Annotated in this window: 41 protein-coding genes and 2 pseudogenes (1 of these 43 running past the window's edge); 14 read left to right on the top strand and 29 right to left on the bottom strand. The window is 71.2% G+C overall.

Annotated features, from left to right (window positions below; all coding sequences use genetic code 11):
- Together ACIP6U_RS41030 and ACIP6U_RS41025 are read right to left on the bottom strand one after the other, a co-directional pair.
- The coding region (locus tag ACIP6U_RS41030) for a helix-turn-helix domain-containing protein (protein WP_401727854.1) at nucleotides 1-326 on the bottom strand (326 nt) is incomplete at its 3' end.
- A gap of 141 nt (nucleotides 327-467) precedes the next feature.
- Nucleotides 468-1040 (bottom strand): TetR/AcrR family transcriptional regulator, encoded by a 573-nt coding sequence (locus ACIP6U_RS41025; protein ID WP_401727853.1) that lies wholly within the window; start codon nucleotides 1038-1040, stop codon nucleotides 468-470.
- On the opposite strand from ACIP6U_RS41025, the gene ACIP6U_RS41020 reads away from it, so the two are divergent.
- Nucleotides 1020-2588 (top strand): MOSC domain-containing protein, encoded by a 1569-nt coding sequence (locus ACIP6U_RS41020; RefSeq protein WP_401727852.1) that lies wholly within the window; start codon nucleotides 1020-1022, stop codon nucleotides 2586-2588. The genes ACIP6U_RS41025 and ACIP6U_RS41020 overlap by 21 nt on opposite strands.
- A 79-nt stretch (nucleotides 2589-2667) precedes the next feature.
- Here the strand turns inward: ACIP6U_RS41020 and ACIP6U_RS41015 are convergent, their stop codons facing one another.
- The gene (locus tag ACIP6U_RS41015; RefSeq protein WP_401727851.1) at nucleotides 2668-4905 is read right to left on the bottom strand and encodes an RNA polymerase sigma factor; all 2238 of its coding nucleotides are present in this window, start codon (nucleotides 4903-4905) and stop codon (nucleotides 2668-2670) included.
- Nucleotides 4906-5478: 573 nt separating this feature from the next.
- On the opposite strand from ACIP6U_RS41015, the pseudogene ACIP6U_RS41010 reads away from it, so the two are divergent.
- A pseudogene (locus ACIP6U_RS41010) lies at nucleotides 5479-6156 on the top strand (LysR substrate-binding domain-containing protein); the annotation flags it as partial.
- A gap of 367 nt (nucleotides 6157-6523) precedes the next feature.
- Here ACIP6U_RS41010 and ACIP6U_RS41005 read toward each other — a convergent pair.
- The 4 genes from ACIP6U_RS41005 to ACIP6U_RS40990 all read right to left on the bottom strand — a co-directional run bounded on the left by ACIP6U_RS41005 (nucleotide 6524) and on the right by ACIP6U_RS40990 (nucleotide 12137).
- Nucleotides 6524-9004: a N,N-dimethylformamidase beta subunit family domain-containing protein gene (locus tag ACIP6U_RS41005; RefSeq protein WP_401727849.1), complete on the bottom strand. Its 2481-nt coding sequence runs from the start codon at nucleotides 9002-9004 to the stop codon at nucleotides 6524-6526.
- 18 nt (nucleotides 9005-9022) lie between these two features.
- Nucleotides 9023-9367, bottom strand: coding sequence for a hypothetical protein (locus tag ACIP6U_RS41000; RefSeq protein ID WP_401727848.1), 345 nt, complete (start codon nucleotides 9365-9367; stop codon nucleotides 9023-9025).
- Between the two features lie 185 nt (nucleotides 9368-9552).
- Entirely contained in the window at nucleotides 9553-10959 is a 1407-nt protein-coding gene (locus tag ACIP6U_RS40995; protein ID WP_401727847.1) for an APC family permease, read from the bottom strand.
- A gap of 194 nt (nucleotides 10960-11153) precedes the next feature.
- Nucleotides 11154-12137: a response regulator transcription factor gene (locus ACIP6U_RS40990; RefSeq protein WP_401727846.1), complete on the bottom strand. Its 984-nt coding sequence runs from the start codon at nucleotides 12135-12137 to the stop codon at nucleotides 11154-11156.
- A gap of 269 nt (nucleotides 12138-12406) precedes the next feature.
- Here ACIP6U_RS40990 and ACIP6U_RS40985 point away from each other — a divergent pair, with 269 nt between their 5' ends.
- Together ACIP6U_RS40985 and ACIP6U_RS40980 are read left to right on the top strand one after the other, a co-directional pair.
- Complete coding sequence (locus ACIP6U_RS40985) at nucleotides 12407-12784, top strand: type II toxin-antitoxin system RelE/ParE family toxin (protein WP_401727845.1); 378 nt, start codon at nucleotides 12407-12409, stop codon at nucleotides 12782-12784.
- Nucleotides 12781-13119 (top strand): helix-turn-helix domain-containing protein, encoded by a 339-nt coding sequence (locus ACIP6U_RS40980; protein ID WP_329409581.1) that lies wholly within the window; start codon nucleotides 12781-12783, stop codon nucleotides 13117-13119. The genes ACIP6U_RS40985 and ACIP6U_RS40980 overlap by 4 nt, the downstream gene beginning before the upstream one ends.
- Nucleotides 13120-14194: 1075 nt before the next feature.
- On the opposite strand, the gene ACIP6U_RS40975 is transcribed toward ACIP6U_RS40980, so the two are convergent.
- Together ACIP6U_RS40975 and ACIP6U_RS40970 are read right to left on the bottom strand one after the other, a co-directional pair.
- Nucleotides 14195-16804 (bottom strand): MMPL family transporter, encoded by a 2610-nt coding sequence (locus ACIP6U_RS40975; protein ID WP_401727844.1) that lies wholly within the window; start codon nucleotides 16802-16804, stop codon nucleotides 14195-14197.
- A 138-nt stretch (nucleotides 16805-16942) separates the two neighbouring features.
- On the bottom strand, nucleotides 16943-18247 hold the full coding sequence (locus tag ACIP6U_RS40970; protein WP_401727843.1) for a serine hydrolase domain-containing protein: 1305 nt from the start codon (nucleotides 18245-18247) through the stop codon (nucleotides 16943-16945).
- 302 nt (nucleotides 18248-18549) lie between these two features.
- On the opposite strand from ACIP6U_RS40970, the gene ACIP6U_RS40965 reads away from it, so the two are divergent.
- The 3 genes from ACIP6U_RS40965 (at nucleotide 18550) to ACIP6U_RS40955 (ending at nucleotide 20877) form a co-directional block, all read left to right on the top strand.
- On the top strand, nucleotides 18550-19887 hold the full coding sequence (locus tag ACIP6U_RS40965) for a sensor histidine kinase (protein WP_401727842.1): 1338 nt from the start codon (nucleotides 18550-18552) through the stop codon (nucleotides 19885-19887).
- A complete protein-coding gene (locus tag ACIP6U_RS40960) occupies nucleotides 19872-20516 on the top strand; it encodes a response regulator (protein WP_401727841.1) in 645 nt (214 codons plus the stop codon). Before ACIP6U_RS40965 ends, ACIP6U_RS40960 begins: the two co-directional genes overlap by 16 nt.
- A 130-nt stretch (nucleotides 20517-20646) precedes the next feature.
- Nucleotides 20647-20877 carry a hypothetical protein gene (locus ACIP6U_RS40955; RefSeq protein WP_401727840.1) on the top strand — a complete coding sequence of 77 codons (231 nt, stop codon included), beginning with the start codon at nucleotides 20647-20649 and terminating at the stop codon, nucleotides 20875-20877.
- A 404-nt stretch (nucleotides 20878-21281) separates the two neighbouring features.
- Here the strand turns inward: ACIP6U_RS40955 and ACIP6U_RS40950 are convergent, their stop codons facing one another.
- The 3 genes from ACIP6U_RS40950 to ACIP6U_RS40940 form a co-directional block, all read right to left on the bottom strand.
- A complete protein-coding gene (locus ACIP6U_RS40950) occupies nucleotides 21282-23393 on the bottom strand; it encodes a LamG-like jellyroll fold domain-containing protein (protein ID WP_401727864.1) in 2112 nt (703 codons plus the stop codon).
- 156 nt (nucleotides 23394-23549) lie between these two features.
- A complete protein-coding gene (locus ACIP6U_RS40945) occupies nucleotides 23550-24398 on the bottom strand; it encodes a tetratricopeptide repeat protein (RefSeq protein WP_401727839.1) in 849 nt (282 codons plus the stop codon).
- Nucleotides 24399-24471: 73 nt separating this feature from the next.
- Nucleotides 24472-25515 (bottom strand): NAD(P)-dependent alcohol dehydrogenase, encoded by a 1044-nt coding sequence (locus ACIP6U_RS40940; protein WP_401727838.1) that lies wholly within the window; start codon nucleotides 25513-25515, stop codon nucleotides 24472-24474.
- A gap of 184 nt (nucleotides 25516-25699) precedes the next feature.
- Between ACIP6U_RS40940 and ACIP6U_RS40935 the strand changes: the two genes are divergently transcribed.
- The gene (locus ACIP6U_RS40935) at nucleotides 25700-26368 is read left to right on the top strand and encodes a TetR/AcrR family transcriptional regulator (RefSeq protein WP_401727837.1); all 669 of its coding nucleotides are present in this window, start codon (nucleotides 25700-25702) and stop codon (nucleotides 26366-26368) included.
- Here the strand turns inward: ACIP6U_RS40935 and ACIP6U_RS40930 are convergent.
- Nucleotides 26340-28010 (bottom strand): PucR family transcriptional regulator, encoded by a 1671-nt coding sequence (locus ACIP6U_RS40930; RefSeq protein ID WP_401727836.1) that lies wholly within the window; start codon nucleotides 28008-28010, stop codon nucleotides 26340-26342. The two genes, ACIP6U_RS40935 and ACIP6U_RS40930, sit on opposite strands and share 29 nt — an antisense overlap.
- A 243-nt stretch (nucleotides 28011-28253) precedes the next feature.
- Here ACIP6U_RS40930 and ACIP6U_RS40925 point away from each other — a divergent pair, with 243 nt between their 5' ends.
- Together ACIP6U_RS40925 and ACIP6U_RS40920 are read left to right on the top strand one after the other, a co-directional pair.
- Nucleotides 28254-29723 carry a sodium:solute symporter gene (locus ACIP6U_RS40925; protein ID WP_401727835.1) on the top strand — a complete coding sequence of 490 codons (1470 nt, stop codon included), beginning with the start codon at nucleotides 28254-28256 and terminating at the stop codon, nucleotides 29721-29723.
- Between the two features lie 84 nt (nucleotides 29724-29807).
- On the top strand, nucleotides 29808-30572 hold the full coding sequence (locus ACIP6U_RS40920) for a class II aldolase/adducin family protein (protein ID WP_401727863.1): 765 nt from the start codon (nucleotides 29808-29810) through the stop codon (nucleotides 30570-30572).
- Between the two features lie 44 nt (nucleotides 30573-30616).
- Here ACIP6U_RS40920 and ACIP6U_RS40915 read toward each other — a convergent pair whose 3' ends face one another.
- Together ACIP6U_RS40915 and ACIP6U_RS40910 are read right to left on the bottom strand one after the other, a co-directional pair.
- Nucleotides 30617-31069, bottom strand: a complete 453-nt coding sequence (locus tag ACIP6U_RS40915; RefSeq protein ID WP_401727834.1) for a hypothetical protein — start codon at nucleotides 31067-31069, stop codon at nucleotides 30617-30619.
- 52 nt (nucleotides 31070-31121) lie between these two features.
- Complete coding sequence (locus ACIP6U_RS40910; protein ID WP_401727833.1) at nucleotides 31122-32672, bottom strand: carotenoid oxygenase family protein; 1551 nt, start codon at nucleotides 32670-32672, stop codon at nucleotides 31122-31124.
- A gap of 205 nt (nucleotides 32673-32877) precedes the next feature.
- Here ACIP6U_RS40910 and ACIP6U_RS40905 point away from each other — a divergent pair, with 205 nt between their 5' ends.
- Entirely contained in the window at nucleotides 32878-33006 is a 129-nt protein-coding gene (locus ACIP6U_RS40905) for a hypothetical protein (protein WP_280876486.1), read from the top strand.
- A gap of 70 nt (nucleotides 33007-33076) precedes the next feature.
- Here ACIP6U_RS40905 and ACIP6U_RS40900 read toward each other — a convergent pair.
- Nucleotides 33077-33352: pseudogene (locus ACIP6U_RS40900) on the bottom strand (ANTAR domain-containing protein); the annotation flags it as partial.
- A gap of 276 nt (nucleotides 33353-33628) precedes the next feature.
- Here ACIP6U_RS40900 and ACIP6U_RS40895 point away from each other — a divergent pair.
- A complete protein-coding gene (locus tag ACIP6U_RS40895) occupies nucleotides 33629-34624 on the top strand; it encodes an anti-sigma factor RsbA family regulatory protein (RefSeq protein WP_401727832.1) in 996 nt (331 codons plus the stop codon).
- A 39-nt stretch (nucleotides 34625-34663) separates the two neighbouring features.
- Here ACIP6U_RS40895 and ACIP6U_RS40890 read toward each other — a convergent pair whose 3' ends face one another.
- From ACIP6U_RS40890 to ACIP6U_RS40865, 6 genes are all read right to left on the bottom strand, one after another.
- Complete coding sequence (locus tag ACIP6U_RS40890) at nucleotides 34664-36076, bottom strand: GAF domain-containing protein (protein WP_401727831.1); 1413 nt, start codon at nucleotides 36074-36076, stop codon at nucleotides 34664-34666.
- Nucleotides 36077-36111: 35 nt separating this feature from the next.
- Nucleotides 36112-37149: a rod shape-determining protein gene (locus tag ACIP6U_RS40885; RefSeq protein WP_401727830.1), complete on the bottom strand. Its 1038-nt coding sequence runs from the start codon at nucleotides 37147-37149 to the stop codon at nucleotides 36112-36114.
- 189 nt (nucleotides 37150-37338) lie between these two features.
- Nucleotides 37339-41955, bottom strand: a complete 4617-nt coding sequence (locus ACIP6U_RS40880) for an SAV_2336 N-terminal domain-related protein (protein WP_401727829.1) — start codon at nucleotides 41953-41955, stop codon at nucleotides 37339-37341.
- Nucleotides 41945-42964, bottom strand: coding sequence for an AAA family ATPase (locus ACIP6U_RS40875; RefSeq protein WP_401727828.1), 1020 nt, complete (start codon nucleotides 42962-42964; stop codon nucleotides 41945-41947). The genes ACIP6U_RS40880 and ACIP6U_RS40875 overlap by 11 nt, the downstream gene beginning before the upstream one ends.
- 69 nt (nucleotides 42965-43033) lie before the next feature.
- The gene (locus ACIP6U_RS40870; RefSeq protein ID WP_401727827.1) at nucleotides 43034-44989 is read right to left on the bottom strand and encodes a trypsin-like peptidase domain-containing protein; all 1956 of its coding nucleotides are present in this window, start codon (nucleotides 44987-44989) and stop codon (nucleotides 43034-43036) included.
- The gene (locus ACIP6U_RS40865) at nucleotides 44887-45294 is read right to left on the bottom strand and encodes a CU044_2847 family protein (protein WP_401727826.1); all 408 of its coding nucleotides are present in this window, start codon (nucleotides 45292-45294) and stop codon (nucleotides 44887-44889) included. Before ACIP6U_RS40865 ends, ACIP6U_RS40870 begins: the two co-directional genes overlap by 103 nt.
- 217 nt (nucleotides 45295-45511) lie before the next feature.
- Here ACIP6U_RS40865 and ACIP6U_RS40860 point away from each other — a divergent pair, with 217 nt between their 5' ends.
- Nucleotides 45512-49132, top strand: a complete 3621-nt coding sequence (locus ACIP6U_RS40860; RefSeq protein ID WP_401727825.1) for a S8 family serine peptidase — start codon at nucleotides 45512-45514, stop codon at nucleotides 49130-49132.
- 17 nt (nucleotides 49133-49149) lie between these two features.
- Here ACIP6U_RS40860 and ACIP6U_RS40855 read toward each other — a convergent pair whose 3' ends face one another.
- The 3 genes from ACIP6U_RS40855 to ACIP6U_RS40845 are packed head-to-tail and all read right to left on the bottom strand — an operon-like array spanning nucleotide 49150 to nucleotide 53060.
- Entirely contained in the window at nucleotides 49150-50496 is a 1347-nt protein-coding gene (locus ACIP6U_RS40855) for a carboxyl transferase domain-containing protein (protein WP_401727824.1), read from the bottom strand.
- Nucleotides 50489-51958 carry an acyl-CoA synthetase gene (locus ACIP6U_RS40850; RefSeq protein ID WP_401727823.1) on the bottom strand — a complete coding sequence of 490 codons (1470 nt, stop codon included), beginning with the start codon at nucleotides 51956-51958 and terminating at the stop codon, nucleotides 50489-50491. Before ACIP6U_RS40850 ends, ACIP6U_RS40855 begins: the two co-directional genes overlap by 8 nt.
- A 40-nt stretch (nucleotides 51959-51998) precedes the next feature.
- Nucleotides 51999-53060, bottom strand: a complete 1062-nt coding sequence (locus ACIP6U_RS40845) for a MerR family transcriptional regulator (protein ID WP_401727862.1) — start codon at nucleotides 53058-53060, stop codon at nucleotides 51999-52001.
- A 158-nt stretch (nucleotides 53061-53218) separates the two neighbouring features.
- On the opposite strand from ACIP6U_RS40845, the gene ACIP6U_RS40840 reads away from it, so the two are divergent.
- Entirely contained in the window at nucleotides 53219-54091 is an 873-nt protein-coding gene (locus ACIP6U_RS40840; RefSeq protein ID WP_401727822.1) for a RimK family alpha-L-glutamate ligase, read from the top strand.
- On the opposite strand, the gene ACIP6U_RS40835 is transcribed toward ACIP6U_RS40840, so the two are convergent.
- The 4 genes in view from ACIP6U_RS40835 to ACIP6U_RS40820 are tightly spaced (at most 20 nt apart) and all read right to left on the bottom strand, a layout consistent with a single transcriptional unit that may run on beyond the window.
- Nucleotides 54057-54707: a hypothetical protein gene (locus tag ACIP6U_RS40835; protein ID WP_401727821.1), complete on the bottom strand. Its 651-nt coding sequence runs from the start codon at nucleotides 54705-54707 to the stop codon at nucleotides 54057-54059. The two genes, ACIP6U_RS40840 and ACIP6U_RS40835, sit on opposite strands and share 35 nt — an antisense overlap.
- Nucleotides 54673-55548, bottom strand: coding sequence for an FkbM family methyltransferase (locus tag ACIP6U_RS40830; RefSeq protein WP_401727820.1), 876 nt, complete (start codon nucleotides 55546-55548; stop codon nucleotides 54673-54675). Before ACIP6U_RS40830 ends, ACIP6U_RS40835 begins: the two co-directional genes overlap by 35 nt.
- A gap of 20 nt (nucleotides 55549-55568) precedes the next feature.
- Nucleotides 55569-55778 (bottom strand): Trm112 family protein, encoded by a 210-nt coding sequence (locus ACIP6U_RS40825; protein WP_401727819.1) that lies wholly within the window; start codon nucleotides 55776-55778, stop codon nucleotides 55569-55571.
- Nucleotides 55775-56646, bottom strand: the 3' portion of a protein-coding gene (locus ACIP6U_RS40820; protein ID WP_401727861.1) for a hypothetical protein. It continues 43 nt past the right edge of the window; the window shows 872 of its 915 coding nt (coding positions 44-915); its start codon lies off the right edge, out of view; it ends in the stop codon at nucleotides 55775-55777. The genes ACIP6U_RS40825 and ACIP6U_RS40820 overlap by 4 nt, the downstream gene beginning before the upstream one ends.

Genomic DNA, 56646 nt, shown 5'->3' with positions numbered 1-56646 from the left:
CCCGACTTGCTGATCGTGATGTCGTGGTACCGCTTGAGGTACATCGCGATCTTCTCGGGCCCGAAGTGGTAGTTCTGCCGGAGATAGATGATCTTTCCGACGACCTCGACGTGCGTGGCGTTCGGGCTGTGCTTGGGCGCCTTCGAGCGAGTGCGGAGCCCCTCGATGCCCTCGGCTTGGTAGCGGCGATACCAGATGTAGTACGCCTGCCGACTGATGCCGAAGTACCGGCAGCTCATGGCGACGTTGCCGGTGACCTCTTCGGCATGGCGTATGACGGCCAGGCGCCGCTTGGCCTCGCGATCGAGCGGGGGTGTCTTCGACATGTGGATCTCCTAGTGATCAGAGACCCAGGTGTCAACGATGATCGGCAGTTTTAGACCGACAGTACGGCGGGAGATCTCGGAGACGGTCAGCGCCGGTTCGTCCGGCGTGAACGTCTCGAAGATCCTCACCGGTGGGTGTACTTACAAGCCGTACGCTTCGAGCGCCGCGTCCAGTACTGCCAACTGTCGCTCAGGCGGCCACGCGTGATGGTGTTCCACTGCTGACAGGACCAGCCCGTTGGCCAGCACCCGCAGCAGGTCGACGGTCACATCGACCCGTTCGGCGGGCACCAGGGGTTCGACATGGCGGCGCAGCAGTTCCCGTATCCGGGTGTCCATCGTCGTGAAGAACTCCCCGATGCGCGGTTCCTGGTTGCGCTGGGCGATGAGGATGACACGACCCTTCTCCGCCGCCCACTCGTCCTCGACCAGCGGGAGCATCCAGCGCATCAGGATCCGCAGGCGCGTCGGCGCGTCCGCGCCCTCTTCGAGAGCGGCGAGCTCGGTGTCGTAGCTCTCGGTCATCTCGGCCACGACGGCCCGCATCAGCTCCGGCCGTGTCGGAAAGAAGTGCGTGACGAGGGTGATCGAGCCGCCCAGTTCCTTGGCCACAGCTCGGATGGTGAGGGCCGAGGGGCCGCCGGCGACCAGGATCCGGCGTGAGGCGTCGATGATGTCGCGACGGCGCTGCTCATGGTCCACATGACGGGGCACGGCTCTCCTTCTGGGGCTCCAGCCTGCCAACTGAGAGTCCGGCTCCGTGAAGACGGGCGCCTCGACGACCAGTTCGTCGCCTCCCGAATACAGCACTGGTTCGGCTCCCCGGGCCGGACCGCGCGCCTGGTCTCCTCGGGCAGCCACCTGTGGGACTTCGCCGACGCCCCCATATCGATCATCAACCTCGCCACCGTCCGCGACATCGCACGCGTAGCCAAGACCCCGCTCGATCCACGGCGGTTCAGAGCCAACCTGTACGTCGACGGGCTGCCCCCGTGGGCGGAGTTCGGTCTCCTGGGCGGGCGACTGCGCATCGGCGAGGTCGACCTGGAGGTGCTGCGTCCCATAGAGAGGTGCAGGGCCACGTCCGTCGACCCGGCCACAGGCAACACCGAGGTCAACGTCCCGGGAATCCTCGCCGGCCACTTCGGACACCTCTACTGCGGGGTCTACGCCCAGGTCAGGAAACCGAGAAGCCTTGAGGTCGGCGAGCGCGTGCACATAGGTCCGCGCCGCGCGCTCACCTACGAGAGCCAGCAACTGAGTCAGGCGGAGATGGCGTCGGCGCCACGGATGGCCAGGGTGACCTCGGTGACCCGGCCGGCCGCCACCACCACGAGCGTCGAGTTCGAGGACCCGAGCCCCGCTCTCACTGCGGCACGTCCCGGCCAGTACCTGCGGTTCCACCGCACGGACCTGGACGCTCCGGGATGGCGCAACTACACCATCAGCCGCACCGGCGAGGGACCCGTACGCATCACCGCGCAGTACCGCGAGGGCGGCGTCGTGTCACCGTGGCTGGCCGCCCTGCACGAGGACGAACAGGTCCTCGTCACCGGCCCGTTCGGAGATGCCGTCATCGACACGGAGGACGACCGCCCGCTTTTGGTCATGACCGCCGGCATAGGCATCACTCCGGCACTCGCCATGGCCCACGCCCTGACGGACGTCCGCAGCGAACGCCCCGTTGACTTCGTGCATGTCGTCCGCGACATCGCGGGCCTTCCACACTGGAACGAACTCCAGCGGGCTGCCGCGCAGTTGAGCCGAGTCCGGCTGCACCTGCACGTGACACGGCCACGACCGGAGAACGCCACTGTGGAACACCACCACGGACGCCCCGACGACGCCATCCTCACCGACCTCCTGACCGATCCGGCCTCCACCGAGGTCCACCTGTGCGGACCCACCCCGTTCGTGACCGCCATGAGGAAAGCCGTCCAAGCGGCGGGTGTACCTGCGGGTTCCATCCGCTACGACGCCTTCTACTCACCGAGGACCGTGGACGTCACCCCTCGGCCGGCAGCGCACGAAGGACCGTTCCAGGTGACCTATCGATCAGCGGGAACAACCACCAAGTGGACTCCTCAGTCGGGAACGCTTCTCGAACTGGCCGATGCGCAAGGGCTGACGCTCCCCGCCGGCTGCCCGTCCGGCGTCTGCGGGACGTGCGCGGCCCTGTCGCCTACCTCGTCGACCCGCTCGTCGAGCCCCCGGCCGGACGGGTCCTGGTCTGCTGCTCGGTTCCGGCGGGCGACCTCGTGATCGACGAGAGCTGACCGATCGTGCAGCCGAGGAGGATCCCGTGATGGACCGTTGTGTCACGCGTACGAGCACCTGGCGCCTACTTGAGCGCCACACCACCCGAGTTGCGATAGGCGATCGTCTTGCTGATCAGGTTTCCGCCGTCGGACTCGGCCGTGGTCTGTTCCTGCTGCCCCGCGCCGAACAGCAGGCCGGCGATGTGCGCGTTCGCCACCTGGTCCATGTGCGCGAAGAGCCAGTCCACCTTGTCGTCCTGGTAGTGGTTGAGGGTGTTGTTCTGCGCCATGTTGCCCACAGGGATCTGCCACAGGACCACCGGCTTGCCCACGGACTGGGCCATCGTCTTCCAGAACCCCAGCTCGGCGGCGGCCTTCTGGTCCGTCCAGAACATGTCGCGGCTCCCGTGCGCCGGCTGGGCGTACCAGCCCGCGTCACGGTCCGACACGTCGGCGACCAGGAAGTCGGCGTTGTGCGCCCCGAGGTTCGCGTAATCCTTGACGCACGCCTGCGTGTTGCCTTGCCAGTCCCAGCAGGTGAGGTGCAGACCGACGGCCGCGTGAGGAGCGTACTTGCGGGTCATCGCGATCAGGCAGTGGGCCAGACCAGCCACACTGTTCGCCTGATTTGCGCAGTCGCGCGGAGCCGCAGCAGTCACCTGCGCCGGGACCTTGTTCACATTGCCCATCGCTCGTGCGAATCCCCAAAAATCAGGTTCGAGGTCGATCGTGTCGTGCGAGGTGCCGATCTTCTGGAGGAAGAAGCGGTAGTCGTTCAGGTATCTGGTGAGGAGATCGACCTGGTTGACCGCCTTCACCTCGTTCTGCCACGTCGAAGCGGTGGCGAGGTGGGGCAGTTCATACCATGTCCACATCATTGTCTGCGGATGAGGATGACCTTGATAGGTGGCCTGCGCGGCGCGGGCTTCCATGGTGGGGATGATCCCCCCACGCGAACCGTCCACGCATCCCCACCAATTCACCCCATTCGGGCAACTCGACGCCGTGTACAGGTCGCTCGACGGTGCAGGCGGACTGACGAGGTATTGGTACTGCATGTCGAATGGTGCGGCGGCCGCGGAAGCATCATTCATCCCTCCGATCGACACCGTGCTCTTGCCCATGAAACGTATCGTCGAGCCGGCGCCACCGGCCGCAGGAGACGACGCCGACGACGCTGCTGCCTTGGCGCTCGCCGACGCCGACGCGCTCACCGAGGCTGAGGCCGAACCGCTCGCCACGGCTGCCGCGACACTCGCAGCGCCCGGCGCCCCCGCCGAGGCGGAAGGGGAACCCTGTGGCTGGTGGCTGGTGGCCGCGTAGACGACGCCCGCGCCGACGGCGACGGCGGCTGCCACCGCGGCCGCGACGAGCTTCGCGGACACGTTCGCGGCCAGCCCGCCCGATCTGCCGCCGTGGCCGCCGTGGCGCAACCGCTTCGCCGCCTTGCCTTTCGCCGCGGCCCCTTTCACCGCGGCGGCCTGCGCGCTCGGCGCGGTCGGGGGCAGGGCGAGCCGGAGCCATGTGGCCGCGAGCAGTGCGGGTACCGGTACCAGGGCCGAGCCCGCCAGCAGCCGCTCGGCGGGCACCAGGTCCTGCCAGGACGCGGCGCAGGCTACGCATTCGCGTACGTGCCGCGCGAACTGCTTGCGCCACGACGGGGCCGCCCGCCCGTCCCACCGGGCCGCTACCAGGGAGAGCTCAGCGCACCGGGGCGCGGCGTCCAGCGCCCGTACCACCGTGCGGGCGGCGTCCAGCCGGGCCTTGAGCCGCTGCACACGCACCGCCGCGTGTCCCGGCTCGATGCCCAGCGCCCCGGCCAGCTCCGCCCGGTCCAGCTCGCCCGCCGCCTCCAGCCACCACAGCGCCAGCAGTTCGCGGTCCCCCTCCTCCAGCCAGCGCGTCGCCAGAGCCGTCTCGCGCCTCTGGCCCGACAGCTCCAGTTGAAGGATCGTCAGGTCCACGAAGTCCGCGCCGGGATCGGCCGCGTCCGGCGCGAGTTCGAAGCCCCAGCCGTGCGCCGCCGAGGGCTGCATCTGGTGGCGCCGCCACCGGTCGCGCACCTGGCGCACCGCGATCGCCACCACCCAGGCTCGGAACGCCGTAGGGTCGCGCAAATCCCCGATCCGGTCCACCGCGCGCATCAGCGTCTCCTGGACCACGTCGTCCACATCGACGTGTCCGTCCAGCGCCCGCCCGACGATGTTGTAGACCAGCGGCAGATACGCGGCCATCAACTCGTCCAGGGCTTGGCGGTCCCCGCCCTGCGCCGCCACCACCAAGTCCTGATCTGCACGCCCGTCCCGCTCTGCAACCCGCATCCGCACTCCTTCGCTCACCGGCCGGGCGCCCGCGCGCGCCCGGTCCGCCTCGATGTATAGGTGACGGCTGCACGGCGGCCGGGTAACACTTCCGGCCGCGTTGTTTCGCCGGACCGCGCATTACCCGCGGGCGGCGACCCAACACCAAGCAAGCCAACCAGTAGACGAAACACCATGCGTCAGCTGGCTGCTCGGCAGAAGCGGTCCACACAGCACCGAATGGAGAAGCGCACAGGTCATCGATCAGCAGCGCGGTTCACCACAACGCTCTCAGCCGGTTAGCCTGACTAGGCAGCGTCCGGCCTGCGGTAACGGCCACAGAAGCTCCGCCCCGACGATCGGGGCGGAGCCTCTGCGCGCTGGAAGGGAAAATCCGCTGCGCGCGGGTTCGATCCCCGTCCTTGAGCTGGCGCGATCATCCCCTATGTCTTCAGCGCGTGAAGTGTCCCGGCGACGGCCGAGAGGCAAGGAAACGGCCCGAAGAGGAAACTGCCCCGATGGGGTTACTCGGCCCTCTCTCGTATGGCACCCTCCCCCGGGCGGCGGGACCGCATGTGGGCCCGTCACCGGTAGGCCGCGGAGAACGAGTTGGCCGACTTCGCGGGACTGCGCGCGGGCACCCTCCGGGTCGGCACCTTCCCCACCGTCGGAGCCTCCCTCCTTCCGCGGGCCGTGATCGCCTTCCGGGAAGCGCATCCGGACGTACGGCTGACCGTGCGCAGCGCCCGCATCGCGGGCCTGTGGGCGATGCTGGAGAACCGGGAGATCGAGATGTCCCTGATGTGGGACTACGACTGGAACCGCATCGACCGCGAGGACATCGCCGTCACGAAACTGGCCGACGACCCCCCGGCCCTCCTCGTCGGCCAGGGCCACCCCCTGGCCGACCGGCCTTCGGCCGCCCTCGCGGACTTCGCGAACGATCCATGGATCACCCGCGCCGACCACCACCCGGTGGCCGAGGCCCTCGCCCGGAGCTGCCACGCAGCCGGCTTCGAGCCGCAGATCGCCTACGAGGCCCACGACTACCAGGAGGCCCAGGCCATGGTCGCCGCCGGTATCGGCGTCGCCCTCGCCCCCACCCTTGCCCTGGAAGGCGTCCGAGCCGGTGTCAGCGTCCTGCCGCTGCAACCCGCCGGCCCGGTGCGCCGCATCCTCCTCGTCCGCATGAGCGACCACGCCCTCACCCCCGCCGCCCAGGCCTTCGCGGTCTTTCTCCGCAACAGCGCCGCGGCCGCTACGGTGGCATGACCTGCCGCGTTGATCGGTCGACGGTGACTCCGGCGCCGTCGGTGGCGGCCGGACCGGCTGCATCGAACCTCCTCGGATCGTTGGTGAAGAAGCCCGGCACGTTTTCGCCGACGTAGGCCGGCGTCAGATCGCCGAGGAAGCGGGGCCGACCAGGATCACGGTGCACCGCGGGTTGGCCAACCGGCAGATGCCGCTGAGAAGGACGACAAGAAGCGTCGAGAGGATGGGCGCGAGCCACTCCGGCGGAAACCGGAGTCGAGGCGCTTACCGACAGCCGTATCACCGAACGCTTTTGGACGGTGGCGAGCAGGGAAACCCCGCTTTGCGCTCACCGGCTTGGAGACTGTACGACGTCAATTGTGGCTGATCACCGGGCCGCTTGAGACCCTGCGCTATCGGTCACCTGCCGTACGCCTGCCTCCAGCGCGCCCCGTGCGCGCGAGTCTCCCTGTTCGTGGCCGTTCACGTCGTTCAGCGACGAGAGGGACGCACCGTCTTCTCCGAGTGACGACTGAATCGCGTGGTCGTCACGAATACAGAGCGGCTTCTCGTCGCGGAAGCGCCGCAGTACGTTGCCTGTGATCTTCGCGATGTTGTTGTCGTACCCGTTGTGGGACAGCGACCCGGTCCAGGCGATGGAGCCGACCGAGAAGAATCCGCCTCCGCCTTCCAGCGCGCAGTAGACCATGTCCGAGCGGACCGCCGGCTGCTCGGTTCCGCCCATCCCCGGGAGCATCTCGAAGATCTCCTCGGTCACCAGCAGGTAGTTGTCGGAGAAGGGTCCGGAGGTGGCCAGGACCAGGGCTTCGGGCGGCGATCCGAGCGCCGGGTTCCAGCAGTCGATCTCGGCGCCGGCCGCGCCGCCGCCGATGATGCCGAAGTCGCCCAGGAGCTCGTTCTCGCCGACGCCTTCGAAGATGAAGGCCGCCCGCGGGTCCCGGCTGTCCGCGAGGCGCTCGTAGTAGGTGCAGCGGTCGAAGCCCTGGGCCGCCATGCCGACTCCCACCAGACGCTGCGGGGCCTTGCCCTTGTTGCGCCACAGGCCGCTGGCCTCGCCCGAGGTGGTGTGGCGGCGTTCGGCGAAGGGGGACTGGTGGGGGCGGGTGCCGCCGTCGGCCCGGCGCAGCTCCATCAGGTGGGGGGCGTCGGGGTCGTAGGAGACGGTCGCGAAGAAGCCGTTGCCGCCCAGGTACATGAGCCGGCCGCCGCTCGCGGTGAACTCCTCAAGGGCGTCGAGCTCGCGCCGCGTGACGTATTCGGGGTGGCTTCCGGTGATCACGACGCGGTAGTCGCGCAGCAGGTCGTGGCCTTCCCGGTCGAGGTCCTCGTCCGTGAGAGCGTCGAACTCGCACTCAGCGGTCTCCAGCCAGTGCACGAGGGACAGGTCGGCGGGCAGACCCCAGGGGCCTTCGCTCATGAACGAGGCGCGGTACCGCGGCTGCAGGCTGATCAGCGGACGGCGGACGCTGCCGAACACCACGCCGGACCCGTCGTTGTGGATCTCGTAGAGGGAACGGCCGAACTCGGGGTGGTCCTGCAGGACCAGGTCTTCCTTGTGGACGATGGGCGTGTGCCCGAGGAGCATCTCCATGCCGTCCGCCTCGAATGCGATCCTGTCGTTGGCATACGCCAAGTAGGTCGCCGTGGGGAACAGGACGGCGACGTCCTTGCGGCGGCGGCCCGGCCCTACGAGGAAGGGCACGTGCTGCTCGATGCCCTCGGCCCGCAGCCGCACCGCGTAGACGCCGCTGGGCAGGTCCTCGGGCACCTCGAAGGTGAAAGCCGCGGGCCACTGGGCGTCAGCGATGTCGTCGTCGTGGAAGTGGATGGCGTCGAACTCGTCGGGCGCAAGCCGGAAGTCCTCCACGACACCCTGGAACTCGGGCCCGGTGACGCCCCGAACGGGCGCGTTGACACAGCGGCCGTGCAGCATGTGCGGCCCCTCGTCGACCACATCCCACAGCAGCAGCCCGTCGGGGCGCCGGCTACGGCCGAAGTGCCAGGCGGCCACCGGCTCGCGCGTCCTGGAGGCGTCGTCGGTGGCGCGTTCGACGCGGACGCCACCGATCTTCCCGTTGAACGCGGTTGCCGCGAGCAGCCGGTCACTGTCCCCGCGAGCCAGCGCGCCGATACGGAACGGCATCGAGGAAGCCGTCCAGACTCCCGAGGCGGCTGCGCTCGCCTGCTCGGGTACGGAGGCTGCGGCGGCCGGTGCCACCCGGTCCGCGCAGTGGTCCAGCGGGGTCTGCCGCAGAGTGATCTGCCCCGCCGACCGTGGAAGTTCGACCTCCAGCCGGTACCACTGGTGGGCCGTCAGCTCCTGTTCCAGGGTGAGGGTCCGCCGCTGACCGCCCTCACTCCATACGACGGACGGCTTGCCGTCATCGAGCAGCAGGGCCCAGCCGGTCATGGTCGCCTCGTCCCAGGTGCCCATGACCGCCTGGCGCTCGCCGGTGAAACCGACGGAGCTCTGGCTGACCCGATAGGCGCCCAGGCTCCCTGAACGGTTGTCGCGCGGAAGCGTGGGGAAGACGGCGGCGCGGATGACCAGCGCGTCGGGGTTCGCCAGCAGGCCCCTCGGGTCAGGGACTTCGACGTAGGAGCCGGGCTGGCAGGCGTAGTAGTGCCCCGCGTACGTCCCATCGATGGTGGAGGAGACTTCGGTCTCCAGGAAACCCGGCCCCGCCTGCCCGTCGTAACCGTGTCGCAGGCGCACCAGGGCGGCGTCGTAGGCCGACGGGCCCTCACAGCTGATGTGGAACGACAGTTGCTCGCCGGGACGGGCGGAGAAGCGATCGGTGTAGCCGAAGACGTTCTGGGTCGTCGTGCGGCCGCTGGGGAGTGGCATGACCCTCCTCGTTTCTTTCTAGTTCTGCAGTTCCGCGACACGCGCGGTGAAGATGTACCGCATGGCGACTTCGTAGTCCTCGAAGGACTGCTCGGTCAGGAGCAGGTTGCCGGGCATGCCCAGGACGATCTGCGCCACGCGCCAGGGGCCGTCGGGTCCTTCGGAGAAGACGATGTGCTTGCCCGAGACGGGCAGGCTGCGCAGCGCCCGCAGCACGCGTTGAGTGCGGTCGTCGTGTGGTCCCAGCGGAGCCGCGTCATGGGCAGCGACGACCTCGTCGGTGCACTCCTCGCGCAGGCGTTCCTCGCTGCGCAGACGGAACGTTTCGATTAGCTCGGCCGAGCGGTCTGCACTGGTGCGCATCAGTTCACCTCCTGCTGTTGGAACACCGTTGCGGTGCGACGGGACAAGGACGATGGGCTCACGGGAGTGTGCCTTTCTTGTGCTGAAGGAGCTCGCGAGCGCCGGGCCGCGACTGAGGCATTCGCCTCGATGTGACGGTGTCTCGGGCCGATGCCTGTGCTGCCCGGCGGTATGCGCGAGTGCGGTCAGGCGTCGGAGCCACCGAGCGCACGGCCGGTGAGCTTGAAGTACGCCGCCACGCCGAGGCCGATGACGAGCCAGCACGAGCCGACGATCTTGGCGTTGGAGTCCGCGTTCCACAGCGCGACCAGGAGGAGTGCGGCGCCGAGGATCGGGGAGACCCAGTGGACGAAGAAGCGGCGGCTGCCGCCTCGAACGACGAAGTGGGTGAAGACGCTGACGTGGAGGAGGACGTAGGCAGTGATCGCGCCGAAGGTCACCAGGGTGGTCAGCAGTCCCGCCTGCTCCACGCCGAGAATGCCGACTCCCACCGACAGGAGTGCGATGAAGATCATCGCGTTGAGGGGCACCTGGTGCCTGTCGCTGACCCGCGACAGGAACTTCGGCAGCTGCCCGTCGCGGGCCATGCTGAAGACCAGGCGGGCGGATGTGGCGTTGGAAGCGATGGTGTTGGCGAAGATCGCGATCAGTGCAGCGGTCAACAGGACGACCGTTTTGAACCAGCCCGCCATGGCCGTGCCCACCACGTTGTAGAAGGCGTTGTTGACCGGGTCCCCGTCGGCGAATTCCATCCCGCTCGGGACCAGCATGCCCGCCACGAAGACCTGTACGACGAACAGCGCGGTCACCTGGTAGAGGACGATCATGGTGGCCTTGGAGACGGTCCTGCCCCCGCCCTCGGCCTCCTCGTTCAGTGTCGAGATGGCGTCGAAGCCGATGTAGCTCAGGGCGGCGACGGGGACCGCACCGAGGACCAGGGACCAGGAGCCGCCGTCGGCGGGGACGAACGGGTTGAGCGACAGATGCGCCCGGCCCTGGAGGATGAGTACGGCCGCCCAGACCAGGAACACGGCCAGCACGACCAGCTGGATGTAGAGGAAGATCTTGTTCATCGTCGCGGTGACACTGATGCCCATGATGTTGATCAGGGCGGTCGCGGCGACGAAGATCACCACCCAGATCCAGGCGGGCACCCAGGAGACCACTCCGGTCATCGCGCTGGCGGCGAAGACGCACAGCAGCGCGGGCAGCAGCAGGTAGTCGAGCAGGATGGCCCACCCGGAGACGAACCCGAGGAAGCGGTTGCTGCCCATCCGTACGTAGCTGTAGACCGAGCCGGCGACCGGGAACCGGACCGCCATCTCCTTGTAGCTGATGGCACTGAACAGCATCGCGATCGCGGCCACCACATACACCGCGGCGACGGCGCCGGCGGCCATGTTGTAGACGATGCCGAACACCGCGACGGGGGCGAGCGGCACCATGTAGATCAGGCCGTAGATGACGACGTCGGCCAGGCTGAGCGTGCGGGCGAGCTCCTGCTCGTAACCGAGCTCGTGCAGCCGGTCGCTGTCGTCACACGCGCCGTCAGGTCTTTCGGGCACTGCTTGCGGAGCTTCTGGAACGTTCATGGCCGGGCCTCCTGAGGGATGAACGAGCCCCGGTCGGCTGTCGGTGCCGTGGGCGGCAACAGCGGGGAGGACGCGGGGGTCGGCAGCAGCCGGCTCGGCGGGTGAGGGCCGCCTTCAGCGCGGGCTTCTCTTCACCTCGAATATGGCTTTCGGCCACCTTGCGCCTCAATACGCATTCCTACCGACAGCGGTGGTCAGCGGTCCAGGCGCAGAATCCCGTCGCGCAGCGCCGACGCCACCGCGCCGGCCCGCGACGGCTGCCCCATCTTGTGCAGGATCCGCTCCACGTGCGTGGTCACCGTGCGCAGGGAGACGTCTCGCTGCGATGCCAGCTGCTGGTTCGAGAACCCCGCCGCCATCCCGTTCAGGATGTCGTACTCGCGCGGCGAGAGAGAATGGGGCAGGCCAGCGGTCGGAAGCTCCTGCACCAGTACGGCTGGTTCCGGCCGTCCCAGCGGATCGGCCACCTTCAGGACCTGCAGCGTAAGCCATCCTTCGCTCGACGCCTGCAGCCCGGTGGCGGCGACCTGCGGCGAGGCCATGAAGCGGCGCAGGAAGCCGGTGAAGTCGGGCTGCGTGGGCGCGAGCGCCGGGGCACACGACTCGACGGCCCAGGCACGGCCGGTGTGGTCGATCAGGGTGGCGTTCGCTCCCGAGGGTATGACGCATCCGGTGGTCTGCCGTCGGGCCACGTCGCACATCCGCGCCAGCGCGGGCGCCAGGGCTTTGAGGAGTTCGGCCGCGTCATCACGGAACGCGCCGCGCGCCGCCGCGGAGAAGTGCAGCATGCCCGTGTACACCCCGCTGTCCGAGAAGAGGCATGCGGTCATGCCGTCTTCGAAGCCGGCAGGTCTGAGCACCTCTCGGTACATCGGGGACACCCGGTAGTCGCCCGGCATGTCGTCGATCCGCATCGGCAGGTGCCGCTCCCGGACCGGCCGGTTCTCGGCGCTCGACGCATAGCGGTCACCCAGTGCGGCAACTGTTTCGTCGCCGTAGGTGACCGCAGCGAGCGCGCGGTGCGCATGGTCCTTCGGGTCCCAGATCATGAGGGCGCCGGCGTCGTGATGAGTCACCGGCTCAAGCAGCCTCAACACCGTCGTCGCGGCCTCGCGCCGGTCGCCGGCTCCGGCTGCATAGGCCGCCTCGACCAGGACCCGGGTGTGGGATGGCTTCATCAGCGGATCCCTCTCGAAGCTGGGCTACCCCACCCCACGATAGCAACGTCTTCTCGTGCTCTGAGGATGAGAGCCGCGGTCGCGGTGAGCGTCAGAGTAAAGGAGTCGGCCGGTCCCGCTCTGTGGGTGGGCGACGCTGCTGACTGTCGCCCGGCGAGGCGCGCATTTCATCGCTGTCCGGGACGGTTCTTTCCGCGAGAACCGCTCCCTCAATATAACGTCAGTGATGTATGCTGTCAGTGTAATAAATTGCAGATGGGGGTGCGTGCGTGGCTTGGAAGATCGTCGTGGTCGAGCCGGCTCTTTCGTGGCTTCACGGCCTGCGCCGTACTGACCGCGACACCCTGATTCAGGTCAGCCAGGCTGTCACTGCCCTTCAGGAGGAAGGTCCCGCGCTGGGCCGACCTCTGGTGGATACGATCAGGGGCTCGGCGTTGTCCAACCTCAAGGAGCTCCGCCCCGGCTCGGCAGGGGCCACGGAAGTGCGGTTGCTGTTCGTATTCGACCCGGATCGCCAGGCCGTGATCCTGGTCGGCGGTGACAAGGCGGGCAACTGGTCCGGCTGGTACCGCGTCGCGGTGCCCCAGGCGGAGCAGGCGTACGCGGAGCATCTCAAGCGAATCGATGGAGAGGACGGGGCACGATGACTGATCACCTCAAGGACCCGCAGGCCGTCTCCTGGGGAGACCTGGCCGATGATTTCGCCTTCACCGATGCCGAAAAGGATCAGATCCAGAAGGGGGCGCAGGCAATGGTCCTGGCCTCCCGTGTGCACCGCCTCGCCGAGTTGCGGAAGCGGCAGCACACCACGCAGGTCCAGGTTGCCGAAGCCATGGGTGTCACCCAGGCCCGCGTCTCACGTATCGAGAAGGGTCAGTTGGAGCGCAGCGAGGTCGACACCCTCGCTGCCTACGTCAAGGCGCTCGGCGGCAAGCTGAAGATCGTCGCTGACTTCGGTGATGAGAGCTACGTACTCGGCTGACCCGATCGACGTGCCGCTGCCCAGGTCGATGCACAGTCCGGTGGGCGGGATCGCCTCGTGACGTCAGGGATGGTGCTCCACCCCGGTGGCCTGGGATGGAGCGTCATCGCGTCGGTAGGGGACTCCGCTGCGCGAAGGGTCCAGCCCCTCGGTTGAGCAGGGCGGACGCGGCTGCTGTTGTGGCAAGCGTCCAACTCGTCGACTCCCAGGGGTCATTAAGGGGCCACAAGGACAGGAACAGACCGACACGCACTACACAGGACTGACACGGATCAGCACGTCTGACCTGCAAGAACGGCGTGAGTCGGCAATGATCGGCAAGGGCCGCCAAGATCCTCAAAGGACTCATAATCCGTCGGCCGTGGGTTCGAGTCCCACCCGCCCCACCTGTGCAGGCTTCTGACCTGCTGAAACGTTCTTTTTTGGGTGTCGGAGCGTCAACTTTGCCTGAACGGACTGAATCCGCTGCTCGTGGGTTTGGAGTCCGGTGGTGGTCGAGGGTGCTCCAACCCGTCTGAGCTGCGGCGGAGTAGGTGATCGAGGCTGCCGCTCGGGGGCCGGGCGGCTGCCTTGAGGCCGATGATAAAACCCAGGGGCCGTACAGGGGCCGGGGCGGCGCGGTCGTGTCCAGGCGACGGTGTCTCCGGGCCGATGGCGCACCTCTGGGATCAGCCATGGGCCACCCGGCTCGATCAGGGAAGTCGCCTGTCGGCCGGACTGAGGTTCCCGACTTGTATTGGCCGTAGCGGAGCGCGGTCGAGTTGGCCGTTCGTCGCGTTCCGTAAAACACCGGTTGGATGGCTCGTGAGGGTCCTGCCGCCAGGCGAGCCTGGCGGAGCACCGGCGGCTTGTGACCTGCGGCCGCCATCGGCCGCAGCGTGGTTGGGTGGTGGAGAACGAGAAAGGTGTGTTGATTCGGCGCCGACTCCGGACGAAGTCACAGATGCCGGTGTGGTGCGAGGTGTCGGCCTGGTCGGTGCTGTCGGTGGACCACGAGCGCATCCGTAGGGCATGGGCGGACCGTCTCCGGTTCGTTCGGACAGGGGACGTCGGGGCTGACCGGCGAAGCCGTCGGTCAGTGGACAGAGTCGTTCAGGGCCGGGCCTGCCGTGGCGTCGGCCCGGGGCACGACGTCCTGCAGGGCGACGCGGGCATTCGCGCTGCGGACCTGGTGGGGCAGGGTGAGCGCGTCGGCCAGCCAGCCCAGCCCGCAGATACCGAGAGTGCACAGGTGCAGCAGCCCACGGCCGGTCCTGCCGAGATAGAAGTGGTGAGTGCCGAACAGGCCGAGGAAGAACCACCAGAGGTACGCCACGGCGACCGACTTCGGAGCACGCGGTGTGCTGTCCTGTCGTAGCGGCGGCGCGGGCCTGGATGGCGGTGACACCACCGCCGGTCGGCCGGTGGTCGTCGCCACGCCCGTGTGGTGAGGGTCCGCCGTCCGCTCTGCCCGAGCGGCCCCCGCGGGCACGGGGACGACGGGGACGGGTTCGCGGGAGGGGGTGCCCTCGATGGACACGCGCGGCAGGATCCGCTCCAGCCAGGCAGGCAGCCACCAGTTCGCCCGTCCCAGCAGGTGCATCAGTGATGGGACCAGCACGGTGCGCAGGACGAAGGCGTCGATCGCGACGGCCGCGGCCAGTCCTACTCCGTACTCGGCGATGACCCGCCGACCGCCGAAGACGAAGGCTGTGAACACGCACATCATGATCAGGGCGGCGGCGTTGATCAGCCGGCCGGTTTCGGCCTGACCGATCCGGATGGCGTGGTGGTTGTCGCGGGTGTGCTCCCACTCCTCGTGCATCCGGCTGACCAGGAAGACCTGGTAGTCCATGGACAGGCCGAAGAGGATCGCCAGCATGATCACCGGAAGCTCGGCCTCCACCGGCCCGGCCTTTCCCAGGCCCAAAAGTTCGGAGCCCCATCCCCACTGGAACACGGCGACGACGACTCCGAAGGAGGCGGCCGAGGCGAGCAGGTTCATCGCGGCGGCGGTCAGTGGCACCAGGATGCTGCGGAAGGCGACCATCAGCAGCAGGCAGCCGAGTCCGACGATCACCCCGAGGAACAGCGGCAGCTTGTCCGCCAGCAGATCTGCCAGGTCACCGGAGGCGGCTGTGGTGCCACCGACGTAGACCGTCAGACCGCTTCCACGCTCCGCGGCGGGGACGACGTCCTTGCGCAGGTGGGTGATCAGGGTGCTCGTGGCCTCGTCCTGCGGCGCGCTGGTCGGCACCACGTCGATGACGGACAGTCCTGTCTTCGCGGTGACCGGCTCGGCCGTTGCCGATGCCACCCCGGGGGTGCTGCGCACGGCCGAGATCAGCCTGTTCAGGGCTGGCGCGTCGCTGGGCGCGCTCAGCTGCGCGACCAGCACCAGCGGGCCGTTGGAGCCGGGGCCGAAGCCTTGGGCGAGCAGGTCGTACGCGGCTCTGGTGGTGGTGCCCTTCGGGTCGTTCCCGGCGTCCGAGGTCCCCAGGCGCAGCGACAGCGCGGGCAGCGAGAGGACGGTGACGACAAGGAGCGCGGCCAGGGTGAACAGGGTCCTGTGGCGCTCGACCCGCTCGGCCCAGCGGCCCCGGGGCCTTGCCGTTGCGTGCCGCTGTGTGTTCAGGGGAGGGTGAACGGTCCCTGGGTGAACGGTCCCCGCGTTCCGGGTGGCCACGGCTCGCCGCTGACGCCTGTTCAGCAGTCGGCCCCCGAAGAGGCCGAGCAGGGCCGGCAGCAGGGTCACCGCCGCGATCACCGTGGCCAGGACGGCCGTCGCCGCACTGATCCCCATCCCGGTGAGGGGGCCGATCCGCAGGACGAGCAGGCCGAGGAGGGCGGTGACGACGGTGAGTCCGGCGAAGACCACCGCCCGCCCGGAGGTGTTCAGCGCACGTACGGCTGCCTCCTCGGGTGTCAGGCCGTTCCGCAGGCCGGTCCGGTAGCGGGTGACGATGAACAGGGCGTAGTCGATGCCGACTCCGAGCCCGATGAGGGCCGCGACCGTCGGGGCGTCGGTGCCCAGGGTCATCACGTGCGAGGTCAGCCCGACGGCGAGCAGTCCGGCGCCGAGCGCGGCGATCGCGACCAGCAGGGGCAGGAGCATGCCCAGGAGTGAGCCGAAGGCGACGAAGAGGATGATGCCGGCGGCGACCAGCCCGATCGCCTCGGTGCCCTGCGCTTTGTCCTCGGCTGCGAGGCTGATGGCCTGGCCGCCTAGTTCCACCTGCAGATCCGCGTCACGCGCGGCCCGGGCGGTGTCGATGACCCGGGTGACATCGGCGGCCGGTATCCGCTCGGCCTGCGCGTCGAACGTCACCGTCGCGTAGGCGGTCCTGCCGTCTTTGCTGATCCGGGGCGCTCCCGTGGGGCCGTACATGCTGGTCACGGAGGTGACCGAGGGCAGTGCCGCGACCCGGTCCAGCATCGAGGTCACCTTCTGCCGGACGGCGGCGTCCCGGATCGACCCGTCGCGGCGTACGTGCACCACGATCTGGTCGCTGTCCCCGGACTGTTGGGGCTCGGACGCCTGGAGCCGCGCCTGCGCCTTCGACGACTCCAGCCCGGGCAGGCTGAACGCGTCGGAGTAGCTGGTGCCGAGCGTCGCGTACGGCAGGGCGAGCGCGACCAGTAACGCGGCCCAGATCCCGATGACGAGGAGGCGGTGCCGGAAGCACCATCTGGCTAGTGCGGACATGGGTGTACAACTTTCTTTGCGGTTCGGGGAGTTGTAGGAGAGCGGGAGGTGTGTGGAAGGCGCGTGTAATGGGACGGTCGGCACGCACCGGACGGGGCGGCTGTGGCTGTCCGACAGGGCACGCGGGTGCGGCGAGGTTCAGGAGCCGGTCGGCGCGGACGCGGGCGCGGCGGGGATCGGCTTGTCGAGCATGGTGCAGACCGCGGCGTTCAGCAGGGCCTTGCCGGCGGAGCCGGTCTTCGGCACGGCCAGGCCGAAGATGGTGGTGGCGAGGACCGAGACGGTGCGTTGTCCGGTGGCGTCCGTGTAGTTCCAGCTGGAGAAGCCGGGGGCCTGGCCGTCATGGCCCCAGACAGTGCCGCAGGGGGTGACCACCCGCTCCAGACCGAGCCCGTACCGGTTCGGATTCCCGGACTCCTCGGCGACGGTGGTGCGCATCTCCTTCAGCTGGGCGGGCGGCAGGAGCTTGCCGGACATCAGCGCGATGTCGAAGCGGGCCCAGTCCCGCGCGCTGGAGACCATGGCGCCGGCGGCCCACTCGGTGCTGTTGTTGATCCACGTCGTGTCGACGTATCCCGCGGACCGGGCCGGGCCGGCGAAAGCGGTCCCGGCGGGCGCGTAAGAAGGGAGCAACGGGGCGAGGCGGGCGGCGTCCGGTTCGTAGCCGTGGGCGAACGCGGGACTCTTCGCGGTGTCGGCGCCGGTGACCAGATAGGTGTTCTTCAGGTGGAGCGGACCGGCGATCCGCTGCTGGACCAGGTCGCCCAGCGTGTGTCCGGTCACCTTCTCGGCGATCAGGCCGAGCGCGAGGTAGCCGGTGTTGCTGTAGGAGTATTTCGTGCCGGGGGCGAACAGCGGGTCGTGTCGGACGGCGGCGGCGAGCACCTCCTGGGGCGTCCAGATCCTGGTGTCCTGGCCGGTGAACGCCTTGAGCACGTCGGGGTCCTCCGTGTAGTTGAACAGGCCGCTGGTGTGGTTCAGCAGCATCCGCACGGTGATCGCGGCTCCGTTCGGGATGAGGCCGGGCAGCCACTCGCCGACCGGGTCGCTCAGTTCGATCCGGTGTTCGGCGACCAGTTGCAGGACCACGGTGGCCACCATCGTCTTGGTGTTCGAGCCCATCCGGAACTCGTCGTTCGCGGCCAGAACGTGGTCGGCCCTGCTCCAGGAGGCCTGCCGGACGATCTCGGTCGGCCGCCCGTCGCCCTTGTCGACCCGGACGATGACCCCGGGCGCTCCGGCGTCCACGGTCTGCTGGGCGAGCGTGGTCAGCCGGGCCTCCTGGGCTGCCACCACGCCCGGCCGTCCGGTCGGGGTGTGGGAGGTGCCCTGTGCCGCGGCGGACGTCTCGCAGGCCGTGAGCGAACCCGTCAGTGCCGTGGCCAGGGCCAGCGTCAGGTATGCCTGCCGAGCGCGGCGCGGGTAGGGCGTGTTCCGGGGCATGAGGTGTCCTCCTGGACGTCGGGAATGGGGAATGGGGAAGGGGGGGCGATCGAACGTGGCGCATGGGTCGGATCGGGTCAGGCGAAGACCGCGTTCGTGGGGCCTGCCGCACCACGCCTTCCGACCACTCCAGCCTCCCGGCCACGGCGGCGAGGGACACGGGTGCTGGGCCCCCGCGATGGTGGACATAACCCCAGTGCGGTGAGTCAGGCCGGCCGGTCATCATCAACTTCCGGCCCGTGATGGTGGCCTGGCGTCGGCCGGTCGGTCGACGCGGCATCGATGCACGATGATGGAGCGCGATGACCTACTCCGGCGAGCGCCGATCCCCCCGTGGCACAGGGCAGTCGGAGGAACGTCCCGCGTCCGGCGTCGCCCCGCGTGCCGGTCTCGCCCTGCGGGTGGGCCTGCTGGGCTGGTCGCTGGTGCTGCTGCTCGGCGCGGTCCTGGGTTTCGGCCTGCTCACGCTCTGGAGCACCTCGATGGCAGTCGTCGCGCTCGGGGCCGGTATCCCGCTGATCCTGCTGTCGACCGTCCTGGTGCGCTGGTTCGCCGACCTGCACCGCCAATGGGCCGCCGACCGACTCGGTGTACCGGTGGCCCGGCCCTACTTGCCGACACCCGACGGCGGTTGGCCGGTACGGCTGTGGGCGATCGTGCGTGACCCGGCGACCTGGCGGGACTGCGCCTGGTTGGTGGCCAACTCGATCACCGGGTGGTTCACCTACGGGCTGTCGTTCCTGCTCTTCCTCTGCGGCGTCTTCTACCTGAACTATCCGCTGCTGTACGCGCTGACCCCTCCTCAGGTGTTCCGCACGCCGCTGGGCAACGGCTTCCCTCTGCACAGCGTCCAGGAGTCGTTCGCGCTGGTCCCGCTCGGCCCGGTGTTCCTCCTGCTCTGGTACACCACCGCCGTACGGCTGGCGAACCTCAACGCCCTGGTGATCCGCTCCCTGCTGGCGCCCACTGCGCAGGCACGACTACGGGCCCGCATCGCACAGTTGGCCGCCTCACGGGCCGAGACCGTCGACACCCAGGCGGGCGAACTACGCCGGATCGAACGGGACCTGCACGACGGCGCACAGGCCCGGCTGGTGTCGCTGGGCATGAGCCTGGGCCTGGCCGAACAACTCCTGCCCGACGATCCGCAGTCCGTCCAGCACCTGCTGGCCGAGGCCCGCGCATCGACCTCCGACGCCCTGGCCGAACTGCGGGACCTGGTACGTGGCATCCATCCGCCGGTGCTCGCGGACCGCGGCCTGGACGGCGCCCTGAAGGCCCTGGCGCTGGCCAACCCGATACCGACGACAGTGGTCACCCGCCTGCCCGGACGGTTGCCCGCGCCGGTCGAGTCCGCTGCCTACTTCGCCGTCGCCGAGGCCCTGACGAACGCCATCAAGCACGCCCGGGCCCGGCGCGTCCGGATCACTGTGGAGTTCACGCCCCACCCGGGCACGGCGGCGGGGCTGCTGACGATGCGGGTGTCCGACGACGGCCGCGGCGGCGCCAGCCTTGACGGCGGCACCGGCCTGAGGGGCATCGCGCGCCGCCTGGCGGCCTTCGACGGCACCCTGACCGCCGACAGTCCGCCCGGCGGACCCACCGAGATAAGGATGTCGCTGCCGTGCGCATCGTCATAGCCGAAGACCTCGCCCTGCTCCGCGAGGGCCTGATCAGGATCTTCCAGGCCAACGGCTTCGAGGTCGTCGACGCCGTCGACAACGGCCCTTCTCTGATCAGGGCGCTGACGACCCACCGGCCCGACGTCGCCCTCGTCGACGTGCGGCTGCCCCCGACCTTCACCGACGAGGGCCTGCGCGCCGTGGCCGACGTAAGGAGGCAGATCCCCGGCCTGCCCGTCGTGGTGCTCTCGCAGTACGTCGAGCAGTTGTACGCCAGGGAGTTGATGTCGGACCGGGCCGGGGCCGTGGGCTATCTGCTGAAGGACAGGGTCATGGCCGTCGACCAGTTCGTCGCCAACGTCCGGCAGGTCGCCGCCGGCAGTACGGTCATGGATCCCGACGTGGTCGGCGCCCTCCTCACCCACCGCTCGGCCGACCCCCTCCTGCTGGAGCTGACCCCGCGTGAGCACGAGGTGCTCTCGCTGATGGCCCAGGGCCGCTCCAACGCCGCCATCGCCGGCCGGATGTTCGTCAGCGAGAAGACCGTCAGCAAGCACAGCTACAACATCTTCACCAAACTCGGACTCGAACCGTCCGAGGACGACAACCGCCGGATCCTTGCAGTACTCGCCTACCTGGAAGGCTGAACCGCACCGCCGTCCGTCGCCGGAGTGCGGGAAAGCCTCGGCCGGTCGTCGCAGCCTGGCGACCCGACCGGTAACCGTGTACCAGTCCATCGAGTGGTTCGACTGCATCTATCCTGAGGAGGAGCGGGTCATGATGTCCCGCGTCGTCTCCATCGCTCCTCACGTGAACGGCAAGAAGATGTGCAGTGCCCACGGTGTCGGGGCGAGTCGCACGCGGCTGATCGCAGACGTCGTCTTGAGCGACGTGGGCAGCGAGCACGTCGAGTGGGCCGTCTGTGCCCGCTGGCTCAAGGAGAACTCCGACGCACACGCCTGGCTGCAGCGGCACCCCGTCGAAGCGGCCAAGCTGAACGCGGTCTGATTCCGGTCCTGTGGCTCGCACTCTGTTGCGTGCTGGAAGAGGAATCCGCTGCGGGCGCGTTCGTACGCGCGGTGGAACTGGGTGGACGCGACTGCTGTGGTTGTAGGCGTCTCTCTCAAAGGCCGTCAGGGGCCATTGAGGGGCCACAAGGACAGGAACAGACCAACAAGCACTGCACAGGGATGACACTGATCGGCACGTCTGACCTGCAAGAACGGCGTGAATCGGCACTGATCGGCAAGGACCGCCAAGATCCCCAATGGACTCATAATCCGCCGGCCGTGGGTTCGAGTCCCACCCGCCCCACCTGTGCAGGTTTTTGACCCGCGGAAACGTTACTGGGGCAGGACGGCCCGCCGGAACCTGGGTTCGGGCGGGCCGTTGGGTAGATCAGGGGTCAGGGGTCAGCACAGACAAGGATCCGTGCCGTGCCCCAAGCCCTGGACGTCGCGGTCCCTCAGCGCGCCGGAGTAGGCCTGTACCTCGTCCACGGCGCCATGCAGGTACTCGCCCCAGCCGTCACCGGCCTTGGCCCGGCCGATCTGGAGGGCACCGGTGCTGTGCCAGCCGTCGGGGAGGCTCGCGGTCGCCTGGGCGTTGGTGTAGCCGTCGAGGTAGAGCTTGATCGTGTCGGTGGCGTCGTCGTAGACCACGGCGAGGCGATGGCCCTGGCCCTCGCCTCCGTCCGCGCCCACGATCTGGGACACCACCTTCTCGGGGGCTCCGGCCTCGTCCTTCTCCGGCACCACCAGCTGCCAGGTGTACGTGGACGGCTCGTAGCGCACCTTGAAGGCGTCGGTGTGCTCGCCCGCCTGCGAGAGCACGGTCATCGGGTGGGCGGGCTCGGAGTCCGCGAGGCGTACGACGACACCGAGAGTGAAACTGTCCCCGGTGTCCACGACGGGCCCGTCGGCAGCGGCGTACCCGCTCTCGCCGTCCAGCAGCAGATGCCCGTCACCGACGAGCGGCGGCGGCACGTAGGTGCAGTCCGGGTCGATGTCCGGGATACAGGAACTGTCGGAGCCCCGGTAGATCGAAGCCCCCGCGCCGAGCCGCAGCGGCGCGCCGTCCGACTGCTCGGGGCTCACCCCGTCCGTCGCGTTCTCCAGCGACCAGTGGCCGAGCAACTTCGGCTTGCGGTACGCCAGTTCGGCTGCCTCGTCCGGCACCACGACCCGGTCGTGAACCTGTACGTCACCGATGTCTCCGTGCCACTGGTCCTCGTAGCCCGCAGCACCGAGGGCGCGCCCGATCTGGAAGGCGCCGGCCGCCTCGGCGGGAGTCGCGTCGGCCGCGGTCCCGGCCTCGTGGCCGTTGACGTACAGCCGCGCCTTTCCGGTCTCTGCGTCGTACAGCCCCAGCAGATGGGCCCACTCGCCGGTCTCGGGGGCGCCGCCGGACACCCGCGCGCCGCCGACCGTGAACGACCAGGCGGGCCCGGAGTCCTGGCTGCGCAGCCCGAGGTCGAAGCCGGGTGCCTCGTCGGCATCCTGGCTGACGACGGTCATGTCCCGGTCGGTCGCGGCGGGCCGTACCCACGCGCTCACCGCGAAGGTCTTACGGAGGTCGGTCGCCGGGGCGTCCGGGGTGAGGAAGCCGTTGCCGCTGCCGTCGAGGGCGACCGTGGCGGTGGCCGTGGTGCCTGTGGGCACCGGGCCGCCGAAGGTCACGCCAGTCCCGGCACGGGCGGGGGTGCCGGTCTCGGCTGCGGCCGAGCCGGAGTCCGCAGGGTCGTCCAGCTTCCAGCGGGCGACGGGAGCGCGGCCGGCCTGCACGTTGAAGTCGTAGTGCGACTCCCCGCTGCTTCGGCCCGACCGGTCGATCGCGCGCACCGTCAGCGACTTGGGTCCCGCGGAGAGCGGCAGGTACGGAATGGTCACGGGCGCGCCCGGCCGCGCCGCGGAGACGGTGCCGTAAGGGCCGCCCAAGAAGCCGTACGTGTACGACACCACGTCGTCGGACGGCGAGTCCATGGTGAAGTGGCCGTAGACGCCCACTCCGTCCACCCAGAACACGTCCTCCGGGTTGGGGTATTCGGGAGAGGTGATCGTCGCCTTCTCCGGGCTCACGTCGTCGTACACGAACGAGCAGACCGAGCCGTCGCCCTCGTCGCTCCACGGGGAGGTCGCCTTGCCGTCGTTGGCGCGGACGTGCCAGGAGACGACGGTGTTCGCCGGGATGTCGTTCGGCATCGTCCAGTACAGGCGCGCCCCCGAGGAAAGAGTGATGGTGGTGTAGGTGCGCCGCTGTTCCACACCGGTCGAGTCCGTCCACCAGGCCTCGAACTCGCCGCTGATCGGGCTGGATTCGGAGGGCTGGTTGTCCTCCTCCGGGTCGTACAGCACCGCGCTGAGCCGGGGCGGCGCCGAAACGTACGGCGTGTCGTCTCCCGTCGCGCATGCCTTGCCTCCCGACTGGAGGTCCTGGACGAGCGGCTGATTCGGCGGCAGGTTGACCGCCGCGTACGCCGTCCCGGCAGCCGTGGCCAACAGCGCCGCCGCACAGCTCCCCACCACCGTGCGTCTGCGTCTGCCTGTTTTTGTGAACCTGGTCAAGTGGCCCTCCCCTGTGAGTACTTGATGCTCGTGGATCACACGAGCGCCTGAAGCTAACAGAGGGCACTGACAGCACGGAAAGGGTTTCCTGGCAGGGGCGCCGGCCGTGCGAGAGGGTCACTTCTCTTCGCGTGCCCCGAGGACCCGCAGTGCGTGTCGTGCGTTCGTGTCTCCCAGGTCGGCGGCCTTGCGGAACCAGTCGAGGGCCTCGGGCGACCGGTCCAGGCCGACGAGCAGGCGGCCCAAGGCGTACATGCCGCCGACGTTCCCGGCGTCGGCCGCTTCGCGGAGCCAGTCCTCCGCCTCCGCCATGTGCTGTTGGCCCTCGTACATCAGCCCCAGGTTCACCGCAGCGCCGCTGAAGCCCGCCGTGTGGGAGCGCACGTAGAGTGCGGCGGCCCGGTCGGTGTCGCCCGCGTCCCGGGCCAGGTCGGCCATGAAGCCGAGGGCCCCGGGGTGGTCCTTGTCCGCTGCCCGGCGCAGGATCTCCTCGGCCTCCCGCCGGCGGCCCCGGCCGAGCCACAAGCCGGCCAGGGACACCTCCGCGTCCAAGTGCCCCTTCTTCGCCGCCTGTTCGAAGTGGCGCTCGGCGAGGGGGAGTTCACCCGTCGCCTGGTAGTGGAGACCCAGGTTGTACTGCGACGGCGCGTGACCGCGCGCGGACGCCTCGGAGTACCAGTGCAGGGTCTCGCCGGTCACCTTCCGGTCCCCGTCGGCGAGTTGCAGCGCGAGGCTGTGCATGGCGCCGGTGTCTCCCGCGGCGGCGGCCCGGCGGAACCACAGGATCGCGTTGTCGCGGTCGCCGAGGTCGATGTAGAGGAGACCGAGGTTGTACTGGGCGTTGACGGAGTTCGCCTCCGCCCCACGGAGGTACGCGTCGCGCGCTTCCTCCAGGTTTCCCTGCGCCGCGAGGGCGACCCCCTGCTGGAACCACTTCCGACCGCTGAACCAACCGCGTCTGCTCAAGACATCCCCGCCCTCGCCCCACGGATCAAGGACACAGAGTGGCACAAACGTGCGAAACCGCGAAAGAGCGCCGTCACTCGGCGGTCGTCGTGAGCGCCAACTTGCCCGTCACGCGGCCTTCGAGGAGGTGGCGGACGGCCGTGGCGGTCTCGGCGAGGGGGCGGACGTGGTCCACGACGGGGTGGAGTCCGCCCGTGTTGATGAGGGTGGTCACGTCGCGCAGGCCGTCGGCGTGTTCGGATGCGATGAAGGTGCCCAGGTGGTGGGCGGTGAACGGGGACAGCAGCTGGGCGCGGAGCTGGCGGTCGGTGCCGCCGAGCCATCTGCCGTCCGTCTCGCCGCCGGTGATGATCAGTCTGCCGCGCGGTGTGAGGGCGCGGCGGAGGTCCCGCAGGGTGCGGTTGCCCGCGATGTCGACGATCGCGTCGTAGCGACGCGGGCCGGCCAGGAAGTCCTCGCGGGTGTAGTCGATCACGTGGCCGGCGCCCAACGCCCGTACGGTGGCGAGCTTTGGCGTGCTCGCCACCGCCGTGACCTCGGCGCCGAAGGTGTGGGCGAGCTGGACCGCGAAGGTGCCCACGCCGCCGGCCGCTCCCGTGATCAGGACCCGCTGGCACTCCTGGACCTTCGCCTGGTCGCGGACCGCCTGGAGTGCGGTGAGCGCGCTGACGGGGACCGTCGCCGCCTCCTCGAAGGTGAGCCCGGCCGGCATGGGCGCGATCCGGTCGGGACGGGCGGCGGCGTAGTCGGCGAACGCGGCGGCCGCCGTGCCGTACACCTCGTCGCCGGGCGCGAAGCCGGTCACGGCGGAGCCGACCCTCTCGACGACACCGGCGACGCAGCGGCCGGGGTTGGGGAGCTTCGGCCTGCGCGGGCCGCTCACCGCCCGGACCGGGTACGGCAGGCCCGCCATCAGGTGCCAGGTTCCCCGGTCCACGCTGGAGGCGCGCACCCGGACCAGCACCTCGTCCGGTCCGATCGCGGGGCGGGCGAGTCGCGCGGTGCGCAGCACGGCTTCGGGCTCGGTGCCGTACCGCTCCTGTACGACGGCCGTCATCGTCCCGCCGGTCCCGCCGTTCCCCTCGGTGGTGGTGATCGGCTCGCTCGTGTTCGGCATCGTCGCTGCTCCCGGTTCCGGTTCCGCAGGTGCGGCCACTTACGGTGTAAGCATCTACTTACGCCGTAAGTACAGCACTTACGGCGTAAGGTCGTCAACGCTCGGAGACCGCGAGAGCTCCGGGACCGAGAGGACTCGGAGACCGAGAGGACTCGGAGACCGCGAGAGGGAGAGAACGGCCGCCATGCCCCGACGTACCGCCGCCCCACAGTCGGCCCGTGAACCGCTCTCCCGGCAGCGGGTGCTGCGGGCCGCCGTCGAACTCGCCGACGCCGGCGGCCTGGAGACGCTCAGCATGCGCAAGCTCGGTGAGGCCGTCGGGGTCGAGGCGATGTCCCTCTACAACCACGTGGCCGGCAAGGAGGACCTGCTCGACGGCATGGTCGACCTGGTCTTCGGCGAGGTCGAACTGCCCGCGCCGGGCGAGGACTGGCGGCAGGCGATGCGGCAGCGCGCGGCCTCCATGCGCCGCGTGCTGTCCGGGCACCGCTGGGCGATCGGGCTGATGGAGTCACGGTCTCGGCCCGGACCCGCCACCCTGCGGCACCACGACGCCGTGCTCGGGTGTCTGCGCCAGGGCGGGCTATCCCTCCCCATGACCGCCCACGCCGTGTCGGTCATCGACAGCTACATCTACGGGTTCGCCCTCCAGGAGAAGGCGCTGCCCTTCGAATCCCCGGACGAGACCGCAGAGTTGGCGGAGTCCATCATGGGCGGATTCGGCGAGGGCGAGTACCCGTACCTGACCGAGATCGCGACCGATCACGTCATGCGACCCGGGTACGACTACGGCGACGAGTTCGCGTTCGGGCTCGAGCTGATCCTCAACGGGCTTCAGCGGACGGCGAGTTGACCCACTCCAGGGCGAACCACAGCTCCATCCGTACGCCGGGGTCCTGAAGGTCGACGTCCAGGACCTCGGCGACCCGGGACAGGCGGTGGCGCACGGTGTTGCGGTGGACGTGCAGGGCCGCGGCGGTACGGTCCCAACTGCCGTGCAGGGTCAGCCAGGTGCGCAGGGTGGCCAGGAGGACCGGGGCGCCCGGCGGGCCGGCCTCGTCGAGCGGGGCGAAGCGGGTACGGGCCAAGTCCCGGGCGGCGGCGGGCGGGACGAGCCCGTGCACGGTGAGCGGGTCCTCGACGTGGACGACGGCCGGTACCCGGGCGGCGATCGCGCGCTGGAGGGCACGGGCTGCCTGCCGGTCGGCGTGCGGCAGGTCCGCGGCCGCCGCGGGGGCACCGAAACCGAGCGTCCAGCCCAAGTCGGCGGCCTGCGCGGGGACTTCGGGGCGGGCGTCCGGTGTCCCGGGGATCAGGGCCTTCAGCTCGGAGCCGTCGACGTACAGGTACGGGGTGCCCAAGGCGGTGCCCAGGGTGGCGAGTTGGGCCGGGTCGTCGCCCGGGTGAGGTGCCGGTGCGGAGCGTGCCGGGGTGTGCCGGCCATGGACCACGATCCAGTGCTGTTCGGTTCTCTTCGTGTCGGCGGGGGAGAGGGCGGGGGCCACGTCGGCCGGGGTGGCCCCGAGCATCAGACGTACGAGGGCGCCGGCGCTGTGGGTGTCGGTGCCGAGGGCGTGCCGGGGGCTGGTGAGCAGGGCCAGCAGGACGGTCGCCGTGCTGGTGATCTGGCGGTGGACCAGGGTCGGGGGCGTGGTGGCGGCCTGGCCGAGGGCGAGCGTCGTGGTGGCGCCGTCGGCCGCGGGCAGGGTGTGGACGGTCAGGTGGATGCCGCCCTGGTGGTCGGCCGCCGCGGACGGCGCGGACCGGGCGGCGGGGCCGGATCGGGTGGCGGGGATGGTGCCGGTGCCGGTGCCGGTGCCGGTGCGGGTGCGGGTGCGGGTGCGGGTTCGGGCGATGGCGCCTGCGCGGGTTCGCGCGGTGGTGCGCAGTACGAGGTCGCGTACGCGGTCCGGGGTGGGGGAGTCGGGGCGCGGGCCGGCGTGGAAGAGCTCGTTGCCCTGGGCGTCGTAGAGGACCGCCCAGGCGCCGGTGTACGCGCTGAGCTGGGCCAGTACGGCCTGGAGCGCGTCCGGCCGGGCGGCGGCCGTGGCCAGCGCCGACTGGGCACGGGAGATCTCGCGCAGTTCGCGGTTGCGGACCTCGGCGATCGCCGCGTACGCGGCCTGCCCGACCGCCACGAACGGGGTGGCCGGCGGCAGTCGTAGGAGCGGGAGCCCGTGGCGGTCGCAGGCGGCGACCAGTTCAGGGGGTACCTCTTCGTGCACCGGGGCGACGCCGAAGCCGAGCGCGCTGACCCCGGCGGCGACGACCTGCCGGACGTACGTGTCGACGCCCTCCGCATCGAGCGGCAGCCGTACGCCCGCGGTGAGGAGCAGTTCGCCGCCCACCAGGTACGGGGTCGGGTCCTCGATCTCCGTGGTGCCGACCGTGCTGACCCGGTGGTCGCCGACCGGGCCCGCGACCTGGCGCAGGGCCAGCGCGGGGTCGGCGAGCAGCACGCTCAGGGGTACGGACGGCTGCTCGGACTCGGTCATGAGGGGACATCCTCCCGGTCCGGCGGCCGTACGCAGGGGTGCCGGAATCATCCAATGGGCGACTCCATATTGGACAGAACCGACACTACGACGTCAGCGCGTACGCCGATAGCGTCATGCCACTCGCAGGGCACCGCCCCACCGCCCTTCCGCGGCCCGGCCCCCACCCGGTCGCCGCCCCGCCTTCCCCCTCACTTCTCCTCTCCTCTCCTCGCGTCCCCTTTCCGCTCCCCGGAGGATCAGATGACCGTCGACTACCTCGTCATGGCCGTATACCTGCTGGGCATCATCGGCGTCGGCTGGTGGGGCAAGAAACGTGCCGCGTCCAAGAGCGACTTCCTCGTCGCCGGACGGCGGCTCGGCCCGCTCCTCTACACCGGCACGATGGCCGCCGTCGTCCTCGGCGGCGCCTCCACCATCGGCGGCGTACGCCTCGGCTACACCTACGGCATCTCCGGCGCCGCCATGGTCTTCGCCATCGGCCTCGGACTGCTGGCGCTGAGCATCTTCTTCTCGGCCCGCATCGCCCGCCTGAAGGTCTACACCGTCGCCGAGATGCTCTCCCTGCGCTACGGCGACACCGCCGCCGTGATCTCCGGCGTCGTGATGTGGATCTACACCCTCATGCTGGCCGTGACCTCCACGATCGCCTACGCCAGCGTCTTCGACGTCCTGTTCGACGTGCCGCGTTGGGTCGCCGTGGTGATCGGCGGGACGATCGTCGTCGGCTACTCGGCGCTCGGCGGGATGTGGTCCATCACCCTCACGGACATGGTGCAGTTCGTGGTCAAGAGCATCGGTGTGCTCGTCCTGCTGCTGCCCATCGCCGTGGTGAAGGCCGGCGGCTTCGGTGCCCTGGCCGACAACTTGCCGGACGGCTATCTCTCCCCGACCTCCATCGGCGGCCAGACCATCGTCACCTTCGTGCTGATCTACACCTTCGGCATGCTCATCGGGCAGGACATCTGGCAGCGCGTCTTCACCGCCCGCTCCGACAGGGTCGCCTCCTGGGGCGGTACCGTCGCCGGCGTCTACTGCCTGGTCTACGCCCTCGCGGGCGCCGTCATCGGCATGGCGACCAAGGCCCTCTACCCCCAACTTCCCAGCGCCGACGACGCGTTCGCGACGATCGTCCGGCACGCCCTGCCCACCGGCATCCGGGGTCTGGTGCTCGCCGCGGCCCTCTCCGCGATGATGTCCACCGCGAGCGGCGCCCTGATCGCCTCCGCGACCGTCGCCAACAACGACATCTGGGCCCGGCTGCGCGGCCGTACGGCATCAAGGGTTCACGACGCGGCGGCGACGGAGCATGACGAGATCGCCGCCAACCGGCTCGCCATCGTCGTCCTCGGTGTGACCGCCATGGGCATCGCCTGTGTCCTCGGTGACGTCATCGAAGCCCTCACCGTCGCTTACAACCTGCTGGTCGGCGGCCTGCTCGTGCCCATCCTCGGCGGCCTCGTCTGGAAGCGCGGCAACCTGCCCGGCGCCATGGCCTCCATGATCGCGGGCGGCACCACGGTGATCGTCCTCATGGTGACCGACGGACTCCTCGCCAACGAGCCGATCTACTACGGCCTGTTGGCCGGCCTCGTCGCCTATGTGACCGTCAGCCTCCTCACCAGGCCGACCGAGGTCGCCGTGGTCGAGGCGTGGCGCCGCCGCCTGGCGGGCGAACCGGCCGCCGTCGCACCGGAGTTGAGCACGGTCTGACCTACTGAGGCGGAAGCCCCCCACCCCCCACACTCACCCGCACCCGCACGTGCCGTATCCCATCGGAAGGTCCCCATGCCCGCGATGTCCGCCACCGCCACCTCCTCGGAAGAACTCCGGCTGCGCCGTGAACTCGCCGCCGTCTACCGGCTCGTGGCGCACTTCAGGATGACCGACCTGATCTTCACGCACATCTCCGCCCGCCTCCCCGGCCCGGAGCACCACTTCCTGATCAACCCCTACGGCCTCCTCTTCGAGGAGATCACCGCGTCCGACCTCGTCAAGATCGACCTGTCCGGTCACCCCGTCGAGGACTCCCCCCACCCGGTCAACCCCGCCGGCTTCGTCATCCACAGCGCCGTCCACGCCGCCCGCGCCGACGCGCACTGCGTCCTGCACACCCACACCAGGGCCGGCTGCGCCGTCGCGGCCCAGGAGGAGGGGCTGCTCCCGCTCAACCAGATCTCCATGGAGTTCTACGGCCGGCTCGGCTACCACGCCTACGAGGGCGTCGCCCTCAACCTCGCCGAACAACGGCGCCTGGTCGCCGACCTCGGCCGGCACCCCGCGATGATCCTGCGCAACCACGGCCTGCTCACCGTCGGCGAGACCCCGGCCCAGGCGTTCCTTCGCATGTACTACCTGGACAAGGCCTGCGAGATCCAGACCACGGCCACCGCCGGGGGTGCCAAGCTCGTCGTCCCGGACCCGGACGTCTGCGCACTCACCGCACGCCAACTCGCGGGCGAGGACGACAGTTCGGACCTCCAGGACGACAAGGCGTACGACCTCGCCTGGTCGGCACTGCTCCGCCTCGTCGAGCGCGTCGCCCCCGACTACAAGGACTGACGCCCAACGGCAAGGATCGACCCCCGACTACAGGGACTGGCCCGTCAACGGACCTCGGCCCGCAGCCCGTCCCGCAGTCGCCGCAGATCGTCCGCTCGCCGGCCCAGCCCGTTGAGGCGGAGCCGGGCCGCCTCGGTGCGGGCGTCGCGGTGGACGGTGAAGGCGAGGTCCAGGGATTCGCGCAGCATCCACAGGTCGTAGGAGAGCAGCCGGGCCGCCTGGGCCTGGGCCAGTACCAGGTCCGGGTCGGTGAGCCGGAGGTCCTGCAGCCGGGTGCGCAGGCGGTGCAGGGCGATGCTCTGGAGGCCGCAGTCCCGCGCGGTCTGGCGGGACACGGGCCCGGGCTCGCCGCACGCGGCCACCGCCTCGTCGGCCGGGCGCTGCGCGGCGACCGCGTCGTCCAGGACGGCGACCAGCGCCCGCACCTGCGCGGACCGGGGCGGACCGGCCGGGACGGGCGGGGCGGCTGAGCGAGGGAGGCGTAGGGGAATGCGCATGGCTCCTCCTGGTCGTCCTCCAGTGTGCGCCCGCTGGGGGCGGCGGGCGCCGCTAACCGCGCGTGAAGACGCCGTGGAAGCCGAAAGGGACCGGCTGCGGGACCCGGGCGCGGGCCAGTTCCGTGAAGGTCGTCGCGTCCAGGACCAGGAGATACGAGGACTGCGCGGCGGAATCCAGGACGACGGACAGGATGACGCCGTTGTCTTCGGCGCTGTCCTCGCCGGTGATGGTCTCCTCGGCGTTCCCGTCGGTGTCTTTGTCCGTCACCCTAGGTGCCGCCACGAACACCGGCTCCCCGGGATAGCTGCCCGGCTCGTGCCAGGTGAGCGTCTCGCCGGAGCTCACGTCCAGTTTGACCAGCTGGTCGAAGAAGTCGTCGCCCCCGTGGTCGCGTGCGCCGACTCCGTACGTGTACCGGTACGGGTGGCCGTTGCGGCGGCGGTAGTCGATGCGGGGGAGTTCGAGGGGCTCGTCGGAGAGGCGGGTGACCGTGACCCGGCCGGTCCCGCGGTCCACGCGCAGGCGGGTCGGCAGGGCCTGCGGGACCGGGCCGACCGTGCGGAGCCGGTCCAGGTAGAGGGCCTGGATGATCTCGGGGTCGGGATAGGCGCAGAGGTCGAGGACGACCGTGCCGCCGGTGCCGCCGGCTCCGCTCGTACCGCCGTCCGCGCCCTCCACCTCCGCCGCCTCCTCCTCGTACGCGTTGATGTGGTGGAACGCGAACATCGCCGGTGCCTCGAACTCCCCGGCCACGCTGCCGTCGGTGAGGGAGAAGAGGGTGATCCGGGTGGGGTCGTCGGGCCGCCAGCGGTAGTTCTCGATGAACGGACGGCCGCTCAGCAGCAGCGCCAACGGGTTGACGCGGTAAGGGAATTCGACGAGCACGGCGTACGAGGGCGTGATCGCGAAGCTGTGCATGTACGACGGGTGGGTGACCTGTTTCTCGGCCACGACCTCACGCAGTGCGGCGGACTCGGCGCGCTGACGGTGGATCAGGTAGTGGCTGGTGCGCCCGAAGCGGATCGAGTAGTTGACCAAGTGATCGGCGCCCGGCTCCAGATGAGGGTGGGCCGTGGTGACCGGGGTGCTGCCGAGGTGGTCCTCGTAGCCTCGGACGCCCAGGGTCTCCAGCGTGGCGGGGTCGAACTCGACCGGCAGTGGCGTCTCCGTCAGCGCCAGGGTCCGCTCGCCGAACCGGACTATGTTCACGTTGGTGTTGCCCGAGGCCGGCGGCGGGGAGAAGAGCGTGAACAGCCGCTGGAAGATGGAGCGGCACGGGTCCGTCGCGAACTCCCCGTACGAGATACGGCCGTTGGCGAGTGAGGCCGTACGGGCCGGGGTGGCGAGGTAGCGGTTCGTGTACGACACTCCGGCGGCGGCGATGTGGAAGCGGTGGATCATCGCCTGGCCGTCGAACCAGTGCCGGAAGGAGCGGTCGCCGACCTCGAAGCGGGCGGGCCCGTTGCGCAGCAGCGTCCCCGACAGCCAGGGCGGCAGTGTGCCCTCGACGGGCAGTGCGACGTCGTCGTACTCGCGCGCCGGGGTCCGCAGACCGGCGGCGTAGGGCGCCTGGTTCCCGTCCGTGCCCTGCTCACCGACCATGCCCGCCCTCTGCCCCTGTCGTCCGCGGGACAAACGCTCCGGCGTGAGGAGTAGGGGTGATCTCATTCCCCGGGAGTAGCGGGCGTGGCGCGGGGTAGTGCTGGAGGGGCAGGTCAGGAGCCTCCGAAGGCACGATGTGCCGGTGGGGTACAGGGACCAGGCTGGTGGGTATCAGGCAGGAGCCGGTGAGTCCGAGGAGGGTGTCATGAATCGCCAGATCCGTGTGCGCGTCAGCCGCCGTCCGGGGTCCGCGACGTCCTCCAGGGACTCCAGGGACGCCCGGGACCAGCAGATCGACCGCAGGACTCCGTCGGGGCGGATCCTGCCGTACTGAGTTGGAGTCGAGTCGAGTCCCGCCGTACGGACTTCGCGTCGAGTCCCGCCGTACTTGACGCAGTCCGGACTCAGACCGGGCGGCGGGCAAGTGCCGTGCGCAGGGCGCCGCGTACCTCGGGCGGCAGGGGCGGGCCCCCGGTCCTGGCACCGGCCGTGACCGCCGCCGCGACCGTGCGCAGCTTGGTGTTGGACAGTTGGGAGGCCTCCCGCAGGATCTCCCACGCCTCCTCCGAGGAGCACGCGTGCGTGGCCATCAGGACGCCTCTTGCCTGGTCGATGACCGGGCGGGAGGCGATTGCCCTGCGGAGCTGTTCGACCTCCCGGCGCAGCAGGTGAAGTTGCTCGACGCCGGTGCGGTCCGGTAACTCGGACCGCGTCCTGGCCGGGCTGTTCGGCAGCCCCGCGAGAGATGTGTGTGCCACTGTGGTCATGTCCCCCCTCGCCGCTTTCGACGGTCGGCACGACGTTGAAGTGCTGGAACTGCGCCTGCCCTTCGAACGGCGGGCTACACCAGGTCTCCGGGATTGACCGGCCGAGTCCGGGGTAGGCGCGCTGTCGTCCAGGTATCGGTAGGGAGGCCGTCCAGACATCAGCGTCCGGAGCATCAGTGGGGAGACGGTGTGGACAGCGGCGTTCGAGACGACGGCGACCGGAGATTCCCGGCCGGGCCGCGCGAGCCTCCCGAACCCCCCTACCCGCCCGGCCCGTTCGCGCATCTCGCCCTGTTCTACCGGGACGAACGCGAGTACCTCGACGGCGTCCTGCCCTTCGTACGGGGCGCGCTCGCGGCCGGTGAGCCCGTCGTGGTGGCGGTGCCCACCGAGAGACTCCGGCTGATCCAGGACGAGTTCGGCACCGACCCCGCGCTGCGCCTCGTCGACATGCGGGAGGCCGGCCGCAACCCCGGCCGGATCATCCCCGGCATACTGCGCGCCTTCGCCGACACCCAGCCCCCCGGCACGCAGGTGCGGATCGTCGGAGAGCCGGTGTGGGCCGACCGCACGGCGACCGAGTACGCGGCCTGCGTCCAGCACGAGGCGCTGATCAACCTCTCCTTCCTGGGCCGCAGGGCGACCGTCATGTGCCCGTACGACATGCGGCACCTCGCCCCGCAGGCCGGCGCCGACATCCGCGCCACCCACCCGGTGATCCTCGACGCCGGCTCCGGACGGGCCCAAGGCAGCGACAGCTACGCCCCCGACGCCGCGCTCGCCCGCTACAACCAGCCCCTCCCGCCCGTGCCGGACGTCCTGGCCCTCGCCTTCGACGCCGAGGCGCTCAGCGAGACCCGGCACCTGGCCACCGACGAGGGCGCCCGGCTCGGTCTGTCGCCCGCCCGACTGCCGGACCTGGCCCTGGCCATCGCCGAACTGACCACCAACAGCGTGCTGCACGGCGGGGGTTCGGGCGCGCTGCGGCTGTGGGCCGAGGACGGGTTCGTGGTCTGCGAGGTACGCGACAAGGGCCACCTCACCGACCCCCTGGCCGGCCGCCGCCCCGCTCCGCGGGCTCGACGCGGCGGACGGGGGCTGCTGCTGGTGAACCTGCTGGCGGATCTCGTACGGCTGCACACGGGGCCTGGGGGGACCACTGTGCGGTGTTGGTTCCGCCGCTGACGGAGTTTCATGGCCGATGGCGTTTGCGGGACCGGGAGTTCACAGCGGTGCCTGCCAACTCACCGTCGTCCCCGTGCTCCCGTCCTTCGTCGGCCCGTCGTCGGAGACCGTCAGGCGTACGGCGTCACGGCCGTCCGGGAGTTTGGTCGTCACGTCGATCACGACCTCCACGTGGGAGACGCCGGGGCGTTGGGTGGCGCCGGTGAGGGCGCGGCGCAGGGCGGTGAGGAGGTGGCCGGCGGTGCGGTCCGGGACGCGGCTGTCCACCGGTCCGGTGAACCGGGTGGAGGGGCTGCGGCCGAGCACGGCGGCGGAGGCGGACGTTTCGCGAAGCACCTTGCCTCGTAGGCCGGTTGGGGCCTCCGCGGGGGGTTGCTGGAGGGCGTAGATCGCGGTGCGGACCTCCTGGATCGTCGACTGGAGTTCGTCGACGGCCCGGCCTAGGGTCGCGTGCACCGCGTCGACGGGCCCCTTGCGCTGGGTGGACTCCAGCATCATGCCGGTGGCGAACAGCCGTTGGACGACCAGGTCGTGCAGGTCGCGGGCGATACGGTCGCGGTCCTCGTAGACGGCGAGGCGGGCGCGCCGGTGCTGGGCGTCGGCCAGGACCAGGGCGAGCGCGGCCTGCGAGGCGAACTGGGTGGCCAGCAGCCGCTCGACGGAGGTGTACGGGCGGTCGCCGCGCGCGCGGGGCAGGGCGAGGGTGCCGATCAGCCGGTCCTCCGCCCGCAGCGGCAGCATCATGCTGGGCCCGAACCGGTGCCGTACATGCGTGGTCATCCTCGGGTCGGTCGCCGAGTCGTCGATGAACACCGGTTCCCCGCCCAGGAGTTGGACCAGGACCGGACTGCCGGGCTCGATGGTGGTGCCGAGGATGTCGCCCGGGTCCTGGTGGGTGGAGGCGGCCACGATCTCCATGCCGCCGTCCTCGGTGGGTTCCAGGATGATCCCGGCGGAGGCGTCGGCGAGGATGCGGGCGCGCTCGGCGACCGTCTCCAGCGCGTCCGCCGCCTGCTCGCCGGTGAGCAGCGCGGTGGTGACGGCCGCGGCCCCCTCGATCCAGCGTTCGCGCTGCCGGGCCGCCTCGTACAGCCGGGCGTTGCCGATCGCGATACCGGCCTGCGCGGCGAGCACGTGCAGCAGTTGCTCGTCCTCCGCGCTGAACGGCACCTCGCCCCGCTTGCCGGCGAGGTGCAGCTCACCGAAGGTCTCCTCGTGCACGTGGATGGGCACGCTGAGGGCCGGGGCGCCGGGGGAGCGCGGGACGGCGTCGCCCGGCGTACGGATCTCGGTCAGACCGTCCTGCCCGGGATTCGTGGTGCCGAGCACCGCGTACCGCGCACCCGTCAGTTCGGCCGCACTGTCCACGATGTGCTGGAGGGTGGTGCGCAGTTCGAGGTCGGTACCCACGCCCAGGACGGCCTCCAGCAGCGGTGGCAGGTGGTCGGTCATGCCGGGTGCCCGGTCGGGGGTGTCTCGTACGGTGCTCAGGTGGCCAGCGGGTCGAGCACCAGCGGCTCGATCTTGCCCTCCAGCATGGCGCCGAGGCCCTGTACGGCACAGACGTCGGGGCGTTCGGCGATGTGCACCGGCATGCCGGTGGCGTGCCGGAGCATCTGGTCGAGACCGGGGAGCAGGGCGCTGCCGCCGACCATCATGATGCCGCGGTCGGCGAGGTCGGCGACCAGGTCGGGCGGGCAGTTGCGCAGCACCCGGCCGATACCGTCGAGCACCGCGGTGAGCGGCGTCTCGATCGCGTCCCGCACGGCGGCGGTGTCGACCTGGACGCAACGGGCCAGGCCGGTGGCGACGTCCCGGCCGTGGATCTCGGTGGACGCCGGGCCCTGGGCGGTGAGGCCGTTGCCGGAGAGGGCGAGCTGGAGCGGCCGTACGGACTGGCTCGGGAGCATCAACTCGTGCTCGTGGCGCAGGTGTTGGACGATCGCGTGGTCGACGGCCTCACCGCCGACCGGGATGCGCTCGGCGGTGACGATCGAGCCGAGGGAGAGCACGGCGACCTGCGTCGCCGCCGCCCCGCACACCATGATCATGGTGGCCTCGGGCCGTTCGACGGGCAGTCCGCAGCCGACGGCGGCGGCGATCAGGGTGTCGACGAGCTCGACGCGGCGCGCGCCGAGCCCGACCAGGGTCTCGATCGCCGCCCGCTGGGCCAGTGGATCGGCGTCGTGCGGGGTGCAGGCCGCGGCCCGCAGGCGGGGCTTGCGGCGCAGATTGCGGCGGATCTTGTCGCCGAGCAGATGCCGCAGCATGCGCTGCGCCATCTCGATGTCGACGACGGTGCCGCCGGAGACGGGGCGGACGACGCGGATGTAGTCCGGGGTGCGGCCGGTCATCTTCTCGGCGAACTCGCCCACGGCGATCAGGGCGCCGGTGCGGGTGTTGATGGCGGCGGCGGAGGGCTGGTCCACGACGAGTCCGGCGCCCTTCACATAGACGCGGGTCCGGGCCGCCCCCAGGTCGACGGCGAAATGGCAGCGGCGCAACTGCTCCAGACTGGCGGTCATGGCTAGGTCCTCCCGAGAGCGCAGACCGTGGGCCGCCGCGGGATGGCGGACCTCGTTCCGTGGGCCGCACCGGGTGGCGGGCCTCACTCGCATCGTGCGGGGGTGGGGGTGGGGGCGCCTTTTGTGGGGGGCCGGGTGGGGTGCGGCTGAATGGGTAATTTGTCGGGAATGTCTCATGTAAGGTCCGCGTTAGCTTCGCTCGGGGCGCTGGCTGTACGCCGTGTCGGCCAGCTCCATGAGCGAGTGGGTCACCACCTGGCAGCCCGCCGCGCGGAGCTCGTCCTCGCCGGTGCGGGTCTCGGCGTAGCCGATGAAGCCGAGCCCCAGTTCGAGTGCCGCGTCCCGTTCCGTGACGGACGAGCTGATCAGCACGGCCCGGGGGGCCGGATCCAGCTCGGGCGCGGTGCGCAGCGAACGGCGCAGACAGTCCAGGTCGGGCATCAGCAACCGCGGATCCCGGGCGCGACCCGTCACGGTGTCCACCGACGATGTCAGCGAGTGGCGCGACAGATGCCGGTCGACGGCGTCCTCGTACACATCGGTGACCACGTGGACACGGCGGCCGGAGGTCCGCAGGGCGACGAGCAGGGCGGTGGCGTAGTCGGTCTGCGGGGAAGAGTGCGCCGCGTGCATTTCGAGCTGGTTGAGGCGGTGGTACAGGATCTCCGCGACGTCGGTGAAGGCGAAGGCGCGCAGCACGTCCAAGGGGTGCCGGAACGACTCCGTCACCGGTCGGCCGCGGTGCTCGGCGATGTCGGCGAGCATGCTGTTCACCGCCTTGCGCGCGGAGTTCGGGGAGAACAGCCTGGTGAGGACGCCGTCGAAGCCGATCAGTACGGTCCGCGCGTTCCGCAGGAGGCCGGCCGGTGAGTCGTCCGCCACCGCCGGCCGGCTTCGAGGCGGCTGCTGGTCGCCCTCCGGGGACAGGCTCGCCGCGAACGACACCGAGAGGCCCGGCACCGGCCACCTGCGCAGCCCGGCGCGCACGGCCTGCTGGGCCGCGCCCGCGCGCCGCAGGGGATGGCGCCGGCTGATGCGGGACGCCTCCTTGAGGAAGTGGTCGAGCAGGAGCGCGGAGACGTTGGCGGTCTCGCCGAGGAAGAAGGCGAGCGGGTCGTCCACGTGCCAGGACAGCTCGACCGCCGTGGTGAACGTGCCGCCGCCCGAACTCGGCAGTGAGACCTCGTAGTCGGCCTGCTGCGTGGTGAGGTCGATCTCGTAGTACGTGGTCAGGCGCGGGGGACGGGTGCCCCAGGGCTGGTGCGGGTTGAGGAGGGTGATCGGGCCGTCCGGGCGGGTGTGGACGATGGCCGTGCGGCCCGCGTCGGGCGGTTCGAGGCGGGCGATGTCGGGCGTGGTGAACGGCCCGCTCACCAGGTCCCGGGATTCCGGCTCCGGCTCCGGGTCGGGTGACGGCAGGTGCAACGGGCGGTACCAGGACAGGGGCTGGGAGTTCGGCGAGCCCATCCGGAACGGTTCGAAGAGGGGGACGGTCGAGGTGCGCGAGAACTCCTCGTGCAGGACGGGGGAGAGGACGACCAGGATGTCGGCCTCGTGGCGCGCGAAGGCGGTCGCCAGATGGCTCGGTACGCCGGACTGGTCGGGGCCCGTGAACCACGGACCGTGCCAGAAGACCACCCGGAACGGCGGCGGGTCCTCCAAGTCGCCGAGCCCCTGCGGGAGTTCACGCAGGACCGCGTCGAGGAGAGGCAGGATGTCCGCCTCGGGTTCGGCCAGGACGACATAGCCGTCGGTGCGGGCCGTCACGTCGTACTCGTGCGGGGTGAGGTCCGGCGACGAGAGCAGCCCGGTCACCGCACGGCCCAAGGCGTGCCGGGCCTGCGGGTGTTCGCTCAGACCGGGCGCGTCGAAGACGATCGTGGGCCGGCCGCGCTCGGGCGAGGCGCGAAGCTCCTGGTACAGCTCGTGCAGGGCGGGGTCGATGGGGTCGCCGTGCTGCCGGGCCCTGACCTCCGCGTAGGACTCGTACGACTCGATGGCCTCCGCGATCCGGCCCATGCCCTTCAGCGCCAGGATGTGCAGCCAGCGGAAGTCCTCCCGGTCCGGGTGTTCCTGGAGGAGGGACGCGAGGTCGCCGGCCGCCTGCTCGAAGTCGCCGAGGTCCAGGTCGAGTCGGGCGCGGGTGGCGCACAGGGTGAGGCGGAGGGTGTGCAGGTGGGCGCGGGTCGCCTTGGCGGCGGGGCCGGGGACGCCGTCGAGGGGCTCGCCGTACCAGAGGTCCAAGGCCTCCTGGATCAGGGCGCGTTCCGTTCGGGGGTCCTGTTCGGGGGTGCGGCGGGCGAGGAGTCGCTCGCAGTGGAGTACGTCGATGTGGGCGGCCGGCGTGCGCAGGGTGTAGCCGTCGGGGGCGGCGGCGAGGATGTCGGGGCCCAGACGGTGCAGCACCTCGGAACAGAACAGGTCGATGCGGCGAGCCGCCTCGCGGGCGTCGGGCGGCTCGTCCCAGATGCCCTCGGCGAGCTTGGCGTAGCTGATCCGCCGGCCCTGCTTGAGCAGGAGCATGCACAGCAGGGCCTGGGCGTCGGCGAGGGGGACCGTGATGTCCGGTTCGTCGGGGAGGCTGATCCGGAGCGGGCCGAGCATCCTGAAGGTCCAGGGTTCGGGGTTGCCCGCCGTCGCGAGCCGTGCGGCCGCCTCCCGGGCGGGCAGGGCCTCGCCGCTGATGTCGGCGATCAGTCGCTCGAACTCGTCGGCCGCCATCACACGTGGCGCCAACTCCCTGATTACCGCCAGGAATTCACGGAAGTCGGAGTCCGCGTCCTTGCCCAGGGACTCCGCACCCAGGGCGAACCTGTCGATCACGACGGTGCCGTCGGGCCGTAGCGTCAGCCCGCCAGGACCCTCCTGTCCACGCACCAGTCCGTGTGCGTGCAGGGCTTCCAAGCCCGCCACTCCCTGGATCGCCAGCCGGGCGAACACCTGGAAGGACAGTCCGGGGCCGCCGCTCTGCTCCAGTTCGGTGAGGGGCACTCCGTCCACGAACTCGGTGACCAGATAGGGGGTTTCGCCCTCGATACCGAAGTCCAGCACCGGCGCGACGTTCGGATGCCGGACATCTGCCAGCGTGCGTGCGGCGGCCAGGAACTCCTCGTGCCTGGTTTCCGGGTACAGGTGGACGGTCACCGGGCGCCCCGCCTGTTCATCCCAGGCACGGCGCTCACCTTCCCGCAGCCGGTACCGCCCCGCGAGCAGCCCCTGATGCTCCCCGCCCAACCGCCGAACCGTCTCCTCCCGAACCGTCGCGATCGCCTCGGCCTCCCGCCCCCCGGCCCGCGCCCGGAACTCCCCGGCCGTCAGCCCCGCCCGCTCGTCGATCAACCCGCCCACCCGGGCCAGGAATTCACGCGTTCGCCCCCGGGCCGTGCGCGGCAGGGACCGCAGCAGCAGATCCCGTACGCCGGGACGGAAGTCGTAGGACCCCGGCGGACCCGGGATCGTGGTGAGCATGCCGCTGAGGATGATCTCGGCGAGGTGCTGGGGGCGCGGGCTGGATTCCAGGGCGTGTTGGACCAGACGCATCACCGGCAGGGACGGGTCGGCCAGGGCGAGGTGGCCGGCCAGGCGGAAGGCCGCCGGGGACGCCGTCGAGCGGAAGTGCAGGACCAGGTCGCGGGGCGGGAGTTCGGCGATGTCGGGGGCCGCGGGCTCGGCCGGTGACGCGGGGCGGGCGGGCAGTCGGGCCGCCGCGCCCGGGGTGTGGGCGCCGCCCGGGGACGCGACCAGCGCGGCCCAGTTGGCGAGCCAGGACGGGCCTGCTTCCAACACCGGGAGGACGGTGTCCATGTGGGGGCCGCGAGGGCTGTCCGGGTCGAAGGGCGTGAAGGCGAGCCGTGCCGTGGGAGCGACCGCCGTCGCGGCGGCGAGCAGGCCCGGCTCGGCGGGCAAGGCCGTTGTGGGCCACAGGTGTTCGGGCAGCGGCTGGAGCACGGACACCGGCATCCGGGCCGCCCACCGGTGCAGGGCCCGGTACCAGCGGTCGCCCGCCGGACCCGGGCGCCACTGCGGGCCCATGCAGTCGCTGACGACGAGGGTGACCGTGCGGCCGTCGGCGGGGTCGGGCACCTGCCGGGCCCGGCCGTCGGGGCCGACCGGGTGCAGGGCGACCGCGCGGAAGATGCCGGACTGGGCGAGCGCGGTGTGCAGTTCACGCACCAGAGGGCGCCAGACCGGCATCGTCGGGCCGGTGTCGTGGACGAGGTTGAGCCGCAGCCAGCGGTCGGGCGCCGGGCGCAGCACGGGCAACCAGGCTTCGGGACGCGCCCCGAGCCGGGCGATGCGGTCGGCGGTGGCGTACTCGTCGAGGACCCGGGCACGGCGCGCGGGCACCTTGCGCTTGAGGGGGCGCAGGGCGCGTTGCAGGGCGAGCGGGTGGTGGAGCATCGGCGGCGCGGGGGCGAGGAAGAGCCCGTCGGTCGTGATGTCCGGAGTGGGGGAAGGGGCCGAAGTCGGTGGCGTGGGTGGCGGTTTGGGGAGGTGCAGGAGGACTCGGCCGTCGGGGGTCGGGGCGGGTGGAGACGACTTGGGGGACGCCGGGGGTACGACGGTGGGGGCGGGACGGGGTGTGGTCGGAGGGTGTGAGGACGCGGTCGGTACCGGGCCCGCACGGTCGGCGCCGTCCCTCTCGTCCGACCCGACCGGAGCCAACTGTCGGGCCAGCCACAGCAGTTCCGCCAGCTCTCGCGGTGTCGGGGTCGTGCCGTCGGGGCCTGCGGCCGTGGCGAGCAGCGCCGTCAGCCGGTCGGTGGCGGAGGAGTTGCCGTCACCCGGCGCCGGATCAGACGCCATCGCCGTCCGCCGCCGCGCTGAGGTACGGCATCAACTGCTCGGCCAGTTCCTCCGGTGAGCCCGCGTCGAGGCCCGCGACGCCGGTCAGGTAGATGGCGTTGAGGAGTTGGTCGGTGGCGAGTTCGCCACGGCCCGAGCGCCGTAGGAAGTCCTCGATCAGGGACACGGCACGGTCGTCCGGGTCGCCGAGGTGGGCGCGGACGATCTCGGTGAGCTGCCCCCGCTCGGGGCGGCGCAGCTTCAGCCGGACGCAACGGCGCAGGAAGGCGGGCGGGAACTCGCGTTCGCCGTTGCTGGTCAGTACGACGAACGGGAACGCGCGGCAGCGGACCAGGCCGTGGTCCACGGTGACCGCCGACTCCGTGCCGTCCGCGAGGACTTCGGCCGTGCCGTCGGCGGAGTGGCGGGCGGCGCGGACCAGTTCGGGGATCTCGTACTGGCCCTCCTCCAGGACGTTCAGCAGGTCGTTGGGCAGGTCGAGGTCGCTCTTGTCGATCTCGTCGACGAGGAGGGCGCGCGGGCGGTCGTAGGGGAGGAGCGCGGTGCCGAGCGGGCCGAGCCGCAGGTGGTCCTCGACCCCGCCGCGCGGCTGCCCGTCGGCCTCCTGGCCGGGGCGGGCCGCGTACAGCCGGGACAGCGGGTCGTACTGGTAGAGGCCGTCGGCGAGGGTGCTGCGGCTGGTGATGTTCCAGCGCAGGACCGGACCGAGGCGCAGCTCGCGCGCCACCGCGTACGCCAGCGAGGACTTGCCGGTGCCGGGCGGTCCCGTGACCAGCAGCGGGCGGCGCAGACACAGCGCCGCGTTCACCAACTGGACGCTCTCCGGGGTCGCCACGTACGTCCGTGCCCGGTGCACCCGGTCCGGAGAGATCGCCGCCGCGTCGTCCCGCTCACCGGGCGGCGGCAGCGCGGGGCCGCCGTCGAACGCGCGCCACGGCGGCGGGGCGGGCAACTCGGCGATCCCGTCGTGCGGTTCGCTGCTGCCGGTGTAGACGGACCAGTGCGGCATGAAACGGATCTCCGGTCTGCGGGCGGGAGGTGCGGTGTTCGGCTCGGTTAAGGACGGTCGGGGTGGTGGTCAGGCCAGGGGGGACCTCGTGTGTACGGCTCCGGCGTGCTCGTCGGTGAAGCAGTGCGGGTCGTCCCACAGCAGTTGGATGTCCCGCGCCCAGTGGTCGTCCTCGGTGTCGGCCTCCTCGCGCAACTCCAGGACCGCACGCGGGAGTTCGACGGGGGAGACGTGCGAGAGGTGGGCGTCGACCACGTCCAGGAACGCCGTGCCGGAACAGTCGCCCGAGCCCGCGCAGCCCGCCTCCCCCTCGCAGCCCCGGCGCGACCACACGATCATCGGGGCCGGCGCGGTGACCGACTCCTCGAAGTGCGCGCGGGTGCGGGCCGTCGGGGACGCGGCGGCGAAACCCGCGAGGCAGGCGTCGGGTTGGCGCATCCGCCGGCGGAGTTTCATGGGGTTGTCGGGACAGTCGCACGCCACGCGCTGCACGGGCGCGTCCTCGTAGGAGCGCAGTCGATCCCACACCCGGGTCAGGACATGCCGTTTGCCGCCCGCGCGCCGGGCGTGATCGGTCACGACGACGGGGTACGTACGGCCGAGCGGGGTCGGATCGTCCGGGGCGCTGCCCCAGCGGTCCACCGGCAGGTCGAGCCGGTCGCGGGGCAGCGCGAACGCGATCAACTCGTCGGCGCCTGGCCGCAGATACGGGAACGCCTCCTCGACGTGGTCCTGCACATAGGCGGGCAGCCGGTCCTCCGCGACCGTGCCCGAGGCGACGAGATGGCGGCGTCGGCCGCTGTACGCGGACACCTCGACCCGGAACACGTCGTTGCCGGCGCCGCTGGGCCGCACCTCCACCAGGATCGGCGACCAGTCGGGCGTCCCGTCGGCCCGGACCGGCACGGTCAGCAGCGCGTCCAGCCGGTCGGCGAACCGCGTGGACGTCCGCGGATCGTCGACCTCGCACAGCACGAACCAGGCCGCCGCCCACAGCGACGCGAACCCCTCGGCCGGCGGCTCGGGGTCGAACTCCCCGGCCGCGTCCCGGTAGAGCCGCACCGGATCGCAGTCCAGGCCGGCCCGGGCGGCCTTCTCCACGAGCCCGCGGAGCCGTGCGCGGGAGGCGTGCGCGGGGACTTCGGCGGGGTCGAGACCGGCGGGGGTGAGGTCGTCGAGGGAGGCGCGGTCGGTGTGAGCGGGAGCAGTGCCATTGCCATGGCCATTGCCATCGGCCTTGGTCGAGTTGAGCCGTGCCCCGGCCTGTGCCCCGGCCCGTGTCCCTGCATTCGGCCCGTGACCGGCCGCCCCGATCCCCTCCCGGAAGGGCACGAGGTCGCTGAGGTCGGGCCAGTAGCGGGCGATGACATGGGTGGGCATCATGCGGCCGGTGCGTACGTCCCGGGCGCGGTCCGCGGCCGTGACCATGCCGACGACCTCGCCGGTCTCCACGAGGATGACCGCGGCACCGCTGAACCCGGCGACCAGCGGCTGGCCGTGCCCGCTCCACGCCACCAGCTGGATCCACTCGTCCATGACCGGGAAGGGCCCCGCCGTGCGGTACTCGGCGAGCGTGCCGTCATCGTCGTACCCCTGCGGGAATCCGTACGCCACCAGCCTGCGGTCGCCGTGCGCCGCGTCGGTCGGGGCGAGCACCGCCGGGGCGATGGCGACCTCGCTCGCCAGCTGGAGGACGGCCAAGTCGCCCCGGTCGGCGCGGAGTCCGGGCCAGCCGCCCCGCGCGACGACCCGCGCGGGGACCGGGTCCGCGCCCGGGTGCTGCGGGAAGGACACGGTCACCGGTGCCCGGTCGCCGTCCTGGACGACGTGCGCGCAGGTCAGCACCTTGTCCGCGGTCACCAGGAAGCCAGCGCCGACCAGTCGGCCGCCGCACTCCACGCGGGCCTGCCACTCACCGGGGATCACGCGGACCCACCGACCTCCCGGTCGGGCGAGGGCGATGGCGAAGGCACCCGCGAGGGCGCGGGCGTCGGCGAGGGCGCGGGCGACTGCGACGGCGACCATGTCAGCTTGACCACCAGATGCCCCTCGGCCGTCCCCTTGGCGATGAACGCGCCCGCCTCGGCGGACAACTTCACTCCGAACTCGATCTCCACACCGTCGGGTTGGAGCGCGCCGTCCCGGAACACCCGCAGCGCCGACTCGGCCGCCGAGCGCACTCCGTCCAACGCGCCCTCGAAGGTGCGCGCCGCCTGGATCGTGCCGTCCTCGCGCCGGCGGCCGATCAGCCGGGAGCCGCGCTCCTCCTCCATGGCCTCGACCGCGACCACGGCGCCGTCGTCCATCTTGAACTCGACCAAACCATCCACGACGCCCCCGTAGTCCACGGCGAACCGATCAACCTCATTGTCCCGGACGGCGTTCGGAGTTGCCCCGGTTTCGACACCCCGTTCGTGCCACCGAGCCCGCTGGCGGAAACCCGCCACCGCACCAACCCGCCACCCCCGCACAACTCTCCCGCACCACAAGCCCCCCGACACTCTTCGCAGCACTCGACGGCGCTCGACGAGACAAAGCGAGGCGTGGATGAGCAGAGGACCAGTCGGACGCGGGGCGACCCTCCTGTCGGCGGGGCTCGTGCTGGCGCTGCTACCGACAGCACCGGCGACCGCACGGGACGGCACCCCGGGCGCCGGTACGGCGGTGGAGGCCGGTTCGGCGGCGGGCGCCGCCCGCACCGTCACCCTCGTGACCGGCGACAAGGTCACCGTCACCGACCTCGGCGGCGGCCGGAAGACGGTCACCGTCGAGCGGCCCAGGGGCGCCACCGGAGCCGTGCGCACCCAGACCGCCGACGGCGAGATCACCGTCGTACCGGACGAGGCGCTGCCGTATCTGCGGGCCGGAACGCTCGATCAACGGCTGTTCGACGTCAGCGAGTTGATACGGCAGGGGCTCACCGACCGGCAGACCGGTGAGCTCCCGCTGATCGTGACGTACAAGAAGGGATCCCGCGCCGTCGTCCCGCGGAGCGCCACGCGGACGCGGGTGCTCGACAGTGTGCGCGGGGCCGCCGTCGAGGCCGACAAGGGGCGGGAGTTCTGGCGGGAGTTCACCCGGCAGGACGGGGTGCGGGGGCTGTGGCTCGACGGGCGGGTCCGTGCGGACATGGCCGAGAGCAACGCGCAGATCGGTACACCGCGGGCGTGGGCGGCCGGGCTGACCGGCAAGGGCGTCACCGTCGCGGTGCTGGACACGGGGGTCGACGTCGGCCATCCCGACCTCGCCGGGCGGGTCTCCGTCAGCAGGAGCTTCATCGAGGGCGAGGAGGTCGCCGACCGCAACGGCCATGGCACGCACGTCACTTCGACCGTCGGCGGCGACGGCGCCGCCTCCGACGGCAAGGAGAAGGGCGTTGCCCCGGACGCCACCCTCGCCGTCGGCAAGGTGCTCAGCGACCAGGGTTCGGGCAGCGAGTCCCAGATCATCGCCGGCATGGAGTGGGCCGCGCGGGACGTGCACGCCAGGATCGTCTCCATGAGTCTGGGGTCCACGGAGCCCAGTGACGGCACCGATCCCATGGCCCAGGCCGTGAACACGCTCACCGAGGAGACCGGCGCCCTCTTCGTCGTCGCGGCCGGCAACACCGGCGCCCCCTCGTCCATCGGCTCGCCCGGCGCCGCCGACTCCGCGCTCACCGTGAGCGCCGTCGACGCGGCCGACCAGGCCGCCTACTTCACCAGCGCGGGCCCGCGCCACGGAGACAACGCCCTCAAGCCCGACCTCTCCGCCCCGGGCGTCGACATCCTCGCCGCCCGCTCCCAACTCGTCGACGGGAGTGGCTCCTACATATCCATGAGCGGTACGTCCATGGCGACGCCCCATGTCGCCGGCGTGGCCGCCCTGCTCGCGCAGGAACACCCCGACTGGACCGGCGCGCAGCTCAAGGACGCGCTGATGTCGACGTCCGCGCAACTCGACGCTTCCGCCTATCAGTTGGGTGCCGGGCGGGTGAGTGTCCCGGCGGCCGTCGAGGCGGACGTCACCGCCACCGGGAGCGCCGATCTCGGCTTCTACAGCTGGCCGTACGAGGACGACGAGCCGGTGAGCAGGGTCGTCACCTACACCAACTCCTCCGGCTCCGACGTCGAGTTGAGCCTCGCCGTGCAGGGCGCCCCGGACGGTGTCGCCACCCTCGCCGACACCCGCCTCACCGTGCCCGCGCACGGCACCGCGTCGACCACCGTGACCGGCGACGGAGCGAAGGCGCCGGTCGGCAACACCAGCGGGCGGATCGTGGCCTCCGTCGCCGGAACTCCCGTCGCGCACACGGCGTTCGGGCTGGTCAAAGAGGAGGAGCGGTACACGCTCACCGTCCACGTCAAGGACCGGGTCGGCGCGGCCACCGCCGCCGACCTCGTGGTGCAGCGGCTCGCCCAGGGCGCGGACCCGTCCTCGGCGTACGTCGACGACACCGGCACGCTGAAGCTGCGGCTCCAGCCGGGGACGTTCAGCATCACCTCCTTCCTCGACGTGCGGGGCAGCCGCGGCGCCGACTCGCTCGGCCTCGGTTTCCTCGCGGCGCCCGAGATCACGCTGGACCGGGACCGTGAAGTCACCCTCGACGGACGGGCGTTGCGGGAGATCAGGGCCGAGGTCGACCGGCGCACCGAGACCCGGCAACTTCTCATGGAGTACGACCGCGAGGCCGGTGGATCCGATCTCTTCGGGGCGGTCCAGGTGCCCGTGAAGTACGACAGCGTCTTCGCGGCGCCCACGAAGAAGGTCACCCAGGGAGGCTTCGAGTACCGGACGGTGTGGCGGCTCGGGAAGCCGTCGCTCCAGGTCAAGGGCGTGCGCGAGGCCGTCGTGCAGCCGGGCGGCACGCTGGTGGAGGGGCGTACGCGGCTGCCGCTCGTGGAGGTCGGGGACGGTCCGATGACGGGTGCGGTGCGGGGCCGGGCGGTGCTCGCGCGGCTCGCCGACGGGGGCGATCCGGTCGCCCTCGCCCGGGCCGCGCAGGACGCGGGCGCCAAGGCGCTGTTCGTGACCGACGACCGTCCCGGGCGGCTCAACGCCTGGTGGGGCGACGACGACGGGGACCGGGCGCTGCAGATCGCCACGGTCGACGTGGCCGATGCGGCCCGGCTCCGCGCGGCCGGACGGGTCGACATGACCGGGACGCGCAACACGCCCTACATGTACGACCTTTCGCAGGGACACGCGGGGGCGATCCCGAACCGCGACCTGACGTACGCGCCGAGCGGGCGTGAACTCGCCGCCGTGGGAGTGAAGTTCCATGCTGCCGAGCCGGTGGGCGGGGGCGAGTTCCGGTACTCGATCACCGGGACCTTCCCCATCGGCATCGGGTTCCAGGAGCGGATCGACTATCCGGACGAGCGGACCGACTACGTGTCCACCGGGCCCGGGCAGCTGTGGCACGAGTCCGTCACCGCGGCCGACGGGGCGTTGGAGGAGCGGAGCGGGCTGGTGCGGTACCGGGGCGGCTCGCGTCCCGCGCTGGACTGGTTCAGGCCGGTCTGGCATCCGTGGCTCGGCACCGGGCTCGGCTGGGGTCAGCAACGCTCCGGCAACCAGCTGCAGTTCAACACGCCCGGCTGGGGCGACTCCGGGCCCGACCACACCGGGTTCGGGGACGTGTGGAGCACGGAGACCGGCATGTCCCAGTACACGGAGGTGTATCTGGACGGCGAGTCGGTCGACCGGTGGCAGGGTTCCGGGGCGTACGCCTGGGACGCGCCGGCCGACGAGCACACGTACAAGGTCGTCACCGACACCGCGCTCGACGCCGACCGGTGGCGGCTGTCCACCAAGGGCCACGCCGAATGGACCTTCCGCTCCGCGGCCACCCCAGACGACCGCTGGACCTTCCTGCCGCTGATCAACCTCTCCTTCGACGTCGACACCGACCTCGCGGGCGACGTGCGGGGTGGGGCGCGGCTGCCCGTCGGGATCCGGGCGGAGTACGTGAAGGGCGCCCCGGACACCGGGACCATCGGCGACGAGAAGCTCGAAGTGTCGTACGACGACGGGAAGTCGTGGCGGCCGGTACGACTCACCGGCACCGGCCACGGCACGCTGACCGTGCCCCGCGACGCCTCGTACATCTCCCTGCGAGCCGCCGCGAGCGACGATCGGGGCGGCTCGGTGACGCAGGAGGTCATACGGGCGGTGGGGGTGAAGTAGGCAGGGGCAGGCAGGTTCTACGGTGCGGGGCGAGTCGGGACCACGCCCCGCACCACTCCCAGCTCCACCAAGTCCTGTGGGCGGAGACTGAGTTGATCGGCCGTGGCCTCCGCCTGGTCCGCCGGGCGTTTGAGGATGGCGGCCGCCATCTCCGGTGCGATGACGGAGAAGTAACTGTCCGGCGTGGCCCAGGTGTTGCCGGGCGCGGCCAGCGCCAGTGCCCCGCCCGAGCCGCCCTCGCCGATCACCAGTGTGGTGACCGGCGTCCGCGCGGACGCCACCGCCGCAAACACCTCCGCGATCGCGGCCCCCGCCCCCTGCCGCTCCGCCTCCGCGTCATTGGCGGCACCCGGGGTGTCCACCAGCGTCAGCACGGGGATACCGAGCCGTCCCGCGAGCCCGATCAGCCTAGCGGCGGTCCGATAGCCCGCCGGACGCGTCGCCGTACCGGTCTGCGCGGCGTACGCGACGGTACGGCCCGCCCGCTCACCGAAGCCGCAGAGCATCCCGGGGTCGGTGCCGCCGCAACGATCACCGGAGAGGTCGGCGCGGTGGGTGAAGTAGGCGTCCAAGTAGGCCTGTGCTCGGGGGCGTTGAGGGGCACGGGCGGCCTGGACGGCGTCCCGGCCGGTGGCGGGGAGCTCGGGGGAGCCGAGGGCGGTGGGCGGGGATGCCGCCTCCGATGACGCCGATGTCAGCAGCCGCAGCCACACCCCCAGCCGCTCCCGCAGCTCCTCCGGCGGCACGATCTCGTCCACCGCGCCCGCCGTCAGCTGGGCCTCCGCCGTGTAGGCCGTCGGGTCGGCGTCCGGCGGGCGGACCCGGGAACCCGCGAAACCGACCTGCGCGCCCGGTACGGCGAGGATCACGTCCGCGCCCGCGCCCAGCGTGGCCCAGCCGCCGCCCGTGGTGGGGTCGCGCAGGACGGCGATCTGGGGGAGGCCCGCCGCTCTGGTGAGCGCCGACTGGTGGGCCACGCGCTGGAGTTGGGTGAGGGCGAGCATACCCTCCTGCATGCGGCTGCCGCCCGTGGCGACCAGGGGGACGACCGGGAGGCGGTGGGTGCGGGCGTGGGCGTACGCCGACTCGATGCGGTCGCCGGTGCGCTCGCCGAGCGAGCCGCCGAGGAAGCCGAACTCGAACGCGATCAGCACGGCCGGCGTGCCCGCGACGCGCGCGGTGCCGCACACCACGGACTCCTGCTCGCCGGTGCGCTCGGCGGCGCGGGCGCGCGAGGCGTCGTAGCCCTGCCAGCCGAGGGGGCCGTCGGGCTTGGACTCCCGTGGTGGGGAGGGGAGTTCGGTGAAGGTCGTGGCGTCGGTGACCAGGGCGAGGATCTCCCGGGCCGAGCGGCGGTCAGTCACGGGTCAGCGCCCGCTTCATGATCTTCCCCATGTCGTTGCGGGGGAGGGCGGAGAGGTGGTGCACGACCCTGGGCCGCTTGTGCGGGGCGAGCCGGCGGGACACATGGTCGGCCAACTCGCTGTCGCTGGGCGGGTTGCGGGGATCCGCCGGCACGATCCACGCCACGATCCGCTCGCCCAGGTCCTCGTCCGGCTCCCCGGTGACCGCCGCCTCCCGCACCCGCGGATGCTCGAGGAGCGCGTTCTCGATCTCGCCCGCCCCGATCTTGTAGCCGCCGCTCTTGATCAGGTCGGTGGCCTTGCGGCCGACGATCCGCACGTATCCGTCGGGCTCGCGCACCGCCATGTCGCCGGTGCGGAACCAGCCGTCGGCCGTGAACGCGGCCTCCGTCGCGTCGGGCCGGTTGAGGTAGCCGGTGAAGAGATTGGGGCCGCGCACCTGGATCTCGCCGACGGTCTCCCCGTCGTACGCGGTGAGTTCGGTGCCGTCCTCCTCCACCAGCCGCAGTTCCACACCCGGCAGCGGTACGCCGACCGTCCCGGCCCGCGCCTCACCGTCCGCCCGCACGCTGGTGTTCATCAGCGTCTCCGTCATCCCGTACCGCTCGACGACCCGGCGTCCGGTCGCGGCCTTGATGCGCTCGTGGTCGTGCACGGGCAGCGCGGCCGAGCCGGAGACCAGCAGCCGCGCCCGCCCCAGCGCCTTCGCCAACTCCGGTTCCTCGGGCAGTGCTTGGGCGATGCGGTGGTACATCGTCGGCACGCCGAACAGCATGGTCGCGCCGTCGTTCAGCTCCCTCGCCACACCCTCGGTGTCGAACCTGCCCAGATGCCGGACGCTGCCGCCGCGCCGCAACGGTCCCAGGATGCCGAGCACCAGCCCGTGCACATGGAACAGCGGCAGCCCGTGCACCAGGACGTCGTCGCCGGTCCACTGCCAGGCGTCGGCGAGCGCGTCGAGGGTGGACGAGATCGCCCGGCGGGGGAGGACCGCGCCCTTGGGCGGACCGGTGGTGCCGGACGTGTAGACGATCAGGGCCGGTTCCTCGTCGCCGGGTTCCTCGTGGACCTCCGTACGATCACCGACGGTGCCCCGCACGTCGACGTCGATGCGTTCCAAGTCCCGTAGCGGCGAAGGAAGTTCGTCGCCGGGCGCGGCCAGCACCAGCGCGGGCGCGCTGTCCCCCAGGATGTGGCCCAGCTCCTTCTCCCCCGACTTCGGGTTGAGCGGCACCGCGGCCACCCCGGCCCGCAGTGCCGCCACGACCGCGACGGCCGTCTCCAGCGTCGGGGTGGCCCAGACGGCGACCCGGACGGTCGAGGCCCGGTCGCCGCCCCTGATCCGGGCCGCCAAGGCGTCCGTCGCCGCCGCCAGTTCCGGGTACGTCAGGGTTCGCTCGCCGAAGGACAGGGCGACCCCGCCATCGGGGGCGGCCAGGGCGGGGAAGAGGGGGGAAGTCACGCGGGGCACTCCTGGGCGGTCGGGGGCATCACCCCCGTTCCTACACCACGTCCGCCACCACACAGCTGATGTTGTCCGGACCGCCGGCCTCGTTCGCCGCGTCGACCAGGGCCCGTACCGCCTCCTCCGGGTCCGCCTGCGCGGTGAGGAGTTCGCGGATCCGGTGCTCGGGGACGACCGCGGTCAGACCGTCGGAGCACAGCAGGTAGCGGTCGCCGCGGTGGGCGTCGTGGAGTTTCAGGTCGGGGGCGCCGGTCGTCAACGCCTTGAGGAGCAGGGCGCGTTGCGGATGGGCGCCGGCCTCCTCCGGTGTCAGCCGGCCCTCGTCGATCAGCGACTGGACCACCGAGTGGTCGTGCGTGATCCGGAAGAGCCCGCCGTCGCGCAGCAGATACGCGCGGGAGTCGCCGATGTGGACCAGGGCCAGCTTCGAGCCCGTCCACAGCAGCGCGGTCAGAGTGGTGCCGTTCTCGCTGGGGTCGGCCACGTCACGGACCGCCTCGGTCGCGCCGCGTACCGCCTCCTCCAGGAGGTTGAGCACATTGCCGGCCGGTACCTCCTCGGTGTCCAGGAAGCGCAGCGCCTCCACGGCCGCGCCGCTCGCGGGGGCGCCCGCCGGGCCGAACCCGTCGGCGACCGCGAGCAGGCGGGTGCCCGCGTACGCGGTGTCCTGGTTGGCGGGGCGGACCCGGCCGCGGTCGGAGTGGGCGGAGTAGCGGAGTTCCAGCATGGTGGTGTCCTTCATGGTGACGTCCCTCGCGGACTGTTCCGACAGGTGGTGGACCATGAACGCGGCGAGGTCCCGCCGTACCGCCGTCTGCGCCTCGACTTCGGCCCAGTACGCGCGGATCTCCCGCGCGGCGGCCGTCGGTTCGAGGGCGCACACCTCACGGATCCGCGCCAGTGGCATGCCGAGCCGGCGCAGCCACGCGACCAGCCGCGCCCGCTCCAGCTGCGCGACCGCGTAGTAGCGGTAGCCCGTGTCGGGGTCCACCCGCGCCGGTCGCAGCAGCTCCAGCTCGTCGTAGAGCCGCAGCGCCTTCGGCGACAGCCTGCACGCCCGTGCGAAGGCCCCGATCGTCAGCATGTCCGTGCCGTTCATGCGCACCTCGACCTCTTCCGGTTCCGTCACCGATGCTGGGGCTTCACCGAAGGGGAAGGTCAAATGGGTTGCCGCGGTTGCGGGGAACGCGGTTAGCCTGCGCGGACGCGCCCCCGCACAGGACCAGGGGCGTCCCGCAACCGGAACGGAGTGCCACCGTGCCCCGCATCGCCCTCGTCACCTTCGACCCCAGCCCCGAACCCAGCCCCGACCGGGACCTCCCGGTGCTGCTGGCGGCGCTGCGCGAGACCGGGGCCGAGGCGGAGGCGGTGTTCTGGGACGACGCCGACGCCGACTGGGCCGGCTACGACCTCGCCGTCATCCGCTCCACCTGGGACTACAGCCGGCGGGCCGCCGAGTACCAGGCCTGGGCCGAGCGCTGCGGCAAGGCCACCCGGCTGGCGAACCCGGCCGAGGTGGTCCGCTGGAACACCGACAAGCGCTACATCGGCGACCTCGCCGCGGCCGGCGTGCCCGTCATCCCCACCCACTACCTCGCGCCGGGCGACGCCCCCGACCTCCCGGACGACCACGAGTACGTCGTCAAGCCGACGTCCGGCGCGGGCTCCCGCTATGCCGCGCGCTACGCGCCGGAGGACCGCGACCGGGCGCTGGGGCACCTCGCGCGCATGCACGAGGAGGGCCTGACGGCGATGGTCCAGCCGTACATGCGGGGCATCGACACGGCCGGCGAGCGGGCCCTGCTGTTCATCGGCGGCACGCTGCTGCACGCCAGCCGCAAGCGGGCCGTCCTGGCCCCGGGCACGGCCTACGACGACGCGCGGACCGCCCACCCGGGCCTGGAGCCGTGGACCGCGACCCCGGCCGAGCGCGCGGTCGCCGAGCGCGCCCTGGCGGCCGTACCGCAGTCGCCCGAGTTGCTGTACGCGCGCGTGGATCTCGTCGACGGGGACGACGGGGAGCCGGTGGTGATGGAGCTGGAGCTGGTCGAGCCGAACTTCTTCCTGTTCCTGCACCCGGACTCGGTGCCGGTGGTCAGGGACGCGATCCTGGCGGCGGCCCGTCGCTGACCGCGGTCCGCTGGAGCAGCCCCCAGGTGAATTCCGCTACGACGTTCCGCCGCACGCCCGCTCCGTCCGGAGCCGCGAACGCCAGCCCCCAGCGGGTCGGCGCGCTGCCCTCCAGGGGGCGGGCGGGGGCGAAGGCGCGGGCGGCCTCGTCGACCGTGCAGGACCAGGGGGTGAGGTCGTCGAGGGTGCGCAAGGGCGGGGGCTCGGCGCCGGGGGCGCGGATCAGCCACTCGTTCCAGACGGCGCCGTTCGGGGCGAGCAGCACCTCGAAGCGCAGGTCGGGCCAGAGGGGGACCGGCCAGAGCAGGGCCTCGCAGTCCAGGTCGCCGATCCTGCGCTCGATCGTCGACTCGGGGGCGCCGAGGATCGAGCGGTAGCGCGACACTGCGCCACGCGCGCGTGGGGAGCGGGCCATCGCCTGCCACCGCTTGTTGGCCTCGCGCATGTCGGCGAGAGAGACGCCCAGCTCACGGCGGGCGTCCTCGACCCGTTCCGGGTTGTGATCGGCCATGCGGCGCAGCAGGACCAGCTGGAAGTCCAGCGGGGTGAAGGGGCGGAAGGAGCCGGACGGTCCGGTCGAGCTACCGGGGCGCTTGGCGGAGGACATGCTCCCCATCGTCGCCCATCACCGATCCGCCCGGACGGCGGCCGTCGGGCAGGAACAGGACCGAGTTGACGTACCGCGGGTGACGGCGGAAGGGCAGTACGCGGCCCAGCAGCCCCTGGGGGACGACGTGCGCGGCGCCTTCCTGGTGCTCCTCCAGCGGGAAGGACGACAGCGGGATCCAGGTGTCGCCGGGCAGGACCCAGCCCTCGTAGCGCAGCAGCGAGAGGTAGGTGACGACCGGACCGATCGGCTGGATCCGGGACTCCAGCTCGACGAAGAGGGCCGGGCGGTCGCGGGAGAGCAGGCCGGTCGCGCCGCGCAGCACCGCCAGCTCGCTGCCGTCCACGTCGACCTTGATGAACCCGACGTCCCGCAGCCGCAGTTGGTCCAGCGTGACGCAGCTGACGTGCAGGGCGTGCGCGTGGATGTCGCGGCGGACCAGGGACGACACCCCCCGGTCGCCCGAGTCGTCGGCCGGGAACCACAGCCGTTGCGTGCCGGCCCGGTCGGTGGCGGCGGCCTGTACGACCCGTACGTTCGCGGGCGCGCCGGCGGCCAGCAGCCGCGCCAGGTGCGGTACCGGCTCGACGGTCACCACCCGTTGCGCCCGCCGCGACAGCCGCCGCGTCCACGGGCCGTACCAGCCGCCGACGTCGACCGCGGTCCCGCAGTCGGCCGGACACAGGTCCCCGAGCCGGGCCAACTCCGGTTCGAAGCGCGGGTACACGGCCCGGGCGGTGGCCGCGACCAGCCGGGTGGGCAGCAGCCGGGCGAGGCGGGCCGCGAGGGTGGGGGCGGGCACGGGAGCGGCGGCGGGCGCCCGCACGGGACTCTCCGATTCATGACTCACTGGACCCTCCGATTCAGGTCTCACGGGACCATCCGTTTCACCAGGGCCTCGTGCTCGTCGTCCGACACCTGCTCGCCGGAGGAGGGCAGCAGCTGCGGGATGCCGTCGACGATCGGGTAACGGCGGTGCAGACGTGGGTTGTAGAGGATCTCGCCGTCGGCGACGAGATGCAGCGGGCCCTTGTCGAGCGGGCACGCCAGGATCCGCAGCAGTGGGTCGTCGGGGTTCATGGGGGCGTCAACTCCTTTGCACCGATGGGGGGTTGGGGCGCGGGATCGTGCCTGGGCATGGCCAGCAGCACGGACACGGCCAGGGCGGTGCCACCGATCCGCAGGGCGAGCCGCACCGGCTCGTGCGGCAGCGCCTCGCCGAACGAGAGCGTGCCGAGCACCGCCGTGTACAGACAGGTCACCGTCGTGCACACCGGCACGATCAGCGAGGCCCGGCAGCGCTGCAGCGCCGCCTGCGACATGACCAGGCCGAACACACCGGTGCACAGCAGGAGATACGGGTACGGGGAGCGCAGCAGGTCGACGACCGCACCACCGAGTCCACTGGTCGTCAGGTAGCTCGACACGCCCTTGATCGCCAGCGAGCTGACCCCGTACAGCAGGCCCACCGCGACGCCGTACTCCACGCCCGTGGTCGGCGCGCGGTGCCGGTGCCGGACCCGGCGCTCGGCGGCCCCGTACAGCCACACGCCCCCGGCCAGGGACGGCACGCACACCAGCAGGATCAGCGGATACGGCGCACTGCGGCTGACGGTGTCCGCGCCGGTGCCGGCCTCCTTCAGGGACAGGACGACCATGAGCAGAGCGGCCAGGATCGCGCCCAGCGCGTACCGTTCGCGACCGGTCGTCTCCTCGCCGAGCAGCCGGGCCGACAGCAGCACGAGGAGCACCAGGCCGGAGACGAAGATGCCCTGCGCGGCGGCGATCGGCAGCGTCCGGTAGACGACGAGCTGCGCGCCGAAGCCGGCGGCCAGTGTGAGCGAGCCGCCGATCCACAGCGGGCTGCCGATCACCAGCCGCAGCAGCCGCGCGGGTTGACGGATCGTCACCTCCGGCAGGCTGGACAACGCCCGCTTCTCCAGGACGA

The sequence above is a fragment of the Streptomyces sp. NPDC088794 genome, assembly GCF_044750545.1.
In the GTDB taxonomy this organism is placed as follows: domain Bacteria; phylum Actinomycetota; class Actinomycetes; order Streptomycetales; family Streptomycetaceae; genus Streptomyces.
Note: the sequence above shows the minus strand (reverse complement) of the source record. Positions and strands in the feature narration are given on the sequence as shown.

What these genes read in the sequence shown, in the direction of transcription:
- ACIP6U_RS41020 (WP_401727852.1), top strand. Translation starts at nt 1,020, where the DNA reads ATGGTCCACATGACGGGGCACGGCTCTCCTTCTGGGGCTCCAGCCTGC.
- ACIP6U_RS41015 (WP_401727851.1), bottom strand. Translation starts at nt 4,905, where the DNA reads ATGCGGGTTGCAGAGCGGGACGGGCGTGCAGATCAGGACTTGGTGGTG.
- ACIP6U_RS41005 (WP_401727849.1), bottom strand. Translation starts at nt 9,004, where the DNA reads ATGCCACTCCCCAGCGGCCGCACGACGACCCAGAACGTCTTCGGCTAC.
- ACIP6U_RS41000 (WP_401727848.1), bottom strand. Translation starts at nt 9,367, where the DNA reads ATGCGCACCAGTGCAGACCGCTCGGCCGAGCTAATCGAAACGTTCCGT.
- ACIP6U_RS40995 (WP_401727847.1), bottom strand. Translation starts at nt 10,959, where the DNA reads ATGAACGTTCCAGAAGCTCCGCAAGCAGTGCCCGAAAGACCTGACGGC.
- ACIP6U_RS40990 (WP_401727846.1), bottom strand. Translation starts at nt 12,137, where the DNA reads ATGAAGCCATCCCACACCCGGGTCCTGGTCGAGGCGGCCTATGCAGCC.
- ACIP6U_RS40980 (WP_329409581.1), top strand. Translation starts at nt 12,781, where the DNA reads ATGACTGATCACCTCAAGGACCCGCAGGCCGTCTCCTGGGGAGACCTG.
- ACIP6U_RS40975 (WP_401727844.1), bottom strand. Translation starts at nt 16,804, where the DNA reads ATGTCCGCACTAGCCAGATGGTGCTTCCGGCACCGCCTCCTCGTCATC.
- ACIP6U_RS40970 (WP_401727843.1), bottom strand. Translation starts at nt 18,247, where the DNA reads ATGCCCCGGAACACGCCCTACCCGCGCCGCGCTCGGCAGGCATACCTG.
- ACIP6U_RS40965 (WP_401727842.1), top strand. Translation starts at nt 18,550, where the DNA reads ATGACCTACTCCGGCGAGCGCCGATCCCCCCGTGGCACAGGGCAGTCG.
- ACIP6U_RS40955 (WP_401727840.1), top strand. Translation starts at nt 20,647, where the DNA reads ATGATGTCCCGCGTCGTCTCCATCGCTCCTCACGTGAACGGCAAGAAG.
- ACIP6U_RS40940 (WP_401727838.1), bottom strand. Translation starts at nt 25,515, where the DNA reads ATGCCGAACACGAGCGAGCCGATCACCACCACCGAGGGGAACGGCGGG.
- ACIP6U_RS40935 (WP_401727837.1), top strand. Translation starts at nt 25,700, where the DNA reads ATGCCCCGACGTACCGCCGCCCCACAGTCGGCCCGTGAACCGCTCTCC.
- ACIP6U_RS40930 (WP_401727836.1), bottom strand. Translation starts at nt 28,010, where the DNA reads ATGACCGAGTCCGAGCAGCCGTCCGTACCCCTGAGCGTGCTGCTCGCC.
- ACIP6U_RS40925 (WP_401727835.1), top strand. Translation starts at nt 28,254, where the DNA reads ATGACCGTCGACTACCTCGTCATGGCCGTATACCTGCTGGGCATCATC.
- ACIP6U_RS40920 (WP_401727863.1), top strand. Translation starts at nt 29,808, where the DNA reads ATGTCCGCCACCGCCACCTCCTCGGAAGAACTCCGGCTGCGCCGTGAA.
- ACIP6U_RS40915 (WP_401727834.1), bottom strand. Translation starts at nt 31,069, where the DNA reads ATGCGCATTCCCCTACGCCTCCCTCGCTCAGCCGCCCCGCCCGTCCCG.
- ACIP6U_RS40910 (WP_401727833.1), bottom strand. Translation starts at nt 32,672, where the DNA reads ATGGTCGGTGAGCAGGGCACGGACGGGAACCAGGCGCCCTACGCCGCC.
- ACIP6U_RS40905 (WP_280876486.1), top strand. Translation starts at nt 32,878, where the DNA reads ATGAATCGCCAGATCCGTGTGCGCGTCAGCCGCCGTCCGGGGTCCGCG.
- ACIP6U_RS40890 (WP_401727831.1), bottom strand. Translation starts at nt 36,076, where the DNA reads ATGACCGACCACCTGCCACCGCTGCTGGAGGCCGTCCTGGGCGTGGGT.
- ACIP6U_RS40885 (WP_401727830.1), bottom strand. Translation starts at nt 37,149, where the DNA reads ATGACCGCCAGTCTGGAGCAGTTGCGCCGCTGCCATTTCGCCGTCGAC.
- ACIP6U_RS40880 (WP_401727829.1), bottom strand. Translation starts at nt 41,955, where the DNA reads ATGGCGTCTGATCCGGCGCCGGGTGACGGCAACTCCTCCGCCACCGAC.
- ACIP6U_RS40875 (WP_401727828.1), bottom strand. Translation starts at nt 42,964, where the DNA reads ATGCCGCACTGGTCCGTCTACACCGGCAGCAGCGAACCGCACGACGGG.
- ACIP6U_RS40870 (WP_401727827.1), bottom strand. Translation starts at nt 44,989, where the DNA reads ATGGTCGCCGTCGCAGTCGCCCGCGCCCTCGCCGACGCCCGCGCCCTC.
- ACIP6U_RS40860 (WP_401727825.1), top strand. Translation starts at nt 45,512, where the DNA reads ATGAGCAGAGGACCAGTCGGACGCGGGGCGACCCTCCTGTCGGCGGGG.
- ACIP6U_RS40845 (WP_401727862.1), bottom strand. Translation starts at nt 53,060, where the DNA reads ATGAACGGCACGGACATGCTGACGATCGGGGCCTTCGCACGGGCGTGC.
- ACIP6U_RS40835 (WP_401727821.1), bottom strand. Translation starts at nt 54,707, where the DNA reads ATGGGGAGCATGTCCTCCGCCAAGCGCCCCGGTAGCTCGACCGGACCG.
- ACIP6U_RS40825 (WP_401727819.1), bottom strand. Translation starts at nt 55,778, where the DNA reads ATGAACCCCGACGACCCACTGCTGCGGATCCTGGCGTGCCCGCTCGAC.